The following is a 56,849-nucleotide window of genomic DNA, read 5'->3' on the forward strand; positions in this document are numbered from 1 at the left end:
AATGATAAATGCGCACAGGATGAGGGCGGTAGTAGTTCATCATCACAAGCGGCTAATATGCCGTCATTAACTGTTCTTGCCAGCAACCCCGCCAACAATGCAATCTGTGAGGCATGTGAAAACTTTTTAGGCTATCAAGATGATAGCAAAGGGGTGAAGTGTGATGCGGTTACATCTTCATGCGGGTGTGTACGATTCTCACAAAGATGCCCTGAAAACAAGTGGGCACCTTCTGTTGAAGCTGTACAGGCCGTAGTCACACCGCCCAAGCCCGAACCACTGATCGTCTTTTATCCCTACGTGCGCGGTGAATTCGGTAATCGTGAGCTGCGGTATTCCATCCGATCTCTTGAAAACATCGAGGGCGATGTCGAAATCTATGTTGTCGGCGATGATCCCGGTATACCGGGTGGGCAGTTTGGGGCGATCAATCACATCCATGTTGAGAAGCGGTCTGGCTCGTTCTGCGACATGTTCTATAAGGCGATCTTGTTTGCCGGTATGCGATTCATGCAGGGCAAACAGTTTCTATGGATGAATGACGATTTTTACTTCGTCAACCACACGCCGCTCAGCTATCTCAAACACGCTAAAGCTTCTGGGCGATACAGCACAAGCTCGGTATCACGTATCACTGAAAACAATAACGGCAAGTGGCAGCAGCTCCGCCAGCGATCACTTGTGAAGCTGCTCGAAACGCGCACCAGAGCGTACGACTACACGGGACACCTTCCCACAGTGTACGACGCGGACAAGCTGCGCGAATTGAACAAGACGTATCAGTTCATTAATGGGCAACTCACACCACAGATCATCTATCACAATCTTTACCCTTCCGGCAAACCATTCGCTGACAGGAAGCAATGCCGCGTTAGAAGTGAAATATCAATAGGTGAACTGCAGTCACAAGCTGAGGACGCTTGTGTTCTGAACCATGTTGCAAGTCAATTCGGTGGCACGGTAGAAAAATATCTCAAAACACGGTTCCCGCACAAGAGCAGATGGGAAGGCTAAGCATGACTGACACGGCAAAAATGGTACTTCATAACAAATGGCTCCCGTGGTTGGCCGCAATTATTGGGTTTTGCGGATTCTTCTACACCTTGGGTGGGCGTGATATTTCACAAGCAGAGCGAGTTTTAGAAAACTCTGAAGATATCAGGTTACTCCAAGACACTAAAGCAGATCGCACGGAGTTAGAGAAAGCGGTTAAAGCCTTAAGCGAAAGCAATATGCGGTTAGACACAAAGACTGAAAAGCTCGCAGAGATTTATGTGATCTTAGCTGAAGTCAAGCAGGGCGTATCGAGCAACAGTCAGCGAACGGACAGAATAGAAAACAAATTGGATCGCTTCATGATGGCGTATCCAGCCAGAAAAGAAGGGCGATAGGCATGAGCAAAATAGATCAGCTTGAAGCAATGGCATTGAGAAACAAGGGCTATAAAAATTCTTTCGGATTAAACCCTGTTAAACGAAAAAAGAAGAAAAGGCAGAAACTCGAATTAGGAGAAGCCACTGATCTAGATTCGCTTATTTCACCATTGTCAAAAACAACACAAAGCCAAGACATTAAAGCAGCAGTCGATAAGGTGATCCTTCCATACAACCAAAACACAAAAGCATCCACACCAATCAAAGGTGGTGGGCTACCTGATGAGAATAGTATAGATCCTCGCGTTGGATTGCATGAATCAAATGTAAACAATAAAAAGAACAAGCCCAAAACCACTAAACCTGAGACTGCAACAGCTCAACCAGTCGGCAAGCCAAATCCAATAATATCAGCAACGCCCCACGTCCAAAGTACTGAAAACAAAGCCTCGATAACACCAATAAAACGGGACGCAACCAATATCCAAACCAAATACACGCCTGAAGGGCAGGAAGCGTTATCATTAGGCATTCGACTATTAGATGATGATTCAATTGCTCGAAATCGTGAGATTGACAACACGCTTGACCGTCTTTCATTGTCCAGTCAAATAGATAGAGGTGACGCAGTCGCTGCAAAGGATATATCTCCACTTACTACCCAGCAGTTACAAAAAATGGGTGTAAATGTGGATTATAGTAACACTCCAGCAGCGCACGCATTAACGAAGTACTACCGTAACGAAAATGAGAAGCAAGGCATCTATCCAACTACGGGTGATTTCTCAACTGATCGACAAGAATGGTCAGCAGATAAAGAAGCTCGAATCAGTGAAGCTGAACAGTGGGCTGCCAATTTAAAAGCAAGGGGCTTGCTTCGCACAACACCTGAACAGGATGCAGAAAATCAAAAGCTGATTGCAGCGAGACGAAACGAATATCATGAATCCGGTCAGGCTGAAGAAGATCGGCAGCGTAAGCAATTTGCAAGAGAACAAAAAACTAGAAGAGCTAATGAATATTTTGATCGCAGGCAAGATCGCCTTGATCAGCGATACGCACAACTTGATGAGCAAAAGCATGTAGGGGCTTTAAAAGATACTATTGATAATGACCCGCTCATAGCATCATTAATCCAAAATCGCACCTATAACGAACAACCCCAACGATCAGAAAACATTAGCCCAATACCTACTGGGCAAAGGCAATCTGTCCACTCCCCGCAGATGAAGGTTGAGGGGCCGATTTCATACACCCCCAAGAAACAAAAAATTACACTGCCAAAGCTCCCCAATAACGCCGCTGACCAGTACGGAAGCCGTATTAGCATTCGTCCGGACTATCAGGTAGGCGGGGCGTACACGGATGAACAAGGCAATCCAATCACATCATTTACGCAATTGCCTCCAGAAGAACAACGGCGTGTTGGGCAATACTGGGCTGGATTTGCTGCGGATATGGGCGACATTGAAGTTGGTAAACACTTTGTTGAAAGTGAAAACGGCATTGTCCCTAATGATGATGGATGGGCACTAATAGGCCGCATTGCACAACATTATGGCGGATGGACATTGTAGGTATTCTTGTTTTCAACATTAATCTATCTTTTGATTAGGCTTAAAAGAGCATGAACAATACATTATCCGAAGCTATGAAAGCAGCAACCCTCGCTGAATCATCCAATATTCAGGGCCATCGAGAAAAGGATGAATCTACACTTGCTGATGCAATGAAAAGCTCGGGTGTATCACAACCCAATATCGTTTCTGATAATGTGACTTCGGCACCTTTGCGCCGTCAGATGACGCAGCGCCAATACAACCAAGTACAGAAGTTGCAGCAAAAAATGGTTGCGGATGCCCAAGCTAGAGGCTCTGTAACTAAGGGTGCTGATGTCGCTAATTTCTATGCGCTTAAAAAACTCGGCCAGCAGAATAACCGCATCGAAAAAAGACCAAACGGCGGCACGCGCATCGTAGCTGGGCATATTGGGAAACCGGAACTTAAAAAACAATATGAAGCTGAAACGCTCGTTCCTATTGATGAACAGAGGTGGTCAAGCATTCAAAAGGCTATGGATGCAAGTAATCCTAGCAATTCACATAACCTTTTGCGTGACCAACTGCATCAGCACGCATCAAAATACGACACCGCCTATAGAAACCTTGATACTATTGGAAAAGGCAAGCGAATCGATCAATACCTTGAACAGATGGGTATGCCTACTTCCGACAAGATCGCCGAATCAAACATTAGAAAAGATCAAATCCAAAAGAGAGGGATTTGGGGTGATGTTTCTTCCGGCTTTGTGCGCTCAGGTCATCAATTTGGCACTGGAGCATGGGGGCTTGTGTCACCTGATGAGGCTAACGCCAGATCTGAATGGTTACAGAAAAACTTAGGCCAAAGCAATACGTTTTCAGAGGGTGTTGGCAGCACTGCTTACAACCTCGCTAAAGCGACAGGGTACTTAAACCCAGCAACCGCTCTGCCTACGATCGCTGCCGATTCTTCGAGCGTCGCAGGTAGCAAACGTATGGAGGCCCAGAACCTACGCGAGCAAGGGTATGAAGTTAGTGGTTGGAATGAGCTTACTTCCGCGGCCGGTGGAGCTGCTACGGAATTTGTGGCCGGTCTTGTAATGCGTGGTATTGTAAAAGGGTCTAGTGCGGTCACTAAACCGCTCGCGTCAAAGTTACCCGCAGCCATTGCGAGTAAGAATCCGAGAGTTGTTGCGGATGTACTTAAAAAAGCCGTCCCCGCGTTTGCAACGAGAGCAGGCATCGTGGGTACATCTGAAGGCGCTGAAGAAGGTTTGACACAAATTGCTCAAAACATGATAGACATGCACACAGGGTTAAAGCGCGAAGGGTCGATATATGACGGTGTTTCGGAATCTGCATGGGAAGGTTTTAAAATCGGCGGCGCACTAGGTGTACTTGGCGGAGCAGCAGATGCAAACTCACGAACAATCGTGAGTAAGGCACACGAATACACAGAGCCTATGCTGGTGCAGCGTATCAAAGAGATCAAAGGCGAGAAGGGTGGTATTAAGCTTACACCACAACTCCTTGAAGACGCGGCAGAAGAAATCCGCTATGAAGTCAATGCTGGGGGTAATGCGGGCGTGGTCATCGATAAGACACTTAATAAGTACGCACAGATGGCAATAGAAGGCAAAACGCCTCTTACAAAAACCAGAGAGGCTCAGTCAACAGAATCCGAACTGACAGAAGTCAAAACCTATCAAACGAACATCCAAAACGCAACCGGCGATAAATCGATCTCACTTAAACATGTTAAGCCTCAAGGCAGGCGTTTTAAGCTCGCCAATTTGGGCGCACATAAGCTCGGCAAGAAGATCCTCTTCATTGAATCAAGCCTTGGTGCAGATAACCCCCTGCCCGCCTCAATGGGCACAGATAAAAATACCATACTTATCGACGTTAACGCGAAATCACCGATGACCTCGCTGGTCAGCCACGAATACGTTCATAGCCTTAGAAAAAGCGATCCCAAGTCATATAACGAGATCGTTTCTAATCTCAAGCAGGTTTCGCCAGATTTGTTAGATCAGAGCGCTCAGCAGTATCTGCGCGATTTGAATGCTGCGACGGATGGGCATCTCGATCTTTCAAAAGATGCTCAAACCGAAGAAGGAGTTGCATATCTCTTTGAACACATGGCCGACAAGACTGAGTTCTGGCAAAACCTCAGAAGACAGAACGAAAGCGCGTTTCATAAGCTGGCAGCCAAGATTCGTGAACTGATTAGTAGACTTGCTAACAACGGTGTTGTGAACGATCGTCTGTCACTGATAGATCAAACTATCGCTGCGGCCGAACAGCAGCAACGAGATGTAGAAACGCAGGCCAAAGATTTGTCTGAACAATCTCAAGCAAGAATACAAAACGGTCAGGGTTCTCTCGCAGATGAAGTTGTAGTTCAGGTCGTTGCAATGGATCAAAAGATTCGTGAATTAAGGGGCAAAGAATACGATGAAGCAATTAGTGGCAGTGAACGGTCTGAACTGGCCGAACTTGTAGCCGAGAGACAACGATTAGTTAAATTATCTGAGGGCACAGACGAAGCAACTGACGGAGTATTGCGGGATGCTACCTTTGGTGAAGATGATTTAGCACCTACACAAGGGGAGCTTGAGACAGAGCCTCAAGAAGGGGCTGGTGAAGGTGATGATGACGAAGTGTCGCAAAGTACGACAGTTTCGCCGAAAAAAGTCGCAGAACAAAGTACTAGAAGTGCTGATACGCAAGGAGTAGAAACGCCCGTAGAAAACAAAAAGAAACGAAAGAAAAATAAACAAAAAACCAAAAACAAGGGGCAAGCAACCAAGATCGAGGATTTTGGAGAAAAAATTGGTGGCGCGAGAAAAGACTATGCACAAACTCTTAAATCATACATTAATACAAACGTCGCAAGTATGGACGATGAGCAGATTGTTAAACAAGCTAAACTTGCCAAAATATTTCCCGCCCCCGACTATCATAAGCTCAAGAAATCAGGTCTAAGTGATCAAAGCCTCATAGCCGTTAAGGTTCTACGCGAATCTATTGGCAGTGCCCCGCAAAAATATCTAAGTCGTAAAAGGGATTGGTTAGAGGCAGCCCAACATAAACGCGACATTGCTATACAAATACTTGACACCAACAATCCCGTTGAAGCGCTCAAATCATTAACGATGAGTGCGCACCACATTTTCAAGTTTACAGAACGGGTTAAGTATCTCAGCGCAATGAATTTCCCTGATATGCCTACAGGTGCAGGCGGCTATCGCATTGGAGGGAGTGATGGGCGTTATTGGGTTGCAAAAGGGAAATCGTACATCGGAGGTGACCACAAAACATATCAAGAAGCTGTCGATGCTATAAAGACTACGCTGGCAGTAACCCCTACGTCGGTCAGGGGTACTAAATTCGATGTTTATCGGCTAAGAAATCATCAGGATAAAAAATACATCGTTGGCAAAAAAATTAAGAGTCAGAATTACATTGATCTGGTTGATGGATTTGCAACAGCGAGCGAGGCTCGCACCTATATCAAAGAGAAACAAGCCGATCTTGAAGATGCATTAGCAAGTGCCAAATATATACCGCCACACCGAAACCAGAAGAATAGTGAACGAATCGGGAGGGACTATAGAAAAGGTCAAGATGTTTCACCCACAAAATTCGCCGATACATTTGGGTTCAGAGGTGTAGAGTTTGGGAACTGGGTTGAGGGCGATCGTAGGCAACAAGATTTAAATGAATCGTATGATGCACTGAGAGACATGGCTACGATTCTGAACATCCCAACCAAGGCAATATCACTGAACGGTGAACTTGGTTTAGCATTTGGATCGCGTGGCCGCAACACAAAAGCGAACGCTCATTATGAGGCAAGCAAGGTTGTTATTAACCTTACAAAAACACGAGGTGCTGGGTCGCTTGCACATGAATGGTTCCATGCTGTTGACAATTATTTTGCCCGAATGCGCAAAGATCCAGATTCGTTTATTACGGACGATCCTAAGCATAGGGCAAATTATCAAACTGGCGAGCCCGATACATCAGTAAGATCAGAAGTTTTAGAAGCGTTTAACAATGTTCTGAAATCAATAAGATCGACAGAGATGGTTTCGCGTGCGAATTCTTTGGATGCAAAGCGCACCGTACCATATTGGAACACGCCGATTGAGCTAGGGGCAAGAGCTTTTGAAAGCTATGTGGTTTATAAAAACCAACAGAATCAATCACATAATGATTATCTAGCAAATGTTATAAGTGAGGAGTTATATGAATCACCTAACAGTTACCCATATCTGAAAACAGATGAAGCAAAGCCTGTTATTGAAGCTTTTGACAATCTATTCAGTACGATCAAAACTAAGAAAACTGACAAAGGCGTGGCGATGTTCGCCGCGGCAAGGCAGCGCGATCCCAGCAAATCCAACCCGAAAGTTCCTCAGAATCTACTTCAACGCTTTGATGAAGATATTCCAGTTATCAAACTCAACAAGGCGCTGTTTTACAAAAAACGAATCTCTAAAGAATCCAAACCCAAACTTAAAAAATGGCTCATGCAGAGAGCTAAAAAACTAATACACGGCAATCACAAAAACAAGGATACCGGCTGGACAATCAACGTATCCAGTGCAGGTATACGCCACGCAATTTCAAAAGGTCAAAAAGAATTATCATTTGAATTAGTACGCGCTATAGAGCCAATGATTCATAACGCTATTCTCGTAGAATCAAATCATGACGCGAGCAACAGAGACACAATCAAAGCGTTCCACCATATGTATGTGCCTGTACAAATTGGGAATGATCTACATCGAGTCACCCTGACCATACGCGAAACCAGAGATGGGCATAAATACTACGATCATGATGGGATAAAAATAGAGCCTGCACACACGAGCGGGATTCCGAAGACTCCACGCTCTTCTAAGGCAGGCTCTAAGATAACTATCGGCCAGCTACTCGAAAAAGTCAAGCTTGACAACGGCAAAGCTGTCATAAACACCAACGAAAGACAGGATAAGCCTAAATTTGCAGCAGCCTATCATGGTTCAGCACACGATTTTGATGCATTTACTACACAGCGCATCGGTACAGGTGAAGGTGCCCAAGCCTATGGGTGGGGCATGTATTTCGCAGGGAATAAGAAGGTCGCTGAGTGGTATAAGGAAAAACTGGCAAGAAAAAGTGAACGTCAGGTTGCGTGGGATTTAGAATCTAAGGCTAGTAAGCTTGGTGTTGTTATAAGCAAGATCAGCAACGGTCAATTCCCTAGGGAGTTGGAGCTTAGGGCAAAATCAGAGATGCGACGTATATTACGCCAAGCCAGCTTAGATTGGACGAGAGGGCAAAGCGACACACTTAACGCGTTAAAGAAACAATCGCGTGTTTCAAAAAACAAGATGCATCTTGCTGACTCTGCGTTGCTGGATGCTAACGAACACAGCCACACTCTCGCGGCTATTGAAGATTTGAAAATTGATGGCGATTTTGCGGCTATTGATTATTTAGCATCCAAAGCTGCAATACAAATACTGGAAGACGGCACCTTGAGTCTTTCGGGGCAAGGCAAACTCTACCAAGTAGACCTAAAGCCAGAAGAACACGAATACTTATCTTGGGATAAACCGCTCTCAGAACAAAACGAAACCGTTAAGAACGCTCTCGCTAATATACCACCGAAGATCAGAAAACAAATTAACGAATCACTTGAATACCACGACACCCCTTCACTAGATGAAATGCTTGCAGACAATATCTATAGCGGGCGTGATTTATATCTGGCTCTAAAACACTACGATGTTCATGAAGCACTGCCGCCAGAGGTTAAGGGGTCTAGCTGGGCTGGCGGCGATACCACATACGCTAAACACACATCCCTCTATCTAAAGTCACTTGGTATACGCGGTATTAAGTTTTTAGATGGAGCAAGCCGTAAAAAAGGAGAGGGAGATTCTAACTATGTAATCTTCGATGATGCAGATGTAGAGGTAACCGCAAAATTTGCAGTCGCAGGCGAAACTAATTATTCATCCAATGGATTCGATACCCCAACACCAGGCCGATTTGAACACTTCCTATACCTCACGCAAGATCACCTACGTCCACTCAAGAACTTGCAAGCACAGATCGTCAAACAAAAAGGCAAACTGGACGACACTTCCAATCCATATCAGAAAGAAGAACTACGTCGTAAAAAAACGCAAAATCACCTTCAGGCGATCCAGAACAAATACGTTGACCCGATACTCAAAGTAGCAAAACTATACAAGATCGCATTGCCACAAATCGACGAATACCTGCAAGCGCGTCACGCGCCTGAGCGTAACCGTGAGCTGTCTATCTCGCACCGTAAAAAAGACGTTTATGCCGGGAAACAACGCAGCACCGGCAAACTCTGGACAGATGAGTATGCACGGGAATATGTGCAGAAAATCGAATCCTCAAAGAAAGGCGCGGCCTACAAGAAAATCGCCCGTTTGCATGACCAGATGAACCGAGAAACCGTAGAACTTTGGCGAGAATCAGGTCTTGTCTCAGAAGATGTTTATGATGCGCTGAATACCAAGTACGAGTTCTATACGCCCCTGAAAACCGATCTTGAAGAATTAGCCGACAAGCCGTTCTCAGGTATCGGCATGGGGATTGATATTCGGGGTAACGAGTTTAAACGCGCCTTTGGCCGCAAATCTGCCGCAGGTTCATCACTCACCTTTGCAATCACATCCGCGCAAACCGCGATCATACGAGCAGAAAAAGCGAAAGTCGGGCGCACCTTCTACAAACTCGTCAAAGAAAACCCCAACCCCAATCTTTGGTCAATTGATGAGAAACCATCCAAACTCGCTTTTGATGAACAGGGAATAATCACGCAAGTCGTGGACGAGTCTCACAAGTACAAAGACAACGTCTTTGCAGTTAAAGTTGATGGGAAAGTTCATCACATCACAATCAATAATCCCGAATATCACAGTGTAGCAAGAGCGCTCAAGAATCTTGATCTGGAAGGCCAGAATGAATTTATCCGTGGGTTAGGTGTCGCAAACAGATTCCTAGCTTCAATGTCTACTAGATGGAACCCATTCTTCGCACCTGTCAATATGGTGCGCGATGTTGGTTCTGCTTCGCTTACATTAACAGGCGAAAAAGGCATACAGCAAACAGCCAAAGTTCTGGCTAAAACTCCATTTGCGATGGGTGCAGTTTGGCGAGGATTGCGTAAGGGATACACAGCCCAAAGAAACAAAAAGGGGTATCGTGACGGGAATCGGAAGTGGGATAAGATTTACAAAGAATACCGAGATAGCGGCGCTCCGGTCGCGTTCATTGATCTACAAAGTTATGAAACGACAAAGAAGGAAATTGATCGTGACCTTAAGGCACTAGATCAATCTAAACTATCTCCCAAAAAGGCACCATATCTACTCTACAAGGTGTTTCAGAAATACGCGCACTTCACAGAGGACATCAATGAAGTGTTTGAGAACGCTGTACGTGTTGCAGCTTATCAACACGCTCGCGAATCTGGCATGACGCAGGATCAGTCCGCATCTTATGCGAAGAACCTGACCACCAATTTCGAGCGAAAAGGCGTTTATAGCCCAGTAATTTCTTCTTTGTATATGTTCGCTAATGCGCAAGTGCAAGGTAACTACCGAGTGGTTAGCTCAGCCAAAAACCACAAGGGGACTCGTAAGGTTGTAGCGTCGCTCGTTGCTGCTGCAGCCCTACAAGATGTGATTAACCGAGCCGTCGCGGGTGAAGATGAAGATGGTGAGAACTACTACGATAAGATTCCTGAGTACACCAAACGAAACTACATCATTCTGATGCTTCCCTTTAGTGAAGGCCAGCACATAAAAATTCCATCGCCCTTCATCTATAACCTTGCAACAACAGTTGGGCGTAATCTCAACTCATCGGTATACGGCACTACTTCACCGATTGAAGGGTCGGTCAATATGATCAACTCGGCCTTTGATACATTCAATCCGACGGGCACCGCAGAGAACACACTCGACACAATCACCCCCACTGTATTCAGGCCGTGGCTACAAAGCGCACAGAACCGTAACTGGACGGGTAATCCGATTATGCCAGAAGGCTCGGCTTTTGCAGCTTACGACAACCCGGACTCCCAGAAGTATTGGCGTTCTGTAAGCCCTTCGCTGCGTAATATGATGGAGATGATTAACTATTGGACGGGAGGCGATGAGGATGAGAGTGGGTTGATTGACGTGTCGCCAGAAACTGTTGAACACTATCTTAAAAGCTGGTCAGGTGGTGCGGGTGCATCACTAATGCGTATCTGGAATGTTGGCGACAAGTGGTATCACGGAGAGCCAGTTGGCACATACGAGATGCCGCTTGTGCGCCGGTTCTATGGAGGAAACAATCCGAGATACTACCGCGATCGTTTCTATAAGTGGGGTGAGGAAATTGCACGCGAGAAGGAGCGTGTCGAGGGCAAAGACAAGAAGAAAAAGATTGGATGGAACCACCAACGAGCGACAGCGTTTGCAAGAATGCAGGCAGAATTCAATAACATCAAAAAGCGGGTACGTAAGCTTAAGAAAGATCGTGAGGGGATCACCGATTCTGAGAAGAAGAAAACTTTTGATATGCGGATTGACAAGATGTATATCCTGTTCAATAAGAAGATGGTTGGTTTAGAAAAGCGTTTCAGTTAGAAATAGTAAATCGTTTCTCGCTTGCCCACCTGTTATCTTGGGGATGGATTTCAGGTGGGTTCTTCCGTGTTGGCATCTTCGGCATCGCCATACGACGGGAGAGTAGCGTAAGCAGGTGATCTAGCTGATCGCGATGATAATAGAGTTTTCCCCCCTGCCCTACGTAGAACGGTTGTAATTCGTATTCATCACGAAGGCTATTAAATTTACGAACACCTACACAGATATATGTAGCCGCTTCTTGTAGCGTCATGATGTCTTCATGCTTCTTGATGTGTTCTTTATTCAACCTCACCATTTCAAATCTCACTGATTCTAATAACTACTTTCCCGCCTTTATATTTCGACTTCCTAGAAACGCGAATCTCATCAAACTGTGAATCGTTTTCAATCACACCCGCTTTCTCAATCGCATCAAGTAACGCTTTAAGGATGTTGTCTAAGTCTCGTTTTCTTCCGTCTGGCGGGTACGCATCAATCTCCAAGCTTGCTTTTTCTGTAAAAGGTTCTTTAGTTTGTGAGTTAGCGATCAGACCCACAGTGTTTCGATACGCCCGCCCCCGTTCATCTATTATCATCCCCCTGCGGGTTCGTTTGTAATAGTGATTGATTGTTGGCGGATAAGGCAATTCCATCTCTAACATTGGCTTGATCAAGATTATCTTCTTTCACAAACCACCCTGACCGTGGGTTTCTGTAAATTCCGATTCGGTTCATCTTCTCTTCAAACTCTTTTGGCTTGCGTTTTCTTATCCCGCACCCTCTTGTGATATGTCCCTGCGTTACATCTGGATAGTCCCGCACGTATTGCCGGATGATTTCAACATCAATATCGTCAATCTTCTTAATCTCACGCTTCACCACTGACTTACTTTTATCTGTCGTGCCTTGTGGCCAGAGTTTTAGAAGCAAACAATACTCAGCATAGATATCTCTAAACTCTGGCTTGAAACGCATGGGTTGCTTAAGCCATTTCCATGTTCCTTGCTCTGTTAGCACCACATAGCCCCAACCGTCATCGCAGTTGTGAAAGTTGTAGACGTAATCGATAAGTTTTTGCGCATCAAACGCGGATTCGTGGGATACCCGAACCCTGAATGACCCCATCGCCCTTACCCCCAGTTTTCGTATGGGTTTCATTAAATCATTTTTACCATCGGATAAGCTGTCTTTAATTTCAAATATGCAGCTATCGGTATGCCATACACTCTCATCGCGGCCTTCGTCTTGTGGAAACACGCCTTCTATATATGAAGTCCAGCAAGCAAATACATCAGGCTTCTCAGAGTGCTGCGCTGAGTTAAGAACTGCTCGTAATAATTGCGGATCTGTCGCTATCCGCGAGCAACCTAAATCACGAGCTAAAATTGCGGTTTGCTTGATAACCGAAGCGTGATTGTGTTTAAGTGGGAGAATCATGTTTTACCTCGTTATATCTATGCGTCACCAAACTTTCACCTAACATTTATTGTATCAATACTGAGATTTTGTTTGGGGCGATGGGATGTTTACACACTACTCAGCGGCTTTACTCATTGCCTTCCTCCTGATTGGCTGGCTGATTTTGTCGTTTTCGGTAAACCCGTTGAAATGCCGCACATCCCGCATTTGTCCAACCAATGGCATGGGTTAGCTCTTCTCTGTATAACGCTCCTTTTTTAATCAATGCCTCAATGGTTTCCGCAACACCAATACGCTCTGTCTGACTGGGCATCAGCGATCGAAACACGCATTGATTAGGGTTGTCGTACATGCGACACACATTTACTGCGGCATCCTGCTGTTCTGGTGTCAGGCTATTTTCGATTTCAGCAGCAAGCTTTAACATCTTTTGATATTGCTCATTGGTCATCCACCAGCCTCCCCTCCGTCTCTAGATATGAAATAAGGTGCTTTTGTACAATTTGACGGCATGGTTTGATTATTGTCTGCCAGTCATTAACTGTTTCAGAGTCTCCAAATAATCCTGTTGGAATTTCTGCGCCACTTAGTTCAACGGAACATGTCTCCGCGAGCGATTCGTCGCTCATTTCCCTGATCCCGCGCTTTGTGTATTGCTCACCCATCTACCAGCCTCCCCTCTGCCTGTAGGTGGGTGAGGAGGGCGAAACGTGTCATGTGCAAAGGCTGATTGAAGCACGCCCAAATCGCGTAGACTCCACGTTCCTTTTTCGTACCTGACAAGCAAGCCGATTGAATGCGATCAGCAAACCCAGCCTTTGCCGCATATCCGTATCTACCAACAAGACGGGCAACGACTATTGCCAAATGATCTTGGTTGCCTGTTGGGTTCCATACGGTCTTTCTGCTGTAACCTTTCTTCCATTCGAACAAATAGGATTCGTGGTCGGGGCTTAGCCATATGCCGTTGTAGAGCGTCCAATCCATCAACTCAGCAGCCACCGTATTAAGTTCTTCCTCCCCCATCCCCTCTATCTCTTGTACTGTGTATTTGGCTTTCATTGCCTGCTCCCTCTATGTGTTGCTAGTGACGCAGCGAGTACGCCAGCCGAAACGAATATTCCTATGTAGATTGCCGTGATCCAATCTCTTGAATCAGTCGATTCATATATCAATCGAGCGATGCAGTACGCAATGCAGTAGATCGTGATCCTTTTGATGTACTTCATGTGGCGATCATTCCTCTATCCCTGTAGATGGAGTGCCCCAATCAACATCAACGGAAACTTTTATTTTTGGTATATCAGGAAGCACTTCATGCAACTTCATATCCAAAGCGGAAGCAATCGCATATAAAGTGGCAAGTGGCGGGCGCTGGCGACCAGCTTCAATATTCGCAATCGTTACACGCGTCACCCCTACATGCCCTGCCAATGCATCTTGACTCATACCGGTTTTCTGACGTTTACCCGCAAGAGCATTGCCCACTTTTCTATAAAGCTCATCAGAGAATATTTTCATATCTAGTAATTGCATCTCACTCCCCCCTCTCTTTGATAGCCAGGGCGAGGAGTACATCAGCCAATGCGCGGGCTTTGGTGGCGGTGGGGGCTGAAAATGTAGCAGCTTCACATATAATCATGTCCCTTGGCTTCATTTCTAACATCTCGAATATGGCTTGCTTGTATCCAAGCCACAAGCTGAATCTGCCTGCTGGCCAAAACTCATTAATTGAGAACACCTTCCTCTCCACCGCAAGCAGTGCGTTAGCGTCGGTGAGGGGGTCGCTACTGCGCCGGTGATATTCGATTCGATCCTCCCAAAACGAATCCACATCACCTGACGAACATCCGCAGTCCTTACCATCAGGCGTGATCAAGATTGACCCTATACCGTTTGGCCCGGCCTCCACTCGCCATCCAAGCGCCTGAATAAGAGTCTTCCTCACCTCGTCGTCTGCCATTGTGTTGGATTTATCCGACATACTGACCTCCTATCTGGGTCGTATCTTTCGCACGTTTATCTACTGGCATGACAAGTGCTTTTATATTGACAAGATAATTGTGGTATTCATGCGGGCTAAAGCATGAGCACGTATTAACTGTTGCGGTCAATAACACAGCGTCCGCATCACCTCGCAGCGCCATGTCTACGTGCTGATCAATCTCGTCCATTGCTGTAATCTGTCGGCACATGCAGATTGCATTTAATACCTTACTGACAAGCACCGCCCCAAAACGTACTGACTCCGAGAAGTTGGCCGTTTTCTCATGAACACATCTAATCTCAAGTACCTGTTCAACAGGCGGGAACATCATCTCGCAACATGTTGAATTGAAGTGAATCTCTGCGAAATCAGTTTTAAAGAAATAACGGTTTTGGCCAGTTGCAACCAGTGATATGCTCACCCCCTCAATATCATCTACTGGCAGCATATCAATGACTGCAGGCGGTATCACACAGTCAAAATCATCACCAACGCTTTCCGGATCTTCATAATCAGCAATCAGGCAATGCGCACTGTCGGTGATTTCCATTCGAATCTGTTGCCCGTTTTTTATTACATGAACACCGCTGTTCATGTATTTCGTGTCCTCAGCCGCGGCTATCTCCTTTAATGGTTTGATAATTGTTAGAATTTCGCACTGTGTATTAGCTGTCGTCTGTTTAGTTGTCATCTATTGCCTCTTATTTTGCGTCAAAACGCTTTATGATTGCTTCTTTTGCTGCTTCACGTGTCGAATAACACCTACCAATTAAAACACGTTGCCCTTCGTACACACGCTCATCCTCACTGTTGTCGATGTGGTCCTCGTCCTTCCCAAAGTTCCGATCGCGTGTGCAATACCAGCAGTCATCAACAATGTACCTGCGGCCGGTGACAGAGCCATATACCGCGTTCGTTGGAGCAACCACGACACCGTCCGCCGTTTTTGGCAACTTCTCGACAAGTTCCTCCAGTTCATGAATATGCTTTAACAGTGCGTCATGCCTCTCTTTAGTCATCGAAATCATAATGACCGTTTGATCGTCACCGGATGCGGGGTCTAACCCAGCCATTGCCTTGGCTTCCGCAATGTCATCTGCTAACAATTCGTTCTCTGATTTACTCATCACGCCTCCCTTCTGTTGATATGACCTTGAATGTGATCGCCCAAACACAAGGGTCAACATCTATTCCCAAACCTTGCTTGGCATATATTGAATCCCATGTTTTCAAAAACCACTTTCTTGCTTCATCCATTGCCTCATAATGGCATTCGGATTCAAGCATTGGACAGCCTTCCTGTACCGCATCTACGGCCTTGATCTCCGACACCAGTTCTGCCTGCACATCTGTGATCTCCAAGATGATGCGTGCATGCTGTTTGAAACACCCATTGCTCACACACTTACCAACTACAGGCTTTTCTTTCGCATGGGATGGCCACGTCGTCGTGTATTTCTTACCGTCGGCTGGATACTCAAGATCCACCTCTGTAGCTTTACACATGCTCATCCTGCCGCCGTAGACCTTCTCCTCCACACGCAGAACCCGCGTCGTCTCCCGCACCCACAGCCGATCGCCAACCTCACCGTATGGGCAATGGATGCGCAGTTCATCACCGTTAAATGTGGTTCCGCCCTGTTCGTGCATTTGCAACACAATTTGGTTGCCCAGTGCATCTTCAATTGGAGTGTAGCCACATGATTCCGGGTGTGGCTTGCGTGCCTTAATCGGCCTGCGCGTCTGCGTCTTCTGCCCGTTAAGAACCGCCCGCACCATCTCAGCGTTCATCAGTATCGGCCGCTCTCTTATCTCAGTTGCTACGCTCATGATTGCTCGCTTTCTTCACAGCCTTAGATGCCATGATGTTCATCAAGTATTGATTTCGCGTTTTGCAGACGCGCAAACTCATCAGCACATCCGCCTACGTCTGGGTGTACCTTCTTGGCAACTTCTCGATATGCCTTGCGGTACTCATCTGCGTCGTTAATGACCGAATTCCTGTCGCTGCTGCTAACCAGATTGGCCGCTTGTTCGAGGGTCATAGGCAACTCAATGGGCGATGGGAGTGCTGCCCAACCTCTGTACTGCTGATGCTGTCTTACAGCGCCGTACCGCTCCATAGCACGCTGTGCGCTGAGCGTTTTGACAATGCCGCGTAGGTTGTCTCTCCAATCGTTATAGGTGTCGCAGGGGTATTGAAGCGGCCCAGCAGCAGGATGGACAAAACTCAGACGTACTCTCTCACCGTTTATTCTTGCTGTTGAACGTAGCAACCCATCGTTACGGATTTGATTCTCTGTAACATCGGCTTCAATAATCGCGTCACGAACACCGATCATTGCCAACTCGCTCCTTAATTCAGACAAGGTTGCCGAGTACTTGGATCTGAATCGGCAATTATCAAATTCACTTTTCCCATCACTTGGCCACATTCCTGACAGTGGCCTAAAAGTAAATTGAACATCATTCGGACGAACTCTCATCACTCACTCGCTTTCTTTGCGTTCCTACGAAGCAACAACACACGATTTAGGCTGAAGAAGATGTGCAGGCGACTATCGTGATGTTCGCCATCCTTAACCCCGCCATGCTCTTCACATGCCAATGTGAGACAATCAAGCGCCTCTTCAAACTCGCCGTTATCTGCGTGTCTCTCGGCGTCGCATGTCTGTTTCCAAACATTCATGTATGACCTACTGCTCATCACTCACCGTCCTTTGTTATGCAGTTGCCAATAGTTCTGATTCAACTTCTGATTCAACACAATTTGCTCTCACCAACACCTCGGCCATCACGGGACAAACCGAGTTACCGCACATGCGCACCTGTGCCGATTTCGTCAACACCGATTCGCCATGCGACCCGTCGCCGATGATGTAGCTGTCAGGGAAACCTTGAGCCCTGTACAGCTCACGCGGGGTCAACATACGCATCGAAATATCCGTGATGTGGTATGGCTCACCGTTCACGAACACCATGCCGAATCGCTCATGTGTTGGGATCGTGTGCAGCGGTTCGTTGAAGCTTTGCCCGTGTTTATCGTTGCCGTAATACTTCAGGAGAAACGCACGCACCTCGCCGATGTGCTGTCCGCCGGATGTGACGGTTTTCACCGGTTCACTCATACTTCCGGCCTTGCCTTGATCTGTACCGTAGAAGTGTGTGAGCTGCGACGTCACAAGCATGTTTTGTGTGCCGCGTGACGTGATGGTGGGGAACGGTTTATCTGCCCGCACTCCAACCACACCGCCGAAGTGCTTAGCTATGAATGCCGCGACTAAGGCGTGCTTGCATGTTCCTACGATCGTGCCAAGTGGCTTGTTAAGATCCAACGCTCGCGGCGCCTGTCCCTTACGTTCGCCGTATCCGCTCTGAACCATGGTGTAAGCGGCATCGTCAACAATGAATGGCTCAGGATCTTTGAATATGTGGCGATCAATTCCCGCTGCAATCCTCGCGTGCGTCTTCTCGGCGAGCGGCCGCTTTGGTCTGTGTAATCCGTGATACTTCGCCCACGCGTTGGCTTCATCTTGATCAGCGAAGATTGAGCAGATCGGTTGTGTGAAGTCGATAATATCGGCGGCTGTGCGGTATGGGATCAGGCCCGGCCCATGCGTCGGCTCTGGCCAAACGATCGGCTTGCCGTCGCGTCGAGCGATCATGAAAAATCGTTTGCGTATTGTCGGGGCTCCGAAGTCGCACGCCTTTAGCACACGCCACTCAACTTCATAACCTCGATCGCGGATCTTCTCGATGAATTTGTTGAAGATGTGGCCCTTACGTTTTGTGCATGGCTTGCCGGTTTTGTCGAGTGGCCCCCATCCCTCAAACTCTTCGACGTTCTCTAAGAACACCACGTCGGGCTCCACGTGTGTCATCCACCGCAGCACGACCCACGCCAGCCCGCGTACTCGAGGACTGACAGGCTTTCCACCCTTGGCTTTGCTGAAGTGTTTGCAGTCTGGCGAGAACCACGCAAGGCCAACATCACGACCTTTCGCGACATCGCGGGGATCGACACCCCAAATGTCCTCACAAAAATGCGTTGTACCTGGGTGATTCCATTCATGCATTTTCACGGCTTCATCGTCGTGATTGATGCTGTAATCAACCGGACGGCCTAAAGCCGCTTCGATACCTGTTGACGCTCCGCCACCACCTGCGAATGAATCAATCACAAGCCCATCGAACAGGTCATCTCTGAATGTTGCTCCTGCCCTTGCGGTCATCCCTCTCCCTCCTCTGATGGGTGGGAGGAGGTTTCCCACGACACAGGCATAAAGATTAGATCAGATCGAATTGCTTCTTTTACAAATACACGAACACCCTTGCCTAAATCTCTGAGCAAACCGTAAACCTTCCAATCACATCCATCGCAACTACACTCATAAGCATCTCTAGATACACCACTACATGCCGGACACCGAAAACCCTGTTTTTTATCAATGGCATTTAATAGATCACTCCATGTATCGAAAACCTTAATCGTTCCATCAAGCAAAGGCTGCTTGGCGTCTTGGTAGTAATTTACACACCAATAATTGCGATCCTTTTCCCATGCATCCAAGATTTCACTTGCGGGGATGCCTGTACGCTCTGCATAATGCTTCGCTCTCTCAACCGCCCAATCAAGTGTCTTATCAAATCCTCTGCTCGGGTCGTCGTCATACGATTTTTTAACGGCCGCCGCCAACTGTTTGTAGCCTTTGCATTGTTTAATATCACTCTCGCCCATCTCACCCACCTCCTGATTGGCTAGTTTTTGCTTCATCGATATGCTTTTGCAACGCTTCCTCAAACCCCTCAACTGTCGCTGCCATAGAGGCCACTGTCTTAAACATTAATTCACGCAATGTGCCCTCGGTAAAAATAGCGCCATACGCTAACGCAACACCGAATCTAAAATCGCCATCCTCGGGTTCACTTGCAAAACGTGATGCGGTTTTTAATCCTGCAGCAATAAGTACACATGTATCTTCAAGATTTAGATGCTTGGCTTTATCCATCATCTCGAGATACATTTCCTCACCTTCACTCTCACTCATCTCATCACCTCCCTCATGGGTGGATACTGGAGTAGCGTTCAACCTGTCCAACTCTGCAGCTAGTAACGCTCCGGCTTCAACTATCAGATGCTCACGCTCTTTTGTGGATGCTTCCCAACTGTATTTGCTTCCAGATTGATTAATGTGTTTAGGTACACTAAAACCGAATTCGTTGATGATCTCGTTTACTGGAATCATTCGGTTACCCCGTTTCACGTAGATGGGGTAGACCTGTAAACGAGCGATTGCCGCTAAAATTAGTTGGCAGTAAGTGCAATTAACCCGCTTGTCATGCTCAACCACCCACCCTTTCTTGATCTGCCGATCACGTTCCGCTGCTATTAACTCAACACCACTTAATTGTTTTACACTCTCACCCATCTCACTCACCTCCCTCATGGGTGGAGAGTGTTTGCACAACATCTTCTGCCAAAGCAACACCCGGCTTGTCTTGTACCGATTTGTTGGTTTCGTATTCGTTCACGTAATCAACAGCTACTTTGTATGGGTCATTGGCGAAACTTCGCTGTCCGTGGGCAAAACCTATACTTGAGATTTCGTCGCTTGTCGCACCAGCCTCTGCTAATCTGTGATTTAGCCAGCATCCTGCATTCCAAAGATTCACCATTACTGGCAAGCCAGATAAATGTTTACAATCTTTATTTTCTTTCATTGCTGCGAGTAGTTCGTTCTTATGCAATTCAGTCCATTGCTTCGCTTCTTCGATTGTTCTTTTCTCACTCATTTCATCACCTTTCTTATGTCGTTTTTGACAGTAAAGTGTCAATCTGTCGATGTTTTGTTGTTTCCTCGTCACGTTGCGAGGATGTGTCGATTAGGCTTCCCAACCCTTACAAATCCGTTTGGTTGGTGCGTTCTCAGGATCACGTTTAGCCAACATGCGAAACCATTTGTTGTACCCCCGTTTACGCCTTTTTCCCTCACCTCGTGGGCGGCAAATGATTCCCGCACCGTCAATCTTTTCTTTTGGAGTACTCATATCATCTCCTATCAATATCGTGTTAGTTAAGATTACAACTTTTTAATGGTAAAATATTCACCGATTGTTTCTTCTCTTTCGCTCTTGCTTGTTTCTTCGCTTACGTCGATTCTCTTCCCACGCATCCTCAGTTCCGCTATTGGTTTTTACTTTGAACCTGCGTTTTCTCGTCATGAGGTTAGAAAACGCTCTGGCCTCCATAACCCGTCCCCTTTTGCGATCTCTGCCAATGGTTTTAGCCATCACTCACCCCCTATCACAGAAAATAGCACTGAATCAATTTTCTCGATCGGGTGTTCCCCGCTAAATGTCACACCTGTACTTAACGAATCAATAATGTGAATTGCATCGATCAATTCCTTCCGGGCCATTACAAGCGTGTCGTACATTTCTGGAGCGGCTATTGCCATCTTTGCCCAATGGCTGTCGCGTGCGTATATCGTCGCTACATCTTTGTTTCGCTTGCTGTCTCGGATGCTGTACATGACGCTATCTGCCGGAGACATCCCTATGCTTGCTGTATACCTGCTCTTACTCATTACCTGCCTCCTCAGCTTTCCCGCCATGAACATGCTCGTAGAATGAAGCGCCACACATAGGGCAGTAGTTGATACAAACACCACGTTTTGCATGATCGCCACTTCGTACGGCAACGAGAGTCCTGTCAACACAACCTTTGTTCACATCAATGATTTTTAGCAGCACAACTCCTTTTCGGTGGCTCTCCAGCTCTAAGATCGAGTCCATTCCCCAACATGGCAGTACCTTGCCATCTTCGATTTCGCACGTTGTTCGTTTTTCGTCATCCATTGCTTACCTCGCTCTCTCTGACCACTAACTGATATTCGTAAACGCCGCTAGCTATCCCCCGCCTACGGCTCACTTCATGCCCACCAAATTTATCCTTCCTGAAATCTCTCAACCTCGCACTGATAGAAGCATCACTTCCATTCACACCCGCTTGCTTGATCTGATCGAACGTGCGCCACTCTCCATCTTTCATCACCACCCACACGGCTTTAAGCTGCCCAGTTAATCTCACTCCATCTCGATCCACGTCATACGTCCTGCCATCAAATAGCGGGTATTCATTCCCATTCTTTGCTTTAACCCGTCGCGTACAGATCGGTTCTTCAACTGTCGCTAGCCTGCTGTTTCTTACCACGGGCGACCTCCTTGCCTCTGTTGGTGATTTGTTGCCAAGTTGTTAAACCTTGTTGTTGAGCCATCAAAATGAAGCTTTACCGTCCCCGTTGGCCCGTTACGCTGTTTACAAATAATTAATTCTGCTGTGTTATCTGGGTCATAGCCTTCGTCCCCTCTGTGATAGTAATCTTCTCGGTGAAGCATCATCACCACATCTGCATCCTGTTCGATCGAACCTGATTCACGTAGATCGCTCATACGCGGCTTATGCCCCTCACGCCCTTCTGAACCACGGTTGAGTTGAGACAAGCAGATCACAGGTACATTTAGTTCGCGTGCCAATGCTTTAACACCTCGTGAAATTGCCGACACTTCTTCTTGCCTTGAGTTGTGACCCGGTGCCGTCATTAACTGCAGATAATCAATCATCACCAACTTGATCCCATGCCTTGCCTTTAAACGTCTGGCTTTACTTCTCATGCTTAAAAGTGTTAAGCCAGGCTCGTCATCGATATATATTGGGGCTTCCGAAATCTGCGCGGTAGCTTTTAGCAGGCTGTCGTAGTTATCATTTGAAAGTGTGTTTCGCCTGATCGCGTGACTGCACACGCCTGATTGTGATGAAAGCATACGTGTCGCTAATTGCCCTCGTCCCATCTCTAAACTAAATACAGCGCAAGGTGTTTTATCGGTTATACCAATGTTCTCGCACACGTTTATGGCAAACGCAGTTTTCCCCATCGATGGACGAGCCGCTGCGATAATCATCTCGCCCGGTTGTAATCCATTGGTCATATCATCCAACTCGAAGTACCCAGTTTTTATACCTTGGTTTTCTAAGCCTCCTGATGTGATACGGTCGTACTCACGCTGAATAACTTCAGAAACGCATTCAGTCGTTGTTACTGACTCATTAGATTCTGCAATTTTGTAAATACGAGATTCAGCGCGATCCAAAAGATTAATGTCGCCTTCATTGTTCGCGTATACATCTTCGATCGTTTGGTGCGATGCTTCGATGATGGCTCGATCAGTCGCCTTGGCCTTAACAATCTCTGCGTAATACACTGCATTGACAGCACTGGGCACAGATTCGGCCAACTCCATCAGGTAATCCAACCCGCCCACACGTTCAAGCATCTCCGCATCTACCAGCTTCTGATTGATCTGAACCATATCGATAGACTGGGTTTTGTCATAAAGTTCAATCAGTACTTTGAAAATAATTTGATGCGATTCTTTAAGGAATTTCGCATGTGGTTCGGGGCTAAGCCGTTCAAGCACGTCACCACAAATACGATCATCTAAAATCATAGACCCTAAAACTGCGGCCTCAGCTTCAATCGCTTGCGGGAGCTTCCGTCCCAGTGGATCGTTCGTATTACGATTAGACCTTGCGTTATTAAAGCTTCGGTCTCTCTGATTGTCTTTTGTTGGTGCTATCACTGATCGCCTCGTTTACGACTAAAATGGGATATCATCGTCGTTTATTTTTACGTTTTCACTGCCTGTGTTGGAATGGTTGTTTGATGTTTGATTGCCATCGCATCCATACCCGTTGCGGCCATTCCCATTACTGCCGTTACGACTACCCAAAAATTCAAATTTTTCCATGATAGTTTTGACCTTAGATCGGTTGTTACCGTTCTGGTCTTGCCACTGGTCAAGTTTCAAGCGGCCCTCGATAAAGATAGGGTTCCCTTTAGCAAAATACTGATTGACAACTTCTGCTGCTTTACCAAAGCCTTCAACATCAATAAAGGTCGTTTCTTCCTGCTTCTCATTCGTGTTTTTGTTGTACCAAGTGCGATTGATCGCCATCCCAAAATTTACAACTGGGACATTGTTATTGGGTAGGTATCGCAATTCTGGATCACGGGTTATGTTTCCCATCAAAAATACTTTGTTGAGATTTGGCATTGTTTAATCCCTTTCACTTGTTGATTTACAAACATTTCTCTTGTGTGCGTAGCCGAGAACACTTCTGACATGCTTTGTACATTTAGCATTGATCACAGGCATCTTCCTATCTCTTAAGTTGTGCCTGATCAGGTGAATGTCATCTCGACCAATATTAATTTTTGCATCCTTGGGCGCGTATCCGAAAGCCTCGGTCATCAGCCAATACAGCGTAGTCGTTGCAATACGGACATCATCTCGCCTGTGTACCAAGCTGTCTGGCGACCGGAAGCATCGCGTAGGCAATGCAAACCAATCTGCTACTGCAGCCTTTAGTAGATATGGTGATGGCCTCTTAGCTCTCATGACCGCCCCCATACCTAAACTTTACATTCGAAAATTCTTCTGCATAAACGTACTGACCATTGATATTCACTCGTTTATTATTAGATTTATGATCAGCATCACGACAATCTATAACTTCCGAAGGCGTTTCAATGAATTGCACGTAACCGGCCTCGCACGCATCTCTAAGCTCCTTCGGGCTTGGCTGGCGGTTTGCCTCTTTCCCCTCGCTGCGAACGCCTCACAAGCAATCCTTGCGGCGATCCGATGCCTTCTCCCATCGTCATCCACAGGCGCAGTACACCATCCTCGCTCATCTGATCGATAGGCAGCTTGGAGAAAACCGTTTGATCCAGACCCAACCTCAACAACAAACCACAAACATCATCACCATTCATACATGTATGATGTTGTATGTTATTATTTTTTATGTTTTGATATGTTATGTTGTGCTTGGAATTTTTTGGATTGTTTGGATTCTTTGGAATCTCTGGATTCCTTGGATTGTTTGGATTCGCCACCACCAAGTGTTTTCCAGTGCCTGTTATATTCGTCCCATGCGAAACGATCGGTAGGCGGATGGGGAAACCCTTTGCGTGGGCCTTTGCCGTTAGCATGTGTCAGTGGTGGAGCTTGCAGGAATGCGCCTAGCTGCTCACCATCAACTTCATACCTTGCGATCAAACTTACTTTTTCTAGCTCATTAAGCATCTCAACAACCCGCTCCATGCAGAGCGTTTTGTTCGCCATGCGGCGTATTGCTGCCTTGATAAGCACCTCATCAGGCTTTGCAGGAAAGATGTGGTAGTCATCAGCGATTAGCCAAAGCCGTGTCAGGAGCGCTTCAGCTTCCATGCAGACGCTGTTTACACGCTCTCCTGTCACGTAACCATCCCGAAAGATCGGCTTGTAAGGGCCGTATCTTGTGATTTTCGTCTTTGGTCATTGTTTTGCTCATCTCGTCCTCATCTGATCGGGTTAGGTTTAGTTTGAAACTGTTGCGTTACCGCTTGATAACGCAACAGGAAGGGAGGAAAGGAGCTTGCATCAGTGATCGTCCTTCAGTTCTTTTCTGGCTTCTCTGCGAAGCTTCTTAGCGTTCGTTGTCGTTTTGGCGTGTTTGGGTAAGTTGCTGTTGTACTTGTCGTATTCTCGATCGAGTGCGTCCAGCATGGGGCTGTGATCGTTTGATTGTTTAAGTTGTGCTTCAATACTTTTCATCGTGACTCCTCTTAAGTTGCTTAACAGAAGGGACAGGACTCGAACCTGCGACCGGCGAATTTGGAATTCGCTGCTCTACCAACTGAGCTACCCTTCTATCTGCCAGTAACGCACTGGCAGGGTTCTGAAAATACTCAATCCTTTGAATCCCACCGGCAAGGACTCGAACCTGCACACCTTGGTAAAATCAAGTATTTTTTGCATCAATCGCATGTTCCCTCGCTCGGTTTACCAGCCCGCTCGGTTTATCTACGATGTGTTTGCGGTGACTGCCTGTTCACACGGTGGGTAATGATTTAGTCTTGTTGCTCTTTCCTGAAAACATTCGGGGCAGAGAGGCACGCCTTCGATGTCGTGGTCACAAACATGTGTCGCAAAAGAGGGGTATTGCATGCCTCACATTTCGTTGGGTTTTACTTCTCCACAATCGAAGCATTCTTTGTCTGTAGCTTGCCCCACCTCTCTCGCCTTCATCATTGCATCAGCGAGTTTGAATGAGTCGCTACTTAACCCGTCTTTGCAAGACCTCATATCACTTAACGTCTTTGCATCAATTCTTTTGAATAAGACTTTGCATTGCCGCCATTGCATACATGTCTAGAAGAGTAATCTGAAACCGGGAGGCGATTGGCGCAAATCTTCAAGTTGCTGGGTCAGTTCTTCTGCCAACTTTTCAGCCGATTGCGCACACTTCCTATATCTGATTGCCTCAAGCGAACTGGCACCACCTTCTCATGCTCATCGTTCGGATCAAAACGTAAGCGCCGTGAATGGTGTTGAACCTGTCGTTCCATCTTCAAACTCGATTGCTACAAAGGCCGTAACTGTCCTTGCTCAGGACCGAACCTTTACCGTCTGCCCATGCTTCGCATCGTTGTTCATGCCCTTCTGCGGCGTGAATAGTGCTTTTCTTCCTATCAAGCTCATCGGCTCTATCCCTTTCATTAAAATTCCCTGAGCGAGCGTTACACTGGCTCAGAGGTAGTTGTTATTCTGTTAAACCATGCTTAGCGTTGAGGTACGCTATCTGTGCGTTAATGCTTGCAATCACAAATTCAGGTAACTCAGGCAATGTTGGTTTTGCTCAAACACACCAAGCTTTTTTAAAATGCTCCTCATCATGCTCCGTCAATGTCATGGTTACTTTTTGTGCGTAGCCGCCCCGCATCCTTGCCTTTTTCTATTCGCTCAGAGTGGTATTCTGATTTTGGCATTTCGTTTTCCTTTGTAATATTTCGTTCATCCAATCCCCTCCCCCCGCCTCTCAGCGAAGGAGCAGAGCCTTGCGGCATTTAGTTATTTGCTGGAAGAACAAATAGTTGAATGCTTATGTATGTCGTACGGTGCATCCAAAACCGTTTATCAGTCATTTACCGTGTAGTCATGATCCGACCCTTTCGATTCGTGGTGTGTACTTGCGGTAGTCTGGCACAATGCCAGCTTTCTACCGTTCGGGGTTCGCCCCCTCCCTCTCAGACCCCACTTCTTTCTGTACCGTCTAAACGGCCATGAACGGTTAACGGTGTGTTTTGCGATCATTGTGTAAACGAATCTAAGAGGGAGGAACACGATGAAGTACATCAAAACAAATGAAGATGAGTACTGCCATCACGATCTCCTTTCTAAACCCGCTCATCACTTCTCAGTGACAAGCAGCGAATTATTACGCCGCCTCCCGTTGATGGTGGGAGCTGGCCATTAACATCTATTTGATCTCACCAGCTTCAATCGCGTCCTCGATCGCAATCAAATCACCTTGCTCAAGATCATTCACAGACTTCTTCAAATTCGTTAACGATGAACGCTTCTAGCTTTTGTGCGGCTTCTGATTTTTCAATTTGAAGTTTCTCGCAGAGCATAGAGGCGAGCCCGTCAACGAGTGAAGGAGTCTGATCGTTTGTTTGTGGTTCTTCTTGCTTGTCTACCACTTCACCTTCGATTACATCTTTTGGGGGATTCATAAGTGGATCTTCGTCGGCTTTGACTGGCTGTGGTGTTGTGGTGTTAGATTCCTTTCCTCAGGTCGTAATCTTGGTTGTCCATTTCGATGGCTCGATCAAAGTTCTCAGAAGATAGAGGGAGCCACTTAGCCATACGACGAAAACACGGTTTTCTTGGCCATCTCATCCCAATGATATTTCCATGAATCCGAATCTTTAGACTTTGCCATATTGCGTATATGATTGACTTCTTCATAGCTCATCACATCAGATTGAATACCACCTGATTTAAACTCTACCAGTGCGTACACGTGTTTGCGTTTACCTCTGGTTCCAAATTTAGGGACAAATCGAAGCACAGGCTCAGTTCCCTTGACATATACAAATTCATCATTTTCACAAACAACATCAGCATCAATACGTTTTAATCTCACCGCTTTGTCTGGCTAATTTGGCAAGCCCTTTGTAGCCGGGCAAGAGTTTTGCTTGTAACTGGTAATCACTCCCCACCCTGCAATTAAACGGGACTAGATACGCCTCTCCCTTAGTCCCCGAACAATCAAGGCCCAACTCTGCTGCGGTCATGGTTGCTTCAAGGATAGACAGTGCCGTGCATTTAAGAATCTTGGGCTGATGATTTGCGGCAAGCAAAACCATCTTTACTAAACGCTCTGGCGTAAAGTGTTTTGGCGCTACATCTGCAAGCCTGTCTACACTTTGGCCTAAAAAATCTTTTAACGTTGCGTGAGTTTGTACGGGGGCATGAATGCTGAACTTTACAACATCATTGTTCCCTTCTGCTGTCGCTGGTAAATTACTCACATCAATTCTCCTTAAACTGCGTATTTTGCTTCTTCGTATTCTGGGATACGTATTTTTTTCGTTTCACAAACCCTGCCAACCCATTCACCTTTCTCGAAAAAGCTGAACCAGTCTTGGATAAGGCTGTCTTTAATTCTCAACGCTGAATCTAAATCCATGCCCTCGATTTCGTGCATACCGACCTCATAAAACCCTCCAACACCCTCAAGCGGAGACGTGTTAACAGGAACGATGACATAACGCCTGTTTTGACGGGATAAGGTTGCCGCACCATCTAGATAGAAAGCCGCTTGAATGTGATACCCCCACTTGAATATTTCTGAGTAGAACTTGTGAAAGTTGCTGGTAGTTTTCAGGTCGAAAATAGTTGAGTCGCCCTCAAAGTTGCCCCAATGGTCAATACGCGCCTTGCATCTAAGCCCTGTGTGAATGTCATCCCATACAAAGCAAGCTTGTGACTTGTCTTGACGATCTTTAAAGATAGGGCCGATGACAGGATGATCTGAAACACATTGGGCGATTGCAGTTGCTTGGTTCAACACTTGCTCTGCGATAGGCTCTTTTTCATGATCTGCAAATTTTTTATACAAACTGTCGCACTGTGTTTTATAGGCATCCGAAACAACGTACTTGTCCAGAACCTTATCGCGATTAAACACCAGATCATCGACCAGTGAGCCCAGACTGAAAGAAGCAGTTTGTTTGCGGTATATCATTCCTTCAAGCACCTGCTCTCTTGTATGCACTGTGCGAATCAGCTTGCCGAATTTCTTGAGGTCAGACTGGCAAACTGCATCCCATGCACGATATTCCTTTTCAGGCACGCCGAAATGTACACCTGTACTGGGACACGGAATCCGATTGATCCCATCAACGACTTTTAATTTGTTCTTTGCCGGTAAAATCATGTTCAACTCGTCTTAAAAAGTTCCATGTACTGTTTGTAATCAGCTTGCGTCGTTCGCTTAATACAAGCCTTTTCCCAATCGACTTCAATCAATTCGCCATCCCAGTGTTGAATATGCGTATGCTCAAGGCTGTCTCGTAGGTGATCGAACGCTATCTTCGGATCACGGTCATAGATCGGCCTCACTTCACGGTATCTGCCCTGCTCGATCGCAAAGAAATAATCCATGCGCGTCTCATTCGTTGGCATTGACCGCGGTACGGTGTCACGCTTTGCTATCAACCATGCTTGTCTTGATGCATCTGAATTAGGACTCATTGCAAGCTCCTTCAAGTACCTGAACAATGAAGCTGATTAATACGCGGTTATCGTCCTTAGACAACAACCCGTTGTGTTTGCTGTAGAAATTCACAGGAATCAAATGAAGTGGGAAAACCATACCGCCCAGCTTTACATAGCCACCACCAAAATCTTCAATCGCCCAAATGCCTTGGCTAGAAAGCCCCATGATTTGTGTCACGTCAACATATACAATGTTCTTCTTAATCACTGGGTTTTTAATGCCAAAATCATTCTCTACGATTTCACATGTTGCTTCTGCGATTCGTTCCATCACAGACGGCCTCCGTGAACCCACGTACTGCCAGCTATCCATCATGTCCATGTGGACATCGGCAATACGAGCAGGCGGCGTAGACGCTAGGCGATCACCGTCCAGTATCGAAGGAGCTTCACGGTCGTTTGCTATCCGTATCACTGCATCACCCCCTTAGTACCGAGAACGATTACGCACAGTATTAAGACGATTGATATGACAACGATCAGTCCTTTATAAAGATTAGCTGCTGTCATGTTTACCGGCTCTTTGATTTTTGGACGGTATGCACTTTGATACGCCCCCTGCCCTGTCATGACAACGGGGCGATCCTTGGCCGGAATAATCGGTGCAGGCTGATAATCATTTGGAAAGGTCACGATACGGCTTCCTGTGAACCTGTCCCCATCCTTGTTGACGTATTCAATACGCTTTAATTGTTCCGTTGCTCTAACCATCCGTGTATCCTTATCAGACTGTTTCGTAGTCTAGGTATCCGTTTTCGAGTTCGTATTTTTGTTCCAAGTCGGTATTGCTATAGCGTGGTTGACCTGCATACCGAACGTGCCGCATATGTTCGATGTCTTCTGAATAATCCGACATTTGAGCGAGATACGTCTTGCCTGCGTCACCCAAACACCTCACGACGCTCTCGCACCATTCCTTCGCAAGCCACGTCTCACTGAAAGATCGGTTCAGATAAACTTCATCCTGATCAGTACTAAAAATGCACTCTGCAAAGCTAGGGCAAAATACTTCGGCCTCACCATTTGAATAGACAACACCTCTAGCGTAATGGCTTTTGCACTTGTAAAGCTCTTTGCGTTCTGGTTTTGAAGCTTTTGCGACCATCATGCACCTCAATTAATAGTTACGCTGTGTCCGTTACGTGGCTTCTGTGTGTTTTGTCGAGCTTTACGGCGATTGACTGCGCACGTTTCTGCTGCCGTGACAACCTGTTTGCATGTTTCCATCAGGTCATTTGCCATACCCTTGATACGTTCAAGTTCTTTGTTGTCGATCTGGCCGTCACGCATGGATTCACGTGACTCATCAAGCATTTTCCGCACACCATCGACCGCACCGATTGACCCATCCAGCACATCGTCATGGTCAATCTTGCCATCACCATTCACATCACCGTCAATCCTGCGACCGCCTAAGATGCTTTGGAAACCGGTATCACGGATAATCGTTTGATCGATTGCGATGCGCGCTTTGTCGGGGAGCGAGCGGCAACCAAGAAGTAAGTTGACTTGCGTCGCCCACAAATCATCACCGTTCAACCAGCGGTCAACGGTAGACGTTGACGTTTTGGCTGCGGAAGCGATTTCCTTACGGGTTACGATGCGATCATCGATTAAATTTTGTAGTGTGTCCTTTAGCATTGACTCAACCTCGTATCCGGGAAAAGACATCAATTGTTCCTCTCATCTGGCCACCCTGACCAGAATAAGATTTGAATCATGAATGATTTGCAAAAGCCAAAACAGAAAAGGGCGAAGGGGGAACTAAGACTCTCCCTCGTCTTTCAGGGGGCAATCAGAATCAATCAGGCTTGGAGCGATCGAGTAGGTTCGCTTACCTTCCAAGCCCTGAACGACAACATCTTTGGTCTGCATACTGATGAGCAATTTACGTGTTTTGTTCACGTTGAAGCTTGAGGATGCAGAAAGTGATTCGAGTGTTGTTTTCAAATTGACCGATTTAAGCCGCCGCATAACATCAAGCAGGAGGCTTTCATCAAGCGTCAATTTGTTTAGCACTTTGGCGTTCATGAATACAAGCATAAACACACTATCGTCCAATTACAACATACTTAAGTACACATTTTTTATACTTGAATACTCAATTGCTTGCTAACAATATACTTATGGCGATAAAAATATTTTTCTAGTAGAATTATGACGTGGCGAAAAAATCAACAAAAAATGTAGACAGAGCGTCATTGAATGTGTCTTTGACTTCGAAAGACGCACTAGAAGCCGTATCTGGGAAATACAGAGTTTCACAGAAGATGGTTATAGAGCGTTTGCTGGAATGGTTTAAGGATCAGCCAGAGGAAGTTCAAGCGCCAATCCTGATGCAGATCCCGCAAGCATATAAGAGCGATTTTGTCCGGATCATCCTCGATCGCATGGTCGAATCCGAGGGCAGAGAAGACGCTAGAGAAGTGATTAAGAGTATTGAACAAAAGGCTTTAGGTAAAAAGAAACGATAAAACAGGCCGAGCAGTATGGGTCTGGGGAGCAATCAGATGCCGCGGCAATGCCCAAAATGTGGCCTGGAGCAAATATTTGAAGACAGCCATTGCATGATGTGTGGGGCGAATGTCCCAGATTGCAACACCAAATCAAAGCCCAGAACAAAGCAAACATTGGAAGCCGTCATTGTCATCGCTATCGGTTTGGCGTTGACAGCTATTGCATACTTTGGGCACGACCTGATTTACGGGTAATCTGGAAGCAAAAACATGCCATACTGCACACAATGCGGCTACCAACTACAGAATGACCATGATTCGTGTCCTAAATGCGTCACCGAGTCAAAAGCGATACCTGTCGCCACAGCTTCAGCACCATCCATCACGCACACGAATGACACGCCTCAAGCATCCCCCGCATCTACGGAATCTAAGTACATCGCCACCCATAAGCGGCGGCTAATCATCATCGCCATCTCATCGTTCTGTGTTTTGTTTGTAGCGTTATCAATGAATGACTTTTTTTTGATATTTGAGATGATCCTCGCATTCGTCATTTTTTCACTTATAGATATGATCATCCTGCGGATTGGATGCCAAAGCATATTAAAACAGAAAATACATCTTGGCCCTTCATACACACTTGCTACTATTTTCGTTTGTGTATCACTCATCATGGTACACCTACTCTCAATTAACGATTCCACAACGCCATCTGATTTTCTCGTACTGTCATTCGTTCATGTTGCCATCGTGATCGCATTATTCATTTGGATATGTTCGGGCACCATGCGGGTCAACAGGCATAAACCACCAGCTGGCAGGATTGTCCGAATTGGGTTGCTTCTCTATGGCGTTAATTTTTGTTTTTTAGTATTGCCCACATCATTGCTAAATGTGATGATCCGTTTGTCTGAAATGTAACCCATACATGTGTATTGATATACGTCGAGGAAAAGTTACATGGGATCGGTAATCGTTTTTGTTTTTCTTGTTTTGCAGTGGACTGATGTTATTGACTGGCCGTGGTATGGGATTGCTGCACCACTAATTCTTGATGCACTGGGTGTATTAGCGATCCTCACTTCTGGGAAGTGGGGTGACGCCGCGATTGTTGCGTGCATAGCGAGTGTCGCGCTCATTTTGTCGTGGATGGCAGGCAACGCCGAATACAGTATGTTTTGGTGGGGGATGCCTGTTTTATTGTTTGTCGTCTCTTCAAAGCTTCCTAATTCTGGCAGTGGCGGCGCTATCCTTCGTCGTATGCTTTTAGGAAAACCCGCAAAAAAGTGTTGCCCATCGTATATACCGACAGAAACAAGCTCAAATATTTGTGGACAATGCGAACATCCTGCAAAGCAAAACGATAAATTCTGCTACCAATGCGGTGCCGACATCAATGAGCCAAAACCACCATCCGAAAGTGAAACCCAAGAGAGAATCTTAAGAGATATTGTTATCAATCAGGGCAAGACATTGGCGCAGATTAAAGCCAGCCTGAACATCCAAGAACAACCGTACAGAGAAATTTTCGAACGATATTCAGAAATACAATCTACATCTGATTTGAAATGTATTGCCAACCATCAATGTGAAATTTTACAACAAATTAAAGATGCCCAAAATTCCCAGAAACAATTAGAAGAAAACGTACCGAACAATACAACAACTCAACCCATCTCTGAACCAATAACCGATACGAATACAAACAACGCTAGCGATCAACCATCTGAGAGAATGCAATGCTGGCGGTGCAAGTATCAAGCGAAGGAAGGCGACAAATTTTGCCATAAGTGCGGGGCAGCGCTTAATCATCCACCAAAATCACACAAAAAACGATCTTCATTTGAGGTAATCATAAGCAGCAAGCAAGAAGCTGCGCTAGCATCGAACGACGATAGCACAAACCCGATTTTGATCGTGGGTTATATTCTCATGGCAATGTTCACAATATTCGGAATATTGATATGCGTTTCAATTTTTAACGATGTCCAGATCCCTCAATACACACAAAATAAATCACAACCAGTCGCTTTCACCGAAGTTGCCCCGGATGATCAAATCAACGCAACAGAGATAAACAAGACAGATTCCTCAGCGCCAAGTGAAATTGTGGCCGCAAAAACGCCAGCCAAATCTATCTATATCCCTAGCCTGATTGGGCCCGACAGCTCATTCTGGGTCGATTACGCACAAACATATGGCATGCTAACCGTGGATGATGGCAAAGAACTAATCTTCGCAGCAGCAGAGCAAATAAAGGCTACACACAACATTAACAACTGGAGTGATGAGCGATACACCGATACCATACTGCAAAAACTAGACGCTCTTTCCGAACAGGAGAATGCGCACAGAACGCAAAAAGCGATAGAAACCTACTGGATTTCTTATCATGAGCAATACCCACGAATCTCAATAGCTGAAGGTAAAAAATTATGGGAAGAAAGCAAAAATGATGCCCGCGAAATGCTCAAATCTTACGATGTAACCACGGAGGATTTAGGTGAATTGGCGAGGAAGCTTTTGGGCATCAGATCGCGCAAAATATCTACTTTGCGTAAGATTGATGAACAATCCGATGAGCATCAGAAAACCATGCCTGATTGAGATCGACGGCGAAGAGCTTACACATACCGAAATTTACTCTACATCCTCCCTAACCCTTACACTCAACCTTCTTAACTTCGCGAGTTCCAACTCATGCACAAAATCGCGGAACACTCGATCAGGTAAATCACTAAACGATTCAATCGCCCGAACCTCTAAACGCGCCCTCTCAACTGAAACCCCACCTTTAATACCTAAAGCTTTGCCCACGGGAACTATCATTTTAAACCTCACATTCTAATATACACGCTTGACCGTACAAAAACCTAACTTTTTACAGATTATACAACATGAATCCCCCATGAAAAGCCCTCCTATACAAACTAATGACAACATCCTGTCACCCCGAACACACCGTGACATGAAACCTGATTATAACCATGCATAACCAACTCATACAGAGCCAAAATGACCTTGCATGTGCCCTAGATGTAGAGAAAAAAGGTAATATTAACCCAGATAAGAGCGTAGTGTTTTTGGTGTAATACCAAGACTATCGGCAGCGTGGGTCATGTTGCCGTTGTATTGATCAACCCGCGATTCAGCAACCAGCTTACGAATTTCTGTGTAACTCAACCCCTCAATTACAGCGCCCATCACAGCGCGCCGATCAAATTCAACACAAGGCACAGCGCCCCGAACAGATTCGCTAAAAACTACTTTCAACTTCATGGCAAGGAGAGTCTATCATATGGATGAGAACAACAGCCCCAAAGCTGGATTGTATTCCATAATTGAGCCATTAATTAGCCTTCTGGGATGTTTAGGCGCATTTGTCTTTCTGTTAGTTGTGCTTGGGTTTGTGGGGTTTTTATTATCTTTAATGGGTTTGACGTTCAGCGATGACGAATATGACCCACATATTATGTCACCGGCAGAGCAAAGATTTAACGCGATAGATGATGCCAGAGATCAAGGCTTATATAGCGAAGACGAATAATCTAAGACGCACAATCTTCTATTTGTTAGCCGCCATGTTGTTATGATATTCGTAAGGATTGTTAAGTTAGCTACGGGGTTAAGTATGCCAATTCGACGCACAAAACCAACACCACCAAAACCGTCAACCCATCACAACAAACCTTGTTGGCAAACACGATGGCGTGAATCAAACCTCGATACTGGCAAGACCGTATCGAAAATCAAGAGATGGTACAACGCAACCCAAAGCCAAATTACCCACCTGTACTATGACTGGCTAAACAACGAGTTTGCAAAGCTTTCAGATACTCCCAACTACAAACAGACGATGCTCACCGAAGAACTGTGCGAGCTGTATTTAAACCACAGCAAAAAGACTTACACTAAAAACGGTAAGCCTACATCCCACCTCTCAAACGTCATAACGGCAATCAATGAGCTTGTCGCAAGAGAAGGCAAGCGACCAATGAATATGATGGACGCGCCAGCACTAGCAAAATACCGCGATGCTGTGATCAAGAACCCCAAAGGCAGGGTAAGACACCGAAAAACGGTCAACGAATACCTCTCCATCATCAAAAGAATGTACCAATGGGGTAGAGAGCAAGGGGTTGTTAACGCTCAGACAGCAAACGACCTACAGCTCGTCGCCAATCTCCAACCAAGAAGAACCAAAGCCAAAGAGCGTAAAGGGGTAAAGCCGGTTGCATGGCAAACAGTTGAAGCCACCCTGCCCCACATGCATAAACAGATACAGGACATGATACTTATCATGTGGTACACCGGGATGCGTCCCCAAGAAGTTTGTGTCATGAGAACTAAGGACATTGACACCACATCTTACAAAGGCATATGGGTTTACCGTCCCCACATCAGCAAACTCGACCACCTGGACGACCACGAAGATGAGGACAACCGCAAGCGGGTAATTGCCATCGGTAAGACAGCACAAGAGATCATCACACCATACCTGCTACCACGACTCGAAAAGTACATCTTTGATCCGAGAGAAGCACCAAACGCAAACAACAAAGCAACAGGGAGATATACCAGTGATTCACTGGGCAAAGCTCTAAAGCGTGCGTGCGACAGGGCTTTCTTTCCCTCAGAACCTCCTTTGTGCAGGGAAGAAGGCGAGACGATAGGGAAGTGGAGATACAGGGTAGGACGCGACACGGGGCTTTCAGCGACCTACAAAGCACACAGAGATAAGCACCGATGGAATCTCAACCAGTTACGCCATTCAAGAGCAACAGAACTCAATAAACACTACAACATGGAAGCCGCCCAAGTGTCATTAGGGCATTCAAGCTTGAATACAGCCCAGATATATGCTGAGAAGAACTTGGAATTAGCCGTAGAGATTGCGAGAGATATGGGTTAATTGTGCAAAAGCGCTCAATCAAGTAAGACGAATCGCGGGGATATACACTGAATAACATGCAATAACGCTCATGGAGACAACTATGGAAGAATTAGTAAAGAGAAGGGCCAAAGAAATTATATCTGATCTGTGCGAGGTTGAAGTAACAAAAGTCACCGACAATGATGCATGCTCGCTGAAATGCGCAGTTATAGTTGCCGAATATGCCAAGTATTTGGAATCCGTAATCGAGGCAGAAAAAAACTGCGCGTCCCTAGAAGAAAAAGGGTACGTAAAATGTGTTATTAGAAATGGAGAGAGGGAGTATAAAATGACTGAGGCAGGCCGTATTGCAAACCCCAAAAGCCCTAACACGCAAAACTAAGTACCTCTTGCACGAATCTCGTACAGGTGAGATAATAAGGGATAGCCGTGTGCGCCGGGCGCACAAACGCTACATACTTTCGAGTGCAATTTGCACACATTAGTACTCAACTGTTTGGAAAGTATTGTAAACTAGGAGTTTATGGGGACTTACGAAACGGGTGAATAGCGAGTTTTCCACAAAAAATTCGTTTGCAACCAGTAGGTCAGCGGTTCGAGCCCGCTAGGCTCCATTAACATAAACCTCTGAATTTAATAGATTTAGAGGTTTTTTCATGCGCGGAGATAGAAATAAAAACTAAGGCGGGGGAACAAGCTGGGGAACAAATGGTATACTATGTTCGGTGATTATTCGGGTCACACTCTCAAATCCAGTGCAGATGATTAGAAGGTAACTCTAACGCCAGCATAGACGTTGTTCACGATAAAGTCGTCCGGCGTGAACTCAACATTGTACTAAACTGTAAAGCTGATCGGCTGCTCGTGGCTAATCCCGATTAGGTTCACACCTATCAAACCCGAATCTCGTCCCGGGCCAATGCCGCTGTACGCAAATGAGTCAGGTCCGGATGGGATGCCGACCTCAACGGTATCAATCGGACTTAGGTATTCATGCTCCCAGAAGCCGACGAGTTCGGGTATGAAGAGCATTGCTGATGTGTCATACTTATACGTAGTTCTAAAACCAAGACGTGTCACAAACGAGTTGCCATTAAACGCACCGACGTCTAGATTCAAACTATCGGCACCGGTTTCACTGTGCGATTCGATTTGCAGGTTCACCCATTGCAATGCAAGCTGAGGCCCGAACCCCCAGTTACCTGATTTAAATTCATAGCCACCGGTTGCTAGTGCCTGCAAGTAAAAACCGGTTGGATCTGACTCAGCAACACGGTCAATCATACCAAACACGATGCGACGGTTGTTTTCATAAAAGTTCACGCCGCCACCAAACAGACCTGATGCGTAAAAACCTTCTTCATTGAACCAAGTCATGTACATCCCGGTATTGATACTGTTAAACGAACTGGTGCCTTGCCCGCTGTCTACGGTGATGCCAGTGTTGGAGTAGCCAAAGAAAGCGCCTGCGGCGAGTGAGTCGAGTACACGGTAGTCGAACCCAAACGTTACACCGGCGGTATTGAATTCGTAACCCGCTTGACTTGAGGTTGAATCAAAATCACCAAAGGTACCGAAGCCATTGATCCATGCGCCCCAGATATCTTTGCCTACACCAGAGAAACGATTGGTTTCCTGCTGCTGCTCCAATGTCTCCTGCGTCTGCATCGCAAAGAGTATGACGTACTCGGGATCGACTGATTCTTCAATACTAGCGCCCTGCGGTGTGTTGACGCTGAGGTTGTTAGACCAGAGCTTGGGTAGATCATAACGCAGCTCGTTGAGGCGCCCATTGAAGTTGTTATTTTGAACGTCAATGCCTTTAAATGTTGCTTCAGCCTGCGGCACAAGATAGTTCGGCACGATCTGCTCAAATGCAACAACCAAAGCTTGACCCGTCTGGTTTTCAAGCTGAGCAATCACTGTTGCAATGTCACCGGTTGGCGAGTTTTGCGAAATACGCTCGAATGCATCAGCGGCAGAGAAAAGATTACGCTGTGTGATTGAGGAAAAATCCGCTAACGCCTCATTCAACGTAATCACAATATCAGTCGCATTGTAAGTTGCCGAGACTTCAAAGCCAGCGATGTCGTCACTAATTGTTGCGAACGTACCACTCACGCCATCATCTGCTTCAAGAATCGTAAACGTATCACCATCCTCCGGCACGTAGCCGGGTAAACCAATCACATTCAATGTGCCGTCAATCGCAGCACTACCAGTCACATCAATCAAATCATTGCCCGTGCCAGCACCTGCTGTTGATTCGATCTCCATGTCATAGATGCTTGAACTATTCAATGTCAGAGTGCCGCCAACAACCATCGTCCCCGCACTGTTGCCCGGAGAGATCGTGCCGGAGCTGATGCAGTTACCAGCTATTGACATCGCACCACCAAGTGTTGCGCCATTGTAAACAAACATATTCGTATTGCCCATATTGGCGTTAACAATCAATGTCCCCGCTCTAACCGCTGTCTCACCGGTGTAAGTGTTGCTACCAGATAGCGTGAGTGTACCTGAACCTTCTTTAGTCAAGCTGCCATTACCACTGATAACACCAGCCAACTCAAGATCATTGCTACCACCTACTGTCAACATCAAACTAACGCTAAAATCATTATTCACAGTTCTCGCATCATCACTGGATTCAATTGTAGAACTACTTGCTACTGAGACACCGCCTGCCCCCAATGCATCATCATGACCAAGGATGACCGTCCCGCCGGATAATGTTGTTCCACCTGAATACGTATTCGCACCACCAAGCGTCAATGTGTTGGTAGCTGATTTTGTTAATGACCCCTCACCACTGATAATACCAGACAGTGTAAGATCATTACTTCCATTAAACGTCAGCGAATTACTCTCTGAAGTAAATCCTATCGCATTACTGATAGAACGTGTATCATCATTTGATTGAATCGTGACAGCACCATCCAGCGTAAGACTGCCTGTCCCCAGCGCATTATTATGACCAAGTATGAGACCCCCATCTTTACTTGATGTTCCACCAGTATATGTATTGTTACCACTAATTGTGATAGTTTTACCAGACATCTCTAAAGCCAGCGATCCATCACCACTAATGATACCACTATAACTGAAGCTACTTTTAGAACCATCCAATAGTAATGAAACGCCATTACTGATACTGGTAGCATTTCTTATTGCGAAATCATCTGATGCAGCCAATCTCGAGTCACCTGTCACATTAAACAAACCTCTTCCTAATGATTGGCTTGACTCAATGACAATCGCACCCTCCGAAAGAGTTGTACCCCCAGTGTGCGTGTTATCACTGCCAAGTGTTAATTCACTGCCTCCGCTTTTTACTAAAGCACCATCACCACTGATAACACCAGAAATTTCCAGATTATTACTACTTTCTCCACTAACAGTCAGCGTATGACCAGAACCAACACCAATGCTATTACTAATTGAACGTGAATCACTATTCCCCTCAAGCACTGCATCACCCTCCACCAACACACTGCCTGTCCCAAAAGCACTGTCATTACCGACAATAATTTTTCCACTTGATAAAGTCGTGTCACCGGTATAGGTATTAACACCACTAAGTGTCAGTGCATCAGTGGGTTCATCCAAACTCACATTCAAACCACCACCGCCACTGATCACACCCGAAAGTTCCAGATCATTACTACCAGAAACTGTCAAAATTGCTGTAGACACCGTCGAAAACGTATTGCTAATTAACCTCGCATCATCATTCGACGAGATTGTACTAGAGGCATTCAAACTCACATTACCAGTACCTAATGCATTATCATTGCCAACAATAATCGTACCACCCAACATGAAGGTTGAACCGGTATATGTATTATTCCCTGTCAATAAAACCGAGCTACCGGCTTCTGAAGCGATACCACCACTACCGCTAATCGTTCCAGATAATGTGAGCTGATTACTACCGACAATAAAAACATCGTTACCTGATGAAGTGATAAAGTTATTACTAATATTGCGTGCATCATCATCTGACTGAAGACGCCCAAAATTTGTTACAGTTACATTGCCCGTTCCAAATGCATTGTCATGCGCAACAATTACAGTACCAAGATCCAGCGTCGTGCCGCCACTGTATGTATTATTGCCACTGAGTGTGAACGTTTCAGTATTCGATGACATATCCAACGCCAAAACACCATCACCACTAATCACACCGGACAGTTCTAGATTATTGCCACCCCCTACAGTTAGTGTTTGTTCCGAATTAATATTAATTGCATTGCCCACAGTTCTGGCATCATTATCTGATTCAAATACCGTGTCACCCGATATAACAACACTGCCTGTTCCTAAAGCATCATCATTGCCAAGAATTATCGTACTCCCAGATAAGGCAGTACCGCCGGTATAGGTGTTAGTGCCGCTAAGCGTGAATGTTCCGCTACCGCTTTGGTTTACTGAGCCATCGCCACTAATCACACCTGAAAGTGCAAGATTGCTATCACCACTCACAGTGAGCGTTTGATCAGATGCAATACGAATACCATTGCCGACTGATCTTGCATCATCATTCGATTCAATCGAACTGCTAAAATTCACAAGCAAATCGGCAGTGCCTATTGCATTATCATTGCCAAAGATGATCGTATTCTCACTATTTGCTAAAAGAGTATTGCCAGTATATGTGTTGTTCCCTGTCAGTAATATCGTGGTATCGCCCAGTGCAGCTAAACCACTACTGCCACTTATGATTCCCGATAGTGTAAGTTTATTACTGCCGGTGACAGCGAGCGCATTACCAGGTGAAGTAATGAAATTGTTGCCAATGTTACGTGAATCATCATCTGATTGAATCCGTCCATTATTTGTTCCGGTTGTTACATCGCCTGTTCCCAAGGCATCGTCATTGCCAAGTATGAGTGTGCCGCTGGTTATGGTTGTTCCACCTGTATACGTATTTGCGCCACTGAGTGTCAATGTGTCGCTGGATGCATCCATATTCAATGTCAACGCACCATCACCACTGATGACACCAGAAAGCACAAGATTATTGTCGCCGTCCACAGTCAGCGTGTTACTGCCAAGATCGATTGCATTACTCACTGATCGTGCATCATTATCCGATTGGATCGCTTGGCCCAGATCAGTGTTTAAGGTTAGCGTACCTGTCCCTAAAGCATCATCATTGCCAAGAATTATCGTGCCACCAGAAAAGGTTGTTCCGTTGGTATAGGTGTTGGCACCAGTGAGTGTGACTATACTGCTACCACCACTTACGTTCACTGTACCATTGCCACTGATCACACCTGATGCATTGATTGCACTACTACCGGAAAAATTGCATTGAACCCCACCAGTCAGGCCAACATCACCAGTCAGCGAGATACCACCCACCAAGGCGCTTACGGTGAATGAAGAGCCCAGGCTTACAATATCTACACCGATCGTTGCGGTACCTGTTTTGCCATTGAAAATGCCCGTGCCGGTATTAAATGTCAGCGAGCCGGTGCCCTGAAGGGTGTAATCACCATCCGTGCCAGTTCCGTCGAATAACATCCCACCGATATTGGTGTAAGCGAGATCAATCCCGGTGAGTGTGAATGGCGACGCGCCATTGCCCGATTGTATGGTGATCTGCCCATCGACATCGGCTGCAAGCGCGCTACCTCCCGACCAATTGGCATCAAGCGTCCAGCTATTGCTTGTTCCACCTGTGAATGTCACATCTGCTGCGTGAAGCTGCACGATACCGCACATGCATAAGCATGCTAAACCCGTTAGTTTGCGAGACATAAGTCACCTGTATTTTTTAAAAACGCTATTCTGAAACGAATGGATAAAAAGAAATCCAAACCACCAGCAGAAAGTGCTCAAAATGACATAACTCTTAACTTTACCACCGGAAACCGGCTCATCAGACTAATTACTATTCTAAAAGTTTCGACTAATCGATCTTTATATCTTAAAAATGATGTACGCATAATCATTTATCATTAACAATGCTATTATCTATATTGTTAAATCCATCTGATGGTATCCAGCAGGATATTCAATATTTGGCACAGATTTGTCACTCAAAATGCATGTTTGCAATAAGTAGGCCTGCGGTTCGAGCCCGCTAGGCCCCATTAAATACAAACCTCTAAACCATTACGAATAAATTCAAGCACGTAACGGTAGTCTCAATAGCGATGCGTGCTAATGGGATATTTTGAAAAGTTTGACCGGTGAATGTTGTCAATCGCGACGGTTGCATGCGATCAGAATGTGAACAATTGGTCGATTTTGCTCATATGTAGTCCTATGATTAGTTCGTTAGCATTGGTTAATAAAGAGGTCAGTATCGATGAGGATGTGGTTCTTAAATCATGAGCGATCCGCTCTGATATTGGGAGTTTGTGTGATGTTGATGTTAGCATTCACTGGTTTTTCGTGTAGCCGTGGCGATGGCGGACCACTAAAGGAAGCCCCCGAGCCAAAGGTTGATGAAGTTCAAAACTCGCCGGTCGAAAGTGTGCAGATCTCAGATACGGACGAGCGAAGTGACGGGCTCAAGACAGCAGTACTAGCGGGCGGATGTTTTTGGTGTACAGAAGGTGTATTTGAACATCTAAATGGTGTTGAGAACGTTGTATCGGGTTATGCAGGCGGGGATAAGAGCACGGCTAACTACAAGTTAGTTGCGGCTGGGCGAACGAAGCATGCGGAAGCAATTCAAATTACCTATGACCCGAAGAAAATTACATATGGGCAGTTACTCAAAATTTTCTTTACAGTGGCACATGACCCGACGACACTAAACCGGCAGGGGAATGATGTTGGCCCACAATACCGGTCTGCAATCTTTTATGAAAATGAACAACAGAAAGAAATAGCTGAAAAATATATTAAGCAGTTAGAGGCAGACAAAGTGTATGGGGACAAGAGAATTGTAACAACACTTGAACCACTATCGAAAGATGGTTTTTATGTCGCAGAAAGTTATCATCAGGATTATGCAGAAAACAATCCTGATGTTCCATATATCAGATATATGGCGTTGCCGAAAATTGAAAAATTAAAAATGAAGTATCCACAGAAAATGAAATAACCTCAAATGAACCACAGATTCAAGCGTGAGTTTTACTCACGCTTTTTTTATAAACGGGTCCCAGCGTTACGGAGTTTGTGTATGAAATTTGCGAGGCCATGCTTGCCGAGGATGATGACAAGACCCAGGATGAATTGAAAGATGTAGGGGATGGCATACATCAGATCACTGCCACCTGATGGGAAAAAATAGCTGAGTTGAGCGGTGTCGTCACCAATACCGAAGGATTGATAGGCGATACCGTAGAAAAGATAGATGAGCTTGATGATGGCCGCGAATGTGATGTATGCGCCAATCAGAGTTAGACCAACAGTCATGAGTTTGGGAGCAGTAAGCCCGGGGCCAAGAATAAAACGGCCGCGGGGTTTAAAAATTTTATTGACAATCGCGGGGGCATAATAAAACAGCATGATAATAAAAACTGCGCTAGTAACGTGCATACCACCAAACATGATGAATTCTTGGAAGGAAACATCAATAGCTACTAACGCTGTGGATTGTTGAGGCAGAATAAAAGTGAGAAACGCAGCGAATATTTGCACAATCATTGGGAAAATATACACGATAAAGCAGTAAACCATGAGTAAACGAAAAAGTGCGGTAATGACTGCGTGCTGTGTCGTGTTGTGATACTCAGCAAGTGATTCATTGATCGCGAGGCCACATTCGGGGCAATTGCTGTCGGTACTAAGATTAAGCAGATTGTAGTCGCAACTGGCGCATTGAATCGGCTCATGAATCATGAGAGGTGTAATGGGCATATCGTTTTTAGGCATAATGCACCCCGGTGATAAGGTAATCGTGACATCATGCATTTTAGTAAATGCTCATTATTTTGGATAGATATTGTCCAACAATGTATTTGCCTATAAATCAGACGCGGAAGATGGCGCCGAGTTTTTTACCCATGAGGACCGAAGCACCTACGAGAGTGATCGTGAGCAGAGCCATTCCCCAAACACCCATAGCAGAGGCGATATACTGGCCGTCACCGAGTCGAGAGTAGAACTCCCAGATTGCCTTGGTAATTGGGAAATCTTTGTCCTGTTGAGCGAGGATGAGTGAGTCAGAGACTTCTAGCATCGCGAAAGAAAAGACGAGGATGGAACCTGCGATGATGTTAGCCATGATGAGCGGAACAACGATGCGGCGAACGGAAGTCATGGTTGAGGCGCCGAGATTGAGGGCTGCTTCCTCGAGGAGACCGGAGGTCTGCTGAAGGCCTGCGGAGGTTGAACGGACAATGTAGGGCAGACGCCGAATCGTGTATGCAATAATCAGAAGCGGCACGGGGTTTGGATTTTTACCGAGAACGGAGAAAAAACCACCAAAGATCGAGCCTTCTTGAAAAGGCCATTCAAGAGTCATTGCGACGTAGCCGAAAGCCATGACGAGGCCGGGGACGGCAAGTGGTAGCATCGCAAGTGAGTCGAGAATAAAGCCGCCTTTGATTTTGACCCTAACTGTTAGATAGGAAATTGCGATACCGATGATGGCACAAAAAATCATCGCGGCAAAGGCGTAATAGAGCGAGTTGTAGATGGAGCCGATAGCGAGATCGTGAGTGAGTGCGGAGTTGAAGTGCGAGATTGTGAACTCAGCAGGAACGATGGTGCGATACCATGTACCGTCGGCGGCGAATGATGAAAGAATGACACCGATATGCGGGAGGACAGCGAGGAGTGTAATGCCAACGAAAAGCAAAAGGGCAAGGAGCCCCTTGCCAAACGGAAGCTTTTCAACGGTTGAAGCAACAGAGGCTTTGGCCTGCATCTCATAAGCTTTACCGCCGAAGACAAACTTGCCGAGCATGTAGAGGGCGATAGCAACGAAGAGCATCACGACAACAAGCGCGTAGGGTCGTGGGTTGTCGCCGATCTCATTGATGCCCCAAAAAACTTGGACCGGGGTAACTTTGTAATAGTCGAACATCAGAGGCGTACCAAGCTCTGTGAATGACCAGATGAAAACAATGGTTGCGCCAGCAAAGATGCCGGGGATGATGAGAGGGAATGTACATTTCCAAAAGCGTTTAAAACGAGAAGCGCCAAGGTTCAAAGCCGCTTCGTCGAGTGCAGGATCGAGATTTGCAAGAGCAGCCGTGATATTGAGATAGATTATGGGGTAGAGATGCAAAGCTTCCATGACCACGACCGACCAGAACCGACCGCCAACAGCACCGCCAAGAAAGTCGATACCGGGGCCGTTGGGATCGAGGAAACCAATATCCATAAGGACGGTGTTGATCATGCCAAAGCGGCCGAGAAGTGCTCTAAGACCGATCGCACCAACAAAGGGCGGGAGGATGAGCGGTACGAGGATGAGAGATGAGACTGCGACCTTGCCGGGGAAATCAAACTTAGTGGCAATGATGGCAAGAGGAAGCGTAATCAAGAGGCATAGGACTGTGGTGCAAGTGGCAATCAGCAGTGAATTAAGCAGACCTTGCATATAGAGCGGGTCTTGGAAAATAGAAAGTAGATATGAGAGAGTGAAATGACCATCACTGTCGGTAAACCCGCCTGTGACGGTGAGGATAATGGGCCAAATGAGGAATAGGCCAAGAATTGCAAAGAGCAGCGCGAGCAATGTGTAGCGGTAAACAAGGCGCGTATTGATGCGTGGCTTGCGGTATTTGCTGGCTGGAGCGGTAGTTGGGGGCGTTTGAATTGTGGACTGCATGCGAGCAGGATACAGGAGCATTATGGGAGGTGGAAGCAGCGATTCTGTGAGTTTTCGGTTAACGACAAGTCATGCAATATACATGTTGCTTCTCTTCGAGATGGCAAACAGAAACCGTGACATGTAAGAATGTCAGCAGAAGCCTGCGAAGTGAGAAAACCGCGGAATCCCCTTGCCCTCTACTGCATGATCACAAGCGCATAAGTGTCATATATTTAGCATAATTCATGACCTCACTGATGTCATATTAACATTGTTAGACAGGTTATTTTTGCGTCAATTTTTTGTTTGGATTTTATGAGCAATTTACATTATCCTAGCAAGCTCGCGCTATGCGCAGCCGCCTGTTGATAATCCCCATAACCCTCTACGCACAGGTCAATTATGTCAGAGAACAACACTGCCCTTGATAGTCAGGTCACCACGAAAGACAGTGGTACTTTTATTATCAATCACACCCCCGGGTTTAGGTTCCGCCGTGGGATGAACTGGTTCGCACTTGGCCTGATGTATGCCACCTACTACATGTGCCGCTACAACTTCCGTTTTGCGACACCCGGCTTGCGTGATGAATTCGGCTTCGACAAGACTGCTATTGGGGATTTATTCGGCGTTTGGGCACTTGCCTATGGGACCGGCCAACTCATCAACGGGCTCTTCTCTGACCGCATCGGCGGTAAACGCTGCATGCTCATCGGAGCCATCGGCACGATCATCATTAACTTCATGTTTGGCTTCTCACCTTGGGTCAGCTCATTCACCACATTCGGCATGCTCTCGCTCCTCAACGGTTACATGCAATCCTTTGGCGCTCCGGGCATGGTCAAAATCAATGCCGCATGGTTCCACCGCACTGAACGTGGAACCTTTGCGGGTATCTTCGGTATCATGATCCAACTTGGCCAAATTGCTATCTCAAATCTTGCCCCCTTCATCCTAAGCACCACTCTCATGCTAGGTAGCTTTTACCTCATGAAAGAAGGTGAATGGCGATACCTTTTCATCATCCCACCACTCTTTACGGTTGCAGCCGCTTTATTCATGATCATCGTGGTTAAACAATCTCCTGATGAAGCAGGCTTCCCTGGTGAAATTGAAGACGAGGTCGATAATTCAGAAGGCACAACCGTTCCGCTGATACATTCACTAAAAACAATCTTCCTACATCCGCTCGTATGGTTCTATGCCTTGGCATATGCCTGTACCGGTGGTGTCCGTCACTCACTTGATAACATTTCAATCCTTTACTTCGAAGAGCAACTCGGTTTTGATATGAAGGGCAACATCCCTTGGATTGTGGTCATCACACTTTCGCTCATGCCGATTGTCGCAATCATGGGATCTATCGGGTCGGGCTTCATCTCAGACAAATTCTTTAACGGCAAACGCGCGCCAGTAGCTGCGGTCCTTTACTTCGGTGAAGCGTGCATCATCGGACTCTCGGCGATCATCCTCTCCATGGGATGGGTCAGTCCTACTGCCTTTGGTATCGTCGTAGGCTGTACGATTCTCATCATGATTTCACTCTCTGTGAACTCAACGCACTCGCTAGTCGGTGCAGCAGCACCGATGGACATAGGCGGTAAAAAGATGGCTGGCTTCGCTGCTGGTGTTATTGACTCATTCCAATACTACGGTGCTGCAATATCACTCTTCATTACAGGCCGCGTGCTTCAAGCAACCGAAGCTGATTACGGTTACCTCTTCTGGTACATCATCATGGCTGGCTTCGGCATCCTCGGTGGTTTCTGTATGGTCGCCCTCGTATTGCGACAAAGACAACTTCGCGCTCAAGGCCGAGTCGTTTCTGGTTAATACCTTTATCAGCAATACCCCTGCCCTGTACAAATAACAAAGCGTCGCAGTCTATTAAGAGTGCGACGCTTTTCTTTTACAATTCGAGCTAACAAACAGTTAGAAAATATTTTGAAAATAGTCAGGGAAGATCGTCGCCAAACCAAAGTACGCAGCCGCCCTTGGTATAAAAAGTAAAACAAGAAAAATAGATGCTTCATTGAGCTGCATTGCAAACATCAGCCCCACCGGCACACCACAAAGAAAAAGATATGGCGCAAGGCAAGCAACCAAATACCAATGATCGAAACCAGCAATCGCCATGATCTGCACAAGCAAGACGTCGCAGATCGCCGCGGGCAAGAATGTGAGCGCTGCAATTTTCAGTAGCGTTGTTTTAAAATCGGAGAACGCCAAATCAAACCAGTCAGCCACAAACAACAAAGCCCATATCGCAGTCGGAATAAAAACGATCATTTGAATCATTATCACTTCGACAGCAATAAATGAACCTTTCGATGGATCACCCGTGAGGAAAATCATCAAGCCGATTGTGACCAGCCAACCGATGGGGATACACACCAAAGGTATATACCATGCTTTGACTTTAGATGGCGTTATATCATCGACACGCTCTTCGAGCGCCCTGGCCACCGCTGATTTACCACCACTTGCCTGTGCGTATAAGCCAAACTGTGTGCTGGTTTCTACGCCGCCAGTAGCTGCATGCGGATCAACAACTTGTGGCGTTACAGGACGAAAATCATGACCGCATTTGCAACCCAGTTCTTTACCCATAAATTGCGGCTTCCACACATAAACCTTGCCGCAGGATGGGCAGGATACCGTCGGCCTCGCCTCTGATGACATAAACCTGCTCCCATAATGCTAAAACAAATATGCTTCTCAGATTGGGTTTATTTATGAAAAGTACCCTGATACAGATCTGCCACAGTCTTAGGATGCTCGATATAACTGATGTTCCCATTCATATCAAAAAACACCTCGGTCACATCTTTTGCAGAGAAATTGTAGATAAAGATAAAGCCTTCTTTATCACTGGTACGCCCAAGATAATCTTCGATTGTTTGCTGCTTGTATTTCACTTCATGCCCATAGCCAAGCTTGGCTTTTGGATTGATGATAATCATTTTCCGAGGCATGCGTGCATCCACAACATCCTTCCAAGGCATCCCTACCTTGATGTTATTCTCGAATTGTTCCTGCTGAATCGCAGGGTCAAGTGTCGAAAAACCTGCGCCGTAGTAAATACCTACAAGTGCAATGACAACCAAGATAAAAACGACCGCTAAAGCTTTCATAAAAAAAGGCTCCCAGTTCATAGTCTCGAAATGATCTTAGAATGATTGAATCACAACGCCACTTACAGCGTGACACAGATATCTGATCACCGATAGACAGGGATTACCCAATTCAGACATAGAAAAAGCTGGCTGCAGAACAGTCAGCTTTTATATGCATTTTGTGATGCTTTAATTTATGCCGTCTTACGACGAATCATAGCCGCAGCCCCGAGAGTCAGGAGCAATAGCGACGATGGCTCAGGAATATTGACCTGCCAGCCAATATCAGCGAAACCCGCGTAGTCCAAGTCGGTCAGCATTTTACGCTGATTATTTGCAATCGTCGGATCCATCGCGTGAATGCCGCCATCCAGATCATCCAGCCAGTGACCACTTGCTGATTCGACAGGCACATTGCCACCATACTCAGCCACAGAATTCGCACCTGTAAACAAGTCCGTAGAAATCAGATTATCGAATGAGTCTGATGTTCCAAAACCAAGCACGTGGCCGATTTCATGAATCGCCACAGAAAGAAAATCGTATACGACTGAATCGGTATTGGCGGTCTGAACAGGCACGGACGAACTCGCATCACCCCAGAACCAATCTACAGCCAGATTACTCCCGTTGTAGTTCACAACGATATCTGTATCGAAAGTCAATGATCCACCCCAAGGTGCAAAATCTACCGCACTCGCGCCAGTAGTCTCTGCTTGACCGCGTTGTCCGATCGTATCAAACCACGAAGCATTTCCAGTGCCTCCCCAACCACCAGGCCCGCCACGCCCCAGCGCACTCATGTTGCGACCACCAGCATAAATCACGATCTGATCTTGACCAACCGCCGGATTATCAATCAATGTCGAACCACCGGTTGCTGGGTTTGAAAAGCTCTGACTCCACGTATTACCACCACCAGGCACAATCGCATCAAGTGAGTCTTCGAAATACATTTCAAAGTAAGTTGCAGCCTCTTCCAGACGCGCTCGGCGTGTCGCACCGTTGGATCCGTCTGCAAAGGTTGAACCCGTATTAAAAAAACCATTCGCATCGTATGTGTAATCAAACACAATATCGATGTTGGCTGTCGCTGATTGAGTCATCGCTACAGAAGCCGCTATACACAGCCCTGCACCGATCGATTTACATAAATTGTTCATGCCTCTCTCCGTTTGATGATTTCCGCACCCTCTTACAACACAGAATGCTTCCCTAAAGATAATGAATCACAGATATTATGATCCACAAACATTAACCCGACAAGTCTAATCTTGTCGTTATTGGGATCAATACAAAACTCATATCGACCGAGCTACAAAAACCCCTGTAATACAAGCGGTTATCGGCTAATTTCATATAAAGCATTTCTGACCATATATAAAAACGCAACAGTTTTAAAACCGTTGCGTATCATTTGTTTCATATTTAAAATCATTGATTAATCTTAACGATTATGATTCACCAATCGTCAGATCTGACAATTTATCGACATCGCCCTGAGCGATCTTATCGAAACCGGAACCCAGATCACCGATTGGATCAGGTGGTGCGATCTCAACGACCTTCTCACCAAGCTTTGCTTCGCCAGCCAACACCTTGGCTTCAAACTTCTTACACTCAGCGAGCAATGCCTCAAGAATTTCTTCTTCCTTCACATTCGCAACACGCTGCCCTTGGACGTAAATAATACCGCGTCGATCGCCCGCAAAGATCGCCACATCTGCCCCCTCAGCTTCGCCCGGCCCGTTCACAATACAACCCATCACCGCCACCTTAATCGGCAACTGAATCTCTTCAGCAAGTACCTTCCGCACATCCTGAACAAGTGTAAACAGATCCACCTGTATGCGGCCGCACGTCGGGCATGCGATCAAGTCCACACCCTTGCGTTCACGCAACTCAAGGCAGTAAAGCATCTCAAGCGCATCCTCAACTTCAAAAATCGGATCGTTCGCATAACTAATTCGTACCGTATCACCAATACCACTTGCCAGCAGATGCCCAAGCGGCACAACCGAACGAATACTCCCCGTCTCACGAGGTCCAGCATGCGTCACACCCAAATGCAGCGGATGATCAAAGCGTTTAGAGATTTCCGTATAAGCCGCAATACACAAATTCGGGTCCGGCGACTTCGCACTGATCACAATGTCATAAAAATCTTTTTCGTAGAAAATATCCAAATACTCTTCAAGCTTCGCAATCATGATCGCAAGAAAGTGGCCATGCTTGTTGTTCGAAAACACACCACCTAATTCCTTCATGCGTTTTTGCTTGTCTCGACGCTCAATAATTGAGCCTTCATTCACCCCAATACGGATCGGCACGCCCTTGTCCTTGCAGGCCTCAATCACCGCTTCAACCTGCTTACGATCCGAAATATTACCCGGATTCAAACGGATCTTATGAACGCCAGCTTCGATCGCATCCAAAGCTCTTTGGAAATGGAAATGCACATCCGCAACGATCGGCACCTTCACCTGCGGAATAATCTCCTTCAGCGCATCCGTATCTTTCTTCTCCGGCACAGCCACGCGAACTAAGTCCGCACCGCCTGCTGCCAGTTTATTGATCTCAGCAACACACGTATCAATGTCGTACGTATAACCAGAGGTCATCGTCTGTACGCTCACCGGCGCATCGCCACCGATCTTAACGTAACCATGATGATCCGAGCCGAGTGTTACCTGACGTGTTGGTCGTCGTTGAGCCATATGTCTGCGTACCCCTCTTGATTCTTGGATACCGTTCTTGGTGTTATTTACAGGCAAATATCTGCAAAGCGCACAAGCACTTTAAGTAAAAAGTATAGCTGATTCGCCGCCACCCCGTCAGCTTTCTTCACAAGCAGTCATATCGACCAATTCGTCATCCGTACAATATCACAAGACCTCAACCACCCCTATTCCGCTTCAATCATGTCCAATCGCAAATCCCGCTCCGGATATACACGCCTCTGGCTCGGCAATTCAGGCGACAATCCCAGCTCTTGTGGATAAGGTTGCCGTCCAAACCGCCACACATAGGTATACAGCGGCGAACGATATATCGAATAAAACCCAACCCCCAACATCGCACGCGGCACATCATAAAACCTCCCCCATGGCGGAAAGACCGGATTGATCGGCACACCACCAAATTGATACAAAAACGTCTGATACCGCGCCCTCGCCCCTGCCGGCAAATACCTCAGCCCACCGTCATACGCATACCCCCGCTGGGCCGCTAAATACGGATTATTTCGAGCCTGATTCCCCGCAATCTCCCGTTCACGCATCCGATCAGCATCATACCACAGCCGATCCAGCGTCCCCCCTCGCGTCCCATACGAATTTGGCCCATATCGCCGAATTAACTGTGCAGAAAGACTCTCCACACTGACCAGAAACACCGATAAACAGACAAGTAACACAACTCTGTAACAATACATACAACCTCCAATTTACGGACCCCAACAACCTTGTAACAAAGCCATGATTGATCATTTACGCAGAATCGCAATAATCCAGAAAAACACTGACAATTACATAAGTAATCCGTTTATTTTGATTTTATTTGTCTCTTTTTGGATACATTTGATCAAATCGTGTATGTTATACAAGGACCAGGGTGGAAACTGTCCAGTTGACGCATGCTTATATCTTTTTCACAACTTTACAGAAGTGAGTGGTTGATATGTACGCAAAGAAGCTTTACCCGCTGAAACTGAACCCCATTTACAAGGAAAAGGTCTGGGGTGGCCGCACGCTCGAACTCCTCGACCGAACCCTACCCGGCACATCCAACACCCATATTGGCGAATCCTGGGAACTCGCTGACCTGAATCAAACATCCGTCAGCGGCGGCGGCGGCTCTCCCGAGCACTCCCTCATCGCCAACGGTGAATTCTCAGGGCAAACCATCTCAGAGCTCATCCAATCCCTCGGCCCAGCCATCACCGGCTCCCTCCCCCTTACCGATTCAAACTCATTCCCCCTGCTCGTCAAATTCCTCGACGCGAAAACCAACCTTTCCGTCCAGGTACACCCATCCCAAAAATACGCCGACGCCCACGAGGACGCTTTCCTCAAAAGTGAGTGCTGGTATATCCTGCACGCAGAACCCGGCGCCGTCATATACAAAGGCGTTAAGGAAGGCACCACCGAAGGACTCTTCCGTCAAGCCATCAAAAGCAACACGGTCGAAGAACTGCTCATCAAAGTCCCCGTCAACATCGGCGACTGCCACTACGTCCCCAGCGGCACATGCCACGCCTTAGGCCAAGGCATCCTCGCTGCCGAAGTACAAACCCCCAGCGACACAACCTTCCGTGTCTACGACTGGGGCCGCACAGGCCGCGAACTCCACATCGATGCCGCCATGCAGTGCATGACCCTCGGGCCCGCAGAAACCTCAAAATACGAACCCAACATCACCACCGACGGCCAATACGCCTCACGCACACAACTCATCACCTGTAAATTCTTCAACCTCGATCGCTACATCGCAAAATCAAACTTCACAGACCCGCTCACCAACAACGAGCCGATCGTCTGGATGTTCCTTGAAGGCTCCGGCCACTTCTCATGTGATGCATCGCCACATATCGCCTTCGAAAAAGGTCAAACCTTTCTCATCCCACCCAACATCTCCAACCTCACCGTTGAAATGTCAGAAGGCACAACCTGGCTCGAAACTACTTTCCCTCAAGCCGAACCTGACACACGCATCGCGTAAAAATCAATCTAACGAACGAATAGGCTCCCATTGTGGAGCCTTTTTTTATACCAACTGAAGCGCCCGATGTAGATCCTCTTTCTTAAACGCAGTCACCCCCACATTCTCATCCGCAGCCCCGTAATAAATCAGATACATATCTCCCTCTTCAACAACCGCCGTTGGAAACACAACATTATTCACGAAACCCCTTAATTCATAGTCCTCCTCAGGCCTCATGATCGGCTTAGCTGTCCGCGCAACCACCCGCCGTGGATCAACCTTATCCATCACAAACGCACCCGCGGTATAAACGCCCACGCCCTCCTCACCAGCTTGTTTGTCCGAACCGTGATACAAACTCAGATACCCCATCTCCATCCGCACCGGCGGCGTCCCCCCGCCAATCCGATCACGATACACCGATTCACGCGATCCCATCAGTTGCTCGTGCTCACCCCAATGCTTCAGGTCTTTCGAATGGCCCAACCATATCTCAGGCTTCGTCAGCCTCAACGACGGCATCGGCCGATGCATCGCCACATATTTCCCATCGATCAGTTCCGGAAACAAAATCACATCCTTATTATCCGGCGGCAAAATCACTCCATGCCTTTCAAACGATCTAAAATCTTTCGTACTCATCAACGCCGTCGCAGCACCATGCTCAGATACCGCCACATACGTCATATAAAACCGCTCACCAATCCGCGTAATCCGTGGGTCTTCAATCCCATAAACCTCATACTGCCCCTCAGGATAAATCGTCCCGATCTGCTTATCGATCGTCCGCCCATCCTTCGACACATATACCCGCAAATGCGAGATAAATCGCAATCGAATCAGCCCTGTACTAATCACGTGATAGACCCGCGGATCACTCAAATCCACATCCGCCTTATCAATCCAATCAATCTCAATCCCACCATCACCACCACCTTCATCTTCACCCACAATCCGTGGCGACGCCCACGCATCCTCTCGCACATCCAACGGCTCCTCCACAACCCTCACCACCAAATACGTCACACCATCATCCGTATCCTTCACCACACCCGGATTAAACGCACCGATAACCCGCGTCCCCTCATGCAAAGGCTTCAGATCACTCGGTCGCAACATACATTTCGAAAACACCCGCTTTAGCATCATCATATCCCCTTGAATTTCACAATATTTATCGACAAATCACGCCCCATTCCCTCACGCATAGGGAAATCATATCCATCATCATTTCCCAGATCTCTCTCCTCTAAAACAAAAAAACTGCCAGCAATCGCTGACAGTTTCTTATATCTCTTCATTTCATGCACCATCAGCCCGGCAAGTGCTTCAACCAGAACCGTGACCAGTTCTCGTGATAAAACTTCGCAATATCTTCATCGCTAAACCCGCGCCCACTCAAAACCTCCGCAAACTTCTGCAGATCACGATATGTATCCACCTCCGTTGGGATCCAGTCCGCACCAAACCCGCCATCCATATCCGTTCCAAACCCAACATGATCCGTGTTTCCCGCCAGATCACACACCCTCACCACATGATCAGCTAACTCTCGGATAGACACGTCATGTGGCATCTTGCGATCAAAATCCCCCCTGATCATCGACACACACAACACTGCACCAACCACGCCGCCGCGATCAATCACCTTCTTGATCTGCACATCCGTCATCTGTCTCGACGTATCCGCAATCCTTCTACAATTCGAGTGCGTCGCAATCAACGGCCCCTGATAAATCTCCGTTGCCTCCGCAATACTCATGTCAGATAAATGCGACAAATCCAGCACGATCCCAAGCCGATCCATCTCCACCAACAATTCCTTACCCAACTCAGTCAACGGCCCGTCCCCCTCCGATGCCGTCGTCGTCCCACAACCAAACCGCGAATTCCCAAAGTGCGCCAACGAGATACACCGCAATCCCTGCTCGTACCACCCCGCCGTCTGATCCACACGATAAATCGGGTCCGCACCCTCCATCATCATAATCATCCCGATCGGCAACTTATCCTTCACCGGATCATCCGACTCTTCCCACAACTCCAAATGCGTCGCCAACTCACCCTTGCTCGTAATAAACCGCAGCTCCCCCAATTCCTCCATCAACTTGTAATACGACACCTGCATCTGACCATTCGCATGAGCCATCGTCGGGCACGGATAATCCGCATCTTCCCGCAAGATCACACGGTTCGGATCAACCCCTGGCTTACACCTGATGAAGATCGTACTCACCACCACCCCTGCCCTCGCCGCACGTAACTCATCAAAACTCAGCGTACACCTCCCACGCTCCGACGGGTTATC

General features: G+C 46.6%; 62 protein-coding genes and 1 tRNA gene (2 of these 63 running past the window's edge). 13 read left to right on the forward strand and 50 right to left on the reverse strand.

The genetic code is table 11. The annotated features are described in order from the left end of the window. The 4 genes in view from KS4_RS11155 to KS4_RS11170 are tightly spaced (at most 50 nt apart) and all read left to right on the forward strand, a layout consistent with a single transcriptional unit that may run on beyond the window. On the forward strand, positions 1–1,014 hold the final stretch of the coding sequence (locus tag KS4_RS11155; RefSeq protein WP_145077988.1) for a hypothetical protein. 1,221 nt of this gene lie to the left of the window's left edge; only the last 1,014 of its 2,235 coding nucleotides appear in the window; its start codon lies off the left edge, out of view; it ends in the stop codon at positions 1,012–1,014. A gap of 2 nt (positions 1,015–1,016) precedes the next feature. Further along, complete coding sequence (locus KS4_RS11160) at positions 1,017–1,391, forward strand: hypothetical protein (protein ID WP_145077990.1); 375 nt, start codon at positions 1,017–1,019, stop codon at positions 1,389–1,391. A gap of 2 nt (positions 1,392–1,393) precedes the next feature. Further along, entirely contained in the window at positions 1,394–2,950 is a 1,557-nt protein-coding gene (locus KS4_RS11165; RefSeq protein ID WP_145077992.1) for a hypothetical protein, read from the forward strand. A gap of 50 nt (positions 2,951–3,000) precedes the next feature. Then, on the forward strand, positions 3,001–11,586 hold the full coding sequence (locus KS4_RS11170; RefSeq protein ID WP_145077994.1) for an LPD38 domain-containing protein: 8,586 nt from the start codon (positions 3,001–3,003) through the stop codon (positions 11,584–11,586). On the opposite strand, the gene KS4_RS11175 is transcribed toward KS4_RS11170, so the two are convergent. From KS4_RS11175 to KS4_RS11290, 26 genes are all read right to left on the reverse strand, one after another. Then, the gene (locus tag KS4_RS11175) at positions 11,579–11,884 is read right to left on the reverse strand and encodes a helix-turn-helix domain-containing protein (RefSeq protein ID WP_145077996.1); all 306 of its coding nucleotides are present in this window, start codon (positions 11,882–11,884) and stop codon (positions 11,579–11,581) included. The two genes, KS4_RS11170 and KS4_RS11175, sit on opposite strands and share 8 nt — an antisense overlap. A 1-nt stretch (position 11,885) precedes the next feature. Beyond that, positions 11,886–12,164, reverse strand: a complete 279-nt coding sequence (locus KS4_RS11180; protein WP_234698795.1) for a RusA family crossover junction endodeoxyribonuclease — start codon at positions 12,162–12,164, stop codon at positions 11,886–11,888. Next, positions 12,151–13,005: a hypothetical protein gene (locus tag KS4_RS11185; RefSeq protein ID WP_145078000.1), complete on the reverse strand. Its 855-nt coding sequence runs from the start codon at positions 13,003–13,005 to the stop codon at positions 12,151–12,153. The genes KS4_RS11180 and KS4_RS11185 overlap by 14 nt, the downstream gene beginning before the upstream one ends. Before the next feature lie 109 nt (positions 13,006–13,114). Continuing rightward, positions 13,115–13,438: a hypothetical protein gene (locus tag KS4_RS11190; protein ID WP_145078002.1), complete on the reverse strand. Its 324-nt coding sequence runs from the start codon at positions 13,436–13,438 to the stop codon at positions 13,115–13,117. 206 nt (positions 13,439–13,644) lie between these two features. Further along, positions 13,645–14,049, reverse strand: coding sequence for a hypothetical protein (locus KS4_RS11195; protein ID WP_145078004.1), 405 nt, complete (start codon positions 14,047–14,049; stop codon positions 13,645–13,647). A 174-nt stretch (positions 14,050–14,223) separates the two neighbouring features. Beyond that, complete coding sequence (locus KS4_RS11200; RefSeq protein WP_200761178.1) at positions 14,224–14,523, reverse strand: helix-turn-helix transcriptional regulator; 300 nt, start codon at positions 14,521–14,523, stop codon at positions 14,224–14,226. A gap of 1 nt (position 14,524) precedes the next feature. Next, positions 14,525–14,971 carry a hypothetical protein gene (locus KS4_RS11205; RefSeq protein WP_145078008.1) on the reverse strand — a complete coding sequence of 149 codons (447 nt, stop codon included), beginning with the start codon at positions 14,969–14,971 and terminating at the stop codon, positions 14,525–14,527. Then, positions 14,961–15,665: a beta clamp domain-containing protein gene (locus tag KS4_RS11210; RefSeq protein ID WP_145078010.1), complete on the reverse strand. Its 705-nt coding sequence runs from the start codon at positions 15,663–15,665 to the stop codon at positions 14,961–14,963. Before KS4_RS11210 ends, KS4_RS11205 begins: the two co-directional genes overlap by 11 nt. 10 nt (positions 15,666–15,675) lie before the next feature. Then, on the reverse strand, positions 15,676–16,101 hold the full coding sequence (locus KS4_RS11215) for a hypothetical protein (protein WP_145078012.1): 426 nt from the start codon (positions 16,099–16,101) through the stop codon (positions 15,676–15,678). Further along, positions 16,094–16,804: an ASCH domain-containing protein gene (locus KS4_RS11220; RefSeq protein WP_145078014.1), complete on the reverse strand. Its 711-nt coding sequence runs from the start codon at positions 16,802–16,804 to the stop codon at positions 16,094–16,096. Before KS4_RS11220 ends, KS4_RS11215 begins: the two co-directional genes overlap by 8 nt. Before the next feature lie 23 nt (positions 16,805–16,827). After that, a complete protein-coding gene (locus KS4_RS11225) occupies positions 16,828–17,316 on the reverse strand; it encodes a J domain-containing protein (protein WP_145078015.1) in 489 nt (162 codons plus the stop codon). Positions 17,317–17,459: 143 nt separating this feature from the next. After that, entirely contained in the window at positions 17,460–17,681 is a 222-nt protein-coding gene (locus KS4_RS11230) for a hypothetical protein (RefSeq protein WP_145078017.1), read from the reverse strand. A 16-nt stretch (positions 17,682–17,697) separates the two neighbouring features. Beyond that, positions 17,698–19,206 (reverse strand): DNA cytosine methyltransferase, encoded by a 1,509-nt coding sequence (locus KS4_RS11235; RefSeq protein WP_145078019.1) that lies wholly within the window; start codon positions 19,204–19,206, stop codon positions 17,698–17,700. Continuing rightward, complete coding sequence (locus KS4_RS11240) at positions 19,203–19,748, reverse strand: hypothetical protein (protein ID WP_145078020.1); 546 nt, start codon at positions 19,746–19,748, stop codon at positions 19,203–19,205. The genes KS4_RS11235 and KS4_RS11240 overlap by 4 nt, the downstream gene beginning before the upstream one ends. Continuing rightward, positions 19,714–20,403, reverse strand: coding sequence for a hypothetical protein (locus KS4_RS11245; RefSeq protein ID WP_145078022.1), 690 nt, complete (start codon positions 20,401–20,403; stop codon positions 19,714–19,716). Before KS4_RS11245 ends, KS4_RS11240 begins: the two co-directional genes overlap by 35 nt. A 1-nt stretch (position 20,404) precedes the next feature. Then, the gene (locus KS4_RS11250; RefSeq protein WP_145078024.1) at positions 20,405–20,767 is read right to left on the reverse strand and encodes a hypothetical protein; all 363 of its coding nucleotides are present in this window, start codon (positions 20,765–20,767) and stop codon (positions 20,405–20,407) included. 90 nt (positions 20,768–20,857) lie between these two features. After that, positions 20,858–21,022 (reverse strand): hypothetical protein, encoded by a 165-nt coding sequence (locus tag KS4_RS17615; RefSeq protein WP_200761179.1) that lies wholly within the window; start codon positions 21,020–21,022, stop codon positions 20,858–20,860. 242 nt (positions 21,023–21,264) lie between these two features. After that, positions 21,265–21,561: a hypothetical protein gene (locus tag KS4_RS11255; protein WP_145078026.1), complete on the reverse strand. Its 297-nt coding sequence runs from the start codon at positions 21,559–21,561 to the stop codon at positions 21,265–21,267. Beyond that, positions 21,554–21,832 carry a hypothetical protein gene (locus KS4_RS11260; protein WP_145078028.1) on the reverse strand — a complete coding sequence of 93 codons (279 nt, stop codon included), beginning with the start codon at positions 21,830–21,832 and terminating at the stop codon, positions 21,554–21,556. Before KS4_RS11260 ends, KS4_RS11255 begins: the two co-directional genes overlap by 8 nt. After that, entirely contained in the window at positions 21,825–22,187 is a 363-nt protein-coding gene (locus KS4_RS11265) for a hypothetical protein (RefSeq protein ID WP_145078030.1), read from the reverse strand. The genes KS4_RS11260 and KS4_RS11265 overlap by 8 nt, the downstream gene beginning before the upstream one ends. Beyond that, positions 22,181–23,614 carry a replicative DNA helicase gene (gene dnaB, locus KS4_RS11270; protein WP_200761180.1) on the reverse strand — a complete coding sequence of 478 codons (1,434 nt, stop codon included), beginning with the start codon at positions 23,612–23,614 and terminating at the stop codon, positions 22,181–22,183. Before dnaB ends, KS4_RS11265 begins: the two co-directional genes overlap by 7 nt. A gap of 18 nt (positions 23,615–23,632) precedes the next feature. Then, on the reverse strand, positions 23,633–24,088 hold the full coding sequence (gene ssb / locus KS4_RS11275; RefSeq protein WP_145078032.1) for a single-stranded DNA-binding protein: 456 nt from the start codon (positions 24,086–24,088) through the stop codon (positions 23,633–23,635). A 509-nt stretch (positions 24,089–24,597) separates the two neighbouring features. After that, positions 24,598–24,810: a hypothetical protein gene (locus KS4_RS11280; RefSeq protein ID WP_145078034.1), complete on the reverse strand. Its 213-nt coding sequence runs from the start codon at positions 24,808–24,810 to the stop codon at positions 24,598–24,600. Positions 24,811–24,832: 22 nt separating this feature from the next. Continuing rightward, the gene (locus KS4_RS11285; protein ID WP_145078036.1) at positions 24,833–25,297 is read right to left on the reverse strand and encodes a hypothetical protein; all 465 of its coding nucleotides are present in this window, start codon (positions 25,295–25,297) and stop codon (positions 24,833–24,835) included. 162 nt (positions 25,298–25,459) lie between these two features. After that, entirely contained in the window at positions 25,460–25,633 is a 174-nt protein-coding gene (locus KS4_RS17620; RefSeq protein WP_200761181.1) for a hypothetical protein, read from the reverse strand. Between the two features lie 24 nt (positions 25,634–25,657). Beyond that, positions 25,658–25,730: transfer RNA gene (locus KS4_RS11290), tRNA-Trp, on the reverse strand. A 1,473-nt stretch (positions 25,731–27,203) separates the two neighbouring features. Between KS4_RS11290 and KS4_RS18030 the strand changes: the two genes are divergently transcribed. Then, on the forward strand, positions 27,204–27,335 hold the full coding sequence (locus KS4_RS18030; protein WP_261341873.1) for a hypothetical protein: 132 nt from the start codon (positions 27,204–27,206) through the stop codon (positions 27,333–27,335). A gap of 64 nt (positions 27,336–27,399) precedes the next feature. Here the strand turns inward: KS4_RS18030 and KS4_RS11295 are convergent, their stop codons facing one another. The 10 genes from KS4_RS11295 to KS4_RS11340 all read right to left on the reverse strand — a co-directional run bounded on the left by KS4_RS11295 (position 27,400) and on the right by KS4_RS11340 (position 31,687). Beyond that, the gene (locus KS4_RS11295; protein ID WP_145078038.1) at positions 27,400–27,594 is read right to left on the reverse strand and encodes a hypothetical protein; all 195 of its coding nucleotides are present in this window, start codon (positions 27,592–27,594) and stop codon (positions 27,400–27,402) included. Positions 27,595–27,719: 125 nt separating this feature from the next. Beyond that, complete coding sequence (locus tag KS4_RS11300; RefSeq protein ID WP_145078040.1) at positions 27,720–28,007, reverse strand: recombinase RecT; 288 nt, start codon at positions 28,005–28,007, stop codon at positions 27,720–27,722. Continuing rightward, positions 27,988–28,395: a recombinase RecT gene (locus tag KS4_RS11305; RefSeq protein WP_200761182.1), complete on the reverse strand. Its 408-nt coding sequence runs from the start codon at positions 28,393–28,395 to the stop codon at positions 27,988–27,990. Before KS4_RS11305 ends, KS4_RS11300 begins: the two co-directional genes overlap by 20 nt. An 11-nt stretch (positions 28,396–28,406) precedes the next feature. After that, positions 28,407–29,303 (reverse strand): PD-(D/E)XK nuclease-like domain-containing protein, encoded by an 897-nt coding sequence (locus KS4_RS11310; RefSeq protein ID WP_145078043.1) that lies wholly within the window; start codon positions 29,301–29,303, stop codon positions 28,407–28,409. Between the two features lie 2 nt (positions 29,304–29,305). After that, entirely contained in the window at positions 29,306–29,620 is a 315-nt protein-coding gene (locus tag KS4_RS11315; protein WP_145078045.1) for a hypothetical protein, read from the reverse strand. Further along, positions 29,610–29,915: a hypothetical protein gene (locus KS4_RS11320; RefSeq protein WP_145078047.1), complete on the reverse strand. Its 306-nt coding sequence runs from the start codon at positions 29,913–29,915 to the stop codon at positions 29,610–29,612. Before KS4_RS11320 ends, KS4_RS11315 begins: the two co-directional genes overlap by 11 nt. A gap of 140 nt (positions 29,916–30,055) precedes the next feature. Beyond that, a complete protein-coding gene (locus KS4_RS11325) occupies positions 30,056–30,355 on the reverse strand; it encodes a hypothetical protein (protein WP_145078049.1) in 300 nt (99 codons plus the stop codon). A 13-nt stretch (positions 30,356–30,368) separates the two neighbouring features. Beyond that, positions 30,369–30,749 (reverse strand): hypothetical protein, encoded by a 381-nt coding sequence (locus KS4_RS11330; protein WP_145078051.1) that lies wholly within the window; start codon positions 30,747–30,749, stop codon positions 30,369–30,371. A gap of 8 nt (positions 30,750–30,757) precedes the next feature. Next, positions 30,758–31,315 (reverse strand): hypothetical protein, encoded by a 558-nt coding sequence (locus KS4_RS11335; protein WP_145078053.1) that lies wholly within the window; start codon positions 31,313–31,315, stop codon positions 30,758–30,760. Positions 31,316–31,408: 93 nt separating this feature from the next. Then, the gene (locus tag KS4_RS11340; RefSeq protein WP_145078055.1) at positions 31,409–31,687 is read right to left on the reverse strand and encodes a hypothetical protein; all 279 of its coding nucleotides are present in this window, start codon (positions 31,685–31,687) and stop codon (positions 31,409–31,411) included. A gap of 119 nt (positions 31,688–31,806) precedes the next feature. On the opposite strand from KS4_RS11340, the gene KS4_RS11345 reads away from it, so the two are divergent. Continuing rightward, positions 31,807–32,118: a hypothetical protein gene (locus tag KS4_RS11345; protein ID WP_145078057.1), complete on the forward strand. Its 312-nt coding sequence runs from the start codon at positions 31,807–31,809 to the stop codon at positions 32,116–32,118. Between the two features lie 386 nt (positions 32,119–32,504). On the opposite strand, the gene KS4_RS17625 is transcribed toward KS4_RS11345, so the two are convergent. Next, positions 32,505–32,657 (reverse strand): hypothetical protein, encoded by a 153-nt coding sequence (locus KS4_RS17625; RefSeq protein ID WP_200761183.1) that lies wholly within the window; start codon positions 32,655–32,657, stop codon positions 32,505–32,507. Between the two features lie 406 nt (positions 32,658–33,063). On the opposite strand from KS4_RS17625, the gene KS4_RS11350 reads away from it, so the two are divergent. Next, positions 33,064–34,710 carry a zinc ribbon domain-containing protein gene (locus tag KS4_RS11350; RefSeq protein WP_145078059.1) on the forward strand — a complete coding sequence of 549 codons (1,647 nt, stop codon included), beginning with the start codon at positions 33,064–33,066 and terminating at the stop codon, positions 34,708–34,710. Between the two features lie 33 nt (positions 34,711–34,743). Here the strand turns inward: KS4_RS11350 and KS4_RS17630 are convergent, their stop codons facing one another. Next, a complete protein-coding gene (locus tag KS4_RS17630; protein WP_200761184.1) occupies positions 34,744–34,920 on the reverse strand; it encodes a hypothetical protein in 177 nt (58 codons plus the stop codon). Between the two features lie 240 nt (positions 34,921–35,160). Then, positions 35,161–35,382 (reverse strand): helix-turn-helix domain-containing protein, encoded by a 222-nt coding sequence (locus KS4_RS11355; protein ID WP_145078060.1) that lies wholly within the window; start codon positions 35,380–35,382, stop codon positions 35,161–35,163. A gap of 19 nt (positions 35,383–35,401) precedes the next feature. On the opposite strand from KS4_RS11355, the gene KS4_RS11360 reads away from it, so the two are divergent. The 3 genes from KS4_RS11360 (at position 35,402) to KS4_RS11370 (ending at position 37,379) form a co-directional block, all read left to right on the forward strand. After that, entirely contained in the window at positions 35,402–35,650 is a 249-nt protein-coding gene (locus KS4_RS11360; RefSeq protein ID WP_145078062.1) for a hypothetical protein, read from the forward strand. An 84-nt stretch (positions 35,651–35,734) separates the two neighbouring features. Then, positions 35,735–37,015 carry a tyrosine-type recombinase/integrase gene (locus tag KS4_RS11365; protein WP_200761185.1) on the forward strand — a complete coding sequence of 427 codons (1,281 nt, stop codon included), beginning with the start codon at positions 35,735–35,737 and terminating at the stop codon, positions 37,013–37,015. An 82-nt stretch (positions 37,016–37,097) separates the two neighbouring features. Further along, positions 37,098–37,379, forward strand: a complete 282-nt coding sequence (locus KS4_RS11370; protein ID WP_145078065.1) for a hypothetical protein — start codon at positions 37,098–37,100, stop codon at positions 37,377–37,379. Positions 37,380–37,834: 455 nt separating this feature from the next. On the opposite strand, the gene KS4_RS11375 is transcribed toward KS4_RS11370, so the two are convergent. Continuing rightward, the gene (locus tag KS4_RS11375; RefSeq protein ID WP_200761186.1) at positions 37,835–42,727 is read right to left on the reverse strand and encodes an autotransporter domain-containing protein; all 4,893 of its coding nucleotides are present in this window, start codon (positions 42,725–42,727) and stop codon (positions 37,835–37,837) included. A 646-nt stretch (positions 42,728–43,373) separates the two neighbouring features. Here KS4_RS11375 and msrA point away from each other — a divergent pair. Beyond that, positions 43,374–44,060: a peptide-methionine (S)-S-oxide reductase MsrA gene (gene msrA, locus KS4_RS11380; protein WP_200761187.1), complete on the forward strand. Its 687-nt coding sequence runs from the start codon at positions 43,374–43,376 to the stop codon at positions 44,058–44,060. A gap of 47 nt (positions 44,061–44,107) precedes the next feature. Here the strand turns inward: msrA and KS4_RS11385 are convergent, their stop codons facing one another. Further along, entirely contained in the window at positions 44,108–44,836 is a 729-nt protein-coding gene (locus KS4_RS11385) for a hypothetical protein (RefSeq protein ID WP_145078069.1), read from the reverse strand. Positions 44,837–44,933: 97 nt separating this feature from the next. After that, the gene (locus KS4_RS11390) at positions 44,934–46,742 is read right to left on the reverse strand and encodes an ABC transporter permease (protein WP_145078071.1); all 1,809 of its coding nucleotides are present in this window, start codon (positions 46,740–46,742) and stop codon (positions 44,934–44,936) included. 384 nt (positions 46,743–47,126) lie between these two features. Between KS4_RS11390 and KS4_RS11395 the strand changes: the two genes are divergently transcribed. Next, positions 47,127–48,557 (forward strand): MFS transporter, encoded by a 1,431-nt coding sequence (locus KS4_RS11395; RefSeq protein WP_145078073.1) that lies wholly within the window; start codon positions 47,127–47,129, stop codon positions 48,555–48,557. Between the two features lie 99 nt (positions 48,558–48,656). On the opposite strand, the gene KS4_RS11400 is transcribed toward KS4_RS11395, so the two are convergent. The 5 genes from KS4_RS11400 to KS4_RS11420 all read right to left on the reverse strand — a co-directional run bounded on the left by KS4_RS11400 (position 48,657) and on the right by KS4_RS11420 (position 53,273). Then, positions 48,657–49,334: a hypothetical protein gene (locus KS4_RS11400; RefSeq protein WP_145078075.1), complete on the reverse strand. Its 678-nt coding sequence runs from the start codon at positions 49,332–49,334 to the stop codon at positions 48,657–48,659. 119 nt (positions 49,335–49,453) lie between these two features. Beyond that, positions 49,454–49,858: a hypothetical protein gene (locus KS4_RS11405; RefSeq protein WP_145078077.1), complete on the reverse strand. Its 405-nt coding sequence runs from the start codon at positions 49,856–49,858 to the stop codon at positions 49,454–49,456. 176 nt (positions 49,859–50,034) lie between these two features. After that, positions 50,035–51,003 (reverse strand): PEP-CTERM sorting domain-containing protein, encoded by a 969-nt coding sequence (locus tag KS4_RS11410; protein ID WP_145078079.1) that lies wholly within the window; start codon positions 51,001–51,003, stop codon positions 50,035–50,037. A gap of 291 nt (positions 51,004–51,294) precedes the next feature. Then, complete coding sequence (ispG, locus tag KS4_RS11415; RefSeq protein ID WP_145078081.1) at positions 51,295–52,557, reverse strand: flavodoxin-dependent (E)-4-hydroxy-3-methylbut-2-enyl-diphosphate synthase; 1,263 nt, start codon at positions 52,555–52,557, stop codon at positions 51,295–51,297. A 188-nt stretch (positions 52,558–52,745) separates the two neighbouring features. Beyond that, entirely contained in the window at positions 52,746–53,273 is a 528-nt protein-coding gene (locus tag KS4_RS11420) for a hypothetical protein (RefSeq protein ID WP_145078083.1), read from the reverse strand. 245 nt (positions 53,274–53,518) lie between these two features. Between KS4_RS11420 and KS4_RS11425 the strand changes: the two genes are divergently transcribed. Continuing rightward, complete coding sequence (locus tag KS4_RS11425; RefSeq protein WP_145078085.1) at positions 53,519–54,559, forward strand: type I phosphomannose isomerase catalytic subunit; 1,041 nt, start codon at positions 53,519–53,521, stop codon at positions 54,557–54,559. A 45-nt stretch (positions 54,560–54,604) separates the two neighbouring features. On the opposite strand, the gene KS4_RS11430 is transcribed toward KS4_RS11425, so the two are convergent. The 3 genes in view from KS4_RS11430 to KS4_RS11435 are tightly spaced (at most 29 nt apart) and all read right to left on the reverse strand, a layout consistent with a single transcriptional unit that may run on beyond the window. Beyond that, positions 54,605–55,660: a glycoside hydrolase family 130 protein gene (locus KS4_RS11430; protein WP_200761188.1), complete on the reverse strand. Its 1,056-nt coding sequence runs from the start codon at positions 55,658–55,660 to the stop codon at positions 54,605–54,607. 29 nt (positions 55,661–55,689) lie between these two features. Beyond that, positions 55,690–55,842: a hypothetical protein gene (locus KS4_RS17635; RefSeq protein ID WP_200761189.1), complete on the reverse strand. Its 153-nt coding sequence runs from the start codon at positions 55,840–55,842 to the stop codon at positions 55,690–55,692. A gap of 11 nt (positions 55,843–55,853) precedes the next feature. Then, on the reverse strand, positions 55,854–56,849 hold the 3' portion of the coding sequence (locus KS4_RS11435) for a dipeptidase (RefSeq protein ID WP_145078089.1). The gene runs 105 nt beyond the window's last position; the window shows 996 of its 1,101 coding nt (coding positions 106–1,101); the start codon falls outside the window, past its right edge; its stop codon occupies positions 55,854–55,856.

The sequence above is a fragment of the Poriferisphaera corsica genome, assembly GCF_007747445.1.
In the GTDB taxonomy this organism is placed as follows: domain Bacteria; phylum Planctomycetota; class Phycisphaerae; order Phycisphaerales; family Phycisphaeraceae; genus Poriferisphaera; species Poriferisphaera corsica.

What these genes read in the sequence shown, in the direction of transcription:
- KS4_RS11160 (WP_145077990.1), top strand. Translation starts at nt 1,017, where the DNA reads ATGACTGACACGGCAAAAATGGTACTTCATAACAAATGGCTCCCGTGG.
- KS4_RS11165 (WP_145077992.1), top strand. Translation starts at nt 1,394, where the DNA reads ATGAGCAAAATAGATCAGCTTGAAGCAATGGCATTGAGAAACAAGGGC.
- KS4_RS11170 (WP_145077994.1), top strand. Translation starts at nt 3,001, where the DNA reads ATGAACAATACATTATCCGAAGCTATGAAAGCAGCAACCCTCGCTGAA.
- KS4_RS11175 (WP_145077996.1), bottom strand. Translation starts at nt 11,884, where the DNA reads ATGGTGAGGTTGAATAAAGAACACATCAAGAAGCATGAAGACATCATG.
- KS4_RS11180 (WP_234698795.1), bottom strand. Translation starts at nt 12,164, where the DNA reads ATGATAATAGATGAACGGGGGCGGGCGTATCGAAACACTGTGGGTCTG.
- KS4_RS11185 (WP_145078000.1), bottom strand. Translation starts at nt 13,005, where the DNA reads ATGATTCTCCCACTTAAACACAATCACGCTTCGGTTATCAAGCAAACC.
- KS4_RS11190 (WP_145078002.1), bottom strand. Translation starts at nt 13,438, where the DNA reads ATGACCAATGAGCAATATCAAAAGATGTTAAAGCTTGCTGCTGAAATC.
- KS4_RS11195 (WP_145078004.1), bottom strand. Translation starts at nt 14,049, where the DNA reads ATGAAAGCCAAATACACAGTACAAGAGATAGAGGGGATGGGGGAGGAA.
- KS4_RS11200 (WP_200761178.1), bottom strand. Translation starts at nt 14,523, where the DNA reads ATGCAATTACTAGATATGAAAATATTCTCTGATGAGCTTTATAGAAAA.
- KS4_RS11205 (WP_145078008.1), bottom strand. Translation starts at nt 14,971, where the DNA reads ATGTCGGATAAATCCAACACAATGGCAGACGACGAGGTGAGGAAGACT.
- KS4_RS11210 (WP_145078010.1), bottom strand. Translation starts at nt 15,665, where the DNA reads ATGACAACTAAACAGACGACAGCTAATACACAGTGCGAAATTCTAACA.
- KS4_RS11215 (WP_145078012.1), bottom strand. Translation starts at nt 16,101, where the DNA reads ATGAGTAAATCAGAGAACGAATTGTTAGCAGATGACATTGCGGAAGCC.
- KS4_RS11220 (WP_145078014.1), bottom strand. Translation starts at nt 16,804, where the DNA reads ATGAGCGTAGCAACTGAGATAAGAGAGCGGCCGATACTGATGAACGCT.
- KS4_RS11225 (WP_145078015.1), bottom strand. Translation starts at nt 17,316, where the DNA reads ATGATCGGTGTTCGTGACGCGATTATTGAAGCCGATGTTACAGAGAAT.
- KS4_RS11230 (WP_145078017.1), bottom strand. Translation starts at nt 17,681, where the DNA reads ATGAGCAGTAGGTCATACATGAATGTTTGGAAACAGACATGCGACGCC.
- KS4_RS11235 (WP_145078019.1), bottom strand. Translation starts at nt 19,206, where the DNA reads ATGACCGCAAGGGCAGGAGCAACATTCAGAGATGACCTGTTCGATGGG.
- KS4_RS11240 (WP_145078020.1), bottom strand. Translation starts at nt 19,748, where the DNA reads ATGAAGCAAAAACTAGCCAATCAGGAGGTGGGTGAGATGGGCGAGAGT.
- KS4_RS11245 (WP_145078022.1), bottom strand. Translation starts at nt 20,403, where the DNA reads ATGGGTGAGAGTGTAAAACAATTAAGTGGTGTTGAGTTAATAGCAGCG.
- KS4_RS11250 (WP_145078024.1), bottom strand. Translation starts at nt 20,767, where the DNA reads ATGAGTGAGAAAAGAACAATCGAAGAAGCGAAGCAATGGACTGAATTG.
- KS4_RS17615 (WP_200761179.1), bottom strand. Translation starts at nt 21,022, where the DNA reads ATGAGTACTCCAAAAGAAAAGATTGACGGTGCGGGAATCATTTGCCGC.
- KS4_RS11255 (WP_145078026.1), bottom strand. Translation starts at nt 21,561, where the DNA reads ATGAGTAAGAGCAGGTATACAGCAAGCATAGGGATGTCTCCGGCAGAT.
- KS4_RS11260 (WP_145078028.1), bottom strand. Translation starts at nt 21,832, where the DNA reads ATGGATGACGAAAAACGAACAACGTGCGAAATCGAAGATGGCAAGGTA.
- ssb (WP_145078032.1), bottom strand. Translation starts at nt 24,088, where the DNA reads ATGCCAAATCTCAACAAAGTATTTTTGATGGGAAACATAACCCGTGAT.
- KS4_RS11280 (WP_145078034.1), bottom strand. Translation starts at nt 24,810, where the DNA reads ATGAATGGTGATGATGTTTGTGGTTTGTTGTTGAGGTTGGGTCTGGAT.
- KS4_RS17620 (WP_200761181.1), bottom strand. Translation starts at nt 25,633, where the DNA reads ATGAAAAGTATTGAAGCACAACTTAAACAATCAAACGATCACAGCCCC.
- KS4_RS18030 (WP_261341873.1), top strand. Translation starts at nt 27,204, where the DNA reads ATGAAGTACATCAAAACAAATGAAGATGAGTACTGCCATCACGATCTC.
- KS4_RS11295 (WP_145078038.1), bottom strand. Translation starts at nt 27,594, where the DNA reads ATGAATCCCCCAAAAGATGTAATCGAAGGTGAAGTGGTAGACAAGCAA.
- KS4_RS11310 (WP_145078043.1), bottom strand. Translation starts at nt 29,303, where the DNA reads ATGATTTTACCGGCAAAGAACAAATTAAAAGTCGTTGATGGGATCAAT.
- KS4_RS11315 (WP_145078045.1), bottom strand. Translation starts at nt 29,620, where the DNA reads ATGAGTCCTAATTCAGATGCATCAAGACAAGCATGGTTGATAGCAAAG.
- KS4_RS11320 (WP_145078047.1), bottom strand. Translation starts at nt 29,915, where the DNA reads ATGGAACGAATCGCAGAAGCAACATGTGAAATCGTAGAGAATGATTTT.
- KS4_RS11325 (WP_145078049.1), bottom strand. Translation starts at nt 30,355, where the DNA reads ATGGTTAGAGCAACGGAACAATTAAAGCGTATTGAATACGTCAACAAG.
- KS4_RS11330 (WP_145078051.1), bottom strand. Translation starts at nt 30,749, where the DNA reads ATGGTCGCAAAAGCTTCAAAACCAGAACGCAAAGAGCTTTACAAGTGC.
- KS4_RS11335 (WP_145078053.1), bottom strand. Translation starts at nt 31,315, where the DNA reads ATGTCTTTTCCCGGATACGAGGTTGAGTCAATGCTAAAGGACACACTA.
- KS4_RS11340 (WP_145078055.1), bottom strand. Translation starts at nt 31,687, where the DNA reads ATGCTTGTATTCATGAACGCCAAAGTGCTAAACAAATTGACGCTTGAT.
- KS4_RS17625 (WP_200761183.1), bottom strand. Translation starts at nt 32,657, where the DNA reads ATGACGAATGCGAGGATCATCTCAAATATCAAAAAAAAGTCATTCATT.
- KS4_RS11350 (WP_145078059.1), top strand. Translation starts at nt 33,064, where the DNA reads ATGGGATCGGTAATCGTTTTTGTTTTTCTTGTTTTGCAGTGGACTGAT.
- KS4_RS11355 (WP_145078060.1), bottom strand. Translation starts at nt 35,382, where the DNA reads ATGAAGTTGAAAGTAGTTTTTAGCGAATCTGTTCGGGGCGCTGTGCCT.
- KS4_RS11360 (WP_145078062.1), top strand. Translation starts at nt 35,402, where the DNA reads ATGGATGAGAACAACAGCCCCAAAGCTGGATTGTATTCCATAATTGAG.
- KS4_RS11365 (WP_200761185.1), top strand. Translation starts at nt 35,735, where the DNA reads ATGCCAATTCGACGCACAAAACCAACACCACCAAAACCGTCAACCCAT.
- KS4_RS11370 (WP_145078065.1), top strand. Translation starts at nt 37,098, where the DNA reads ATGGAAGAATTAGTAAAGAGAAGGGCCAAAGAAATTATATCTGATCTG.
- KS4_RS11375 (WP_200761186.1), bottom strand. Translation starts at nt 42,727, where the DNA reads ATGTGCGGTATCGTGCAGCTTCACGCAGCAGATGTGACATTCACAGGT.
- msrA (WP_200761187.1), top strand. Translation starts at nt 43,374, where the DNA reads ATGTTGATGTTAGCATTCACTGGTTTTTCGTGTAGCCGTGGCGATGGC.
- KS4_RS11385 (WP_145078069.1), bottom strand. Translation starts at nt 44,836, where the DNA reads ATGCCTAAAAACGATATGCCCATTACACCTCTCATGATTCATGAGCCG.
- KS4_RS11390 (WP_145078071.1), bottom strand. Translation starts at nt 46,742, where the DNA reads ATGCAGTCCACAATTCAAACGCCCCCAACTACCGCTCCAGCCAGCAAA.
- KS4_RS11395 (WP_145078073.1), top strand. Translation starts at nt 47,127, where the DNA reads ATGTCAGAGAACAACACTGCCCTTGATAGTCAGGTCACCACGAAAGAC.
- KS4_RS11400 (WP_145078075.1), bottom strand. Translation starts at nt 49,334, where the DNA reads ATGGGTAAAGAACTGGGTTGCAAATGCGGTCATGATTTTCGTCCTGTA.
- KS4_RS11405 (WP_145078077.1), bottom strand. Translation starts at nt 49,858, where the DNA reads ATGAAAGCTTTAGCGGTCGTTTTTATCTTGGTTGTCATTGCACTTGTA.
- KS4_RS11410 (WP_145078079.1), bottom strand. Translation starts at nt 51,003, where the DNA reads ATGAACAATTTATGTAAATCGATCGGTGCAGGGCTGTGTATAGCGGCT.
- ispG (WP_145078081.1), bottom strand. Translation starts at nt 52,557, where the DNA reads ATGGCTCAACGACGACCAACACGTCAGGTAACACTCGGCTCGGATCAT.
- KS4_RS11420 (WP_145078083.1), bottom strand. Translation starts at nt 53,273, where the DNA reads ATGTATTGTTACAGAGTTGTGTTACTTGTCTGTTTATCGGTGTTTCTG.
- KS4_RS11425 (WP_145078085.1), top strand. Translation starts at nt 53,519, where the DNA reads ATGTACGCAAAGAAGCTTTACCCGCTGAAACTGAACCCCATTTACAAG.
- KS4_RS11430 (WP_200761188.1), bottom strand. Translation starts at nt 55,660, where the DNA reads ATGTTGCGACCGAGTGATCTGAAGCCTTTGCATGAGGGGACGCGGGTT.
- KS4_RS17635 (WP_200761189.1), bottom strand. Translation starts at nt 55,842, where the DNA reads ATGAAGAGATATAAGAAACTGTCAGCGATTGCTGGCAGTTTTTTTGTT.